Annotated in this window: 54 protein-coding genes and 1 pseudogene (1 of these 55 only partly in view); 11 read left to right on the top strand and 44 right to left on the bottom strand. The window is 46.1% G+C overall.

What is annotated here, in order from left to right:
• The 9 genes and pseudogenes from ASG16_RS27055 to ASG16_RS27010 all read right to left on the bottom strand — a co-directional run.
• Positions 1-456, bottom strand: partial view of a protein adenylyltransferase SelO gene (locus ASG16_RS27055; protein WP_056494231.1) — the 5' end (the start) only. 1,020 nt of this gene lie to the left of the window's left edge; 456 of the gene's 1,476 nt are visible here — the first part of the coding sequence; it begins with the start codon at positions 454-456; its stop codon lies off the left edge, out of view.
• Between the two features lie 149 nt (positions 457-605).
• Positions 606-1,010: a YidH family protein gene (locus tag ASG16_RS27050; RefSeq protein WP_056494234.1), complete on the bottom strand. Its 405-nt coding sequence runs from the start codon at positions 1,008-1,010 to the stop codon at positions 606-608.
• Between the two features lie 177 nt (positions 1,011-1,187).
• Positions 1,188-1,601 (bottom strand): annotated as a pseudogene (locus ASG16_RS27045) (aldehyde dehydrogenase family protein).
• A gap of 323 nt (positions 1,602-1,924) precedes the next feature.
• Positions 1,925-2,332 (bottom strand): MaoC/PaaZ C-terminal domain-containing protein, encoded by a 408-nt coding sequence (locus ASG16_RS27035; RefSeq protein ID WP_056494247.1) that lies wholly within the window; start codon positions 2,330-2,332, stop codon positions 1,925-1,927.
• Between the two features lie 27 nt (positions 2,333-2,359).
• The gene (locus tag ASG16_RS27030) at positions 2,360-2,812 is read right to left on the bottom strand and encodes a MaoC family dehydratase N-terminal domain-containing protein (protein WP_053079576.1); all 453 of its coding nucleotides are present in this window, start codon (positions 2,810-2,812) and stop codon (positions 2,360-2,362) included.
• A gap of 37 nt (positions 2,813-2,849) precedes the next feature.
• A complete protein-coding gene (locus tag ASG16_RS27025; protein WP_056494250.1) occupies positions 2,850-3,665 on the bottom strand; it encodes an SDR family NAD(P)-dependent oxidoreductase in 816 nt (271 codons plus the stop codon).
• 25 nt (positions 3,666-3,690) lie between these two features.
• Complete coding sequence (locus ASG16_RS27020) at positions 3,691-4,869, bottom strand: lipid-transfer protein (RefSeq protein WP_082517285.1); 1,179 nt, start codon at positions 4,867-4,869, stop codon at positions 3,691-3,693.
• A gap of 420 nt (positions 4,870-5,289) precedes the next feature.
• Positions 5,290-6,825: a class I adenylate-forming enzyme family protein gene (locus ASG16_RS27015; RefSeq protein WP_056494253.1), complete on the bottom strand. Its 1,536-nt coding sequence runs from the start codon at positions 6,823-6,825 to the stop codon at positions 5,290-5,292.
• Positions 6,826-6,858: 33 nt separating this feature from the next.
• Entirely contained in the window at positions 6,859-7,641 is a 783-nt protein-coding gene (locus ASG16_RS27010) for an enoyl-CoA hydratase/isomerase family protein (protein WP_056494256.1), read from the bottom strand.
• A gap of 278 nt (positions 7,642-7,919) precedes the next feature.
• Between ASG16_RS27010 and ASG16_RS27005 the strand changes: the two genes are divergently transcribed.
• From ASG16_RS27005 to ASG16_RS26995, 3 genes are all read left to right on the top strand, one after another.
• A complete protein-coding gene (locus ASG16_RS27005) occupies positions 7,920-8,843 on the top strand; it encodes a LysR family transcriptional regulator (protein ID WP_056494259.1) in 924 nt (307 codons plus the stop codon).
• A 171-nt stretch (positions 8,844-9,014) separates the two neighbouring features.
• Positions 9,015-9,449 (top strand): SRPBCC family protein, encoded by a 435-nt coding sequence (locus ASG16_RS27000; protein WP_056494262.1) that lies wholly within the window; start codon positions 9,015-9,017, stop codon positions 9,447-9,449.
• Positions 9,450-9,818 carry an ArsR/SmtB family transcription factor gene (locus ASG16_RS26995; RefSeq protein ID WP_056494265.1) on the top strand — a complete coding sequence of 123 codons (369 nt, stop codon included), beginning with the start codon at positions 9,450-9,452 and terminating at the stop codon, positions 9,816-9,818.
• A gap of 117 nt (positions 9,819-9,935) precedes the next feature.
• On the opposite strand, the gene ASG16_RS26990 is transcribed toward ASG16_RS26995, so the two are convergent.
• Positions 9,936-10,511, bottom strand: a complete 576-nt coding sequence (locus ASG16_RS26990; RefSeq protein ID WP_056494268.1) for a hypothetical protein — start codon at positions 10,509-10,511, stop codon at positions 9,936-9,938.
• Positions 10,512-10,772: 261 nt separating this feature from the next.
• Here ASG16_RS26990 and ASG16_RS26985 point away from each other — a divergent pair, with 261 nt between their 5' ends.
• Complete coding sequence (locus ASG16_RS26985) at positions 10,773-11,738, top strand: DHH family phosphoesterase (RefSeq protein ID WP_056494271.1); 966 nt, start codon at positions 10,773-10,775, stop codon at positions 11,736-11,738.
• 169 nt (positions 11,739-11,907) lie between these two features.
• On the opposite strand, the gene ASG16_RS31695 is transcribed toward ASG16_RS26985, so the two are convergent.
• Positions 11,908-12,021 carry a dihydrofolate reductase family protein gene (locus ASG16_RS31695; protein ID WP_370444420.1) on the bottom strand — a complete coding sequence of 38 codons (114 nt, stop codon included), beginning with the start codon at positions 12,019-12,021 and terminating at the stop codon, positions 11,908-11,910.
• Positions 12,022-12,262: 241 nt separating this feature from the next.
• A complete protein-coding gene (locus tag ASG16_RS26975; RefSeq protein WP_056494274.1) occupies positions 12,263-13,741 on the bottom strand; it encodes an Lsa family ABC-F type ribosomal protection protein in 1,479 nt (492 codons plus the stop codon).
• A 435-nt stretch (positions 13,742-14,176) separates the two neighbouring features.
• On the opposite strand from ASG16_RS26975, the gene ASG16_RS26970 reads away from it, so the two are divergent.
• Entirely contained in the window at positions 14,177-14,806 is a 630-nt protein-coding gene (locus ASG16_RS26970) for a hypothetical protein (RefSeq protein WP_056494277.1), read from the top strand.
• Between the two features lie 118 nt (positions 14,807-14,924).
• Here ASG16_RS26970 and ASG16_RS26965 read toward each other — a convergent pair whose 3' ends face one another.
• From ASG16_RS26965 to ASG16_RS26875, 19 genes are all read right to left on the bottom strand, one after another.
• Positions 14,925-15,773: a VOC family protein gene (locus ASG16_RS26965; RefSeq protein ID WP_056494280.1), complete on the bottom strand. Its 849-nt coding sequence runs from the start codon at positions 15,771-15,773 to the stop codon at positions 14,925-14,927.
• Positions 15,774-15,981: 208 nt separating this feature from the next.
• Positions 15,982-18,027 carry a (Fe-S)-binding protein gene (locus ASG16_RS26960; protein ID WP_056494284.1) on the bottom strand — a complete coding sequence of 682 codons (2,046 nt, stop codon included), beginning with the start codon at positions 18,025-18,027 and terminating at the stop codon, positions 15,982-15,984.
• Between the two features lie 127 nt (positions 18,028-18,154).
• Positions 18,155-19,399 (bottom strand): acyl-CoA dehydrogenase family protein, encoded by a 1,245-nt coding sequence (locus ASG16_RS26955; protein ID WP_082517287.1) that lies wholly within the window; start codon positions 19,397-19,399, stop codon positions 18,155-18,157.
• 18 nt (positions 19,400-19,417) lie between these two features.
• Entirely contained in the window at positions 19,418-19,798 is a 381-nt protein-coding gene (locus tag ASG16_RS26950; RefSeq protein WP_056494287.1) for a MaoC/PaaZ C-terminal domain-containing protein, read from the bottom strand.
• A gap of 13 nt (positions 19,799-19,811) precedes the next feature.
• Positions 19,812-20,219, bottom strand: a complete 408-nt coding sequence (locus ASG16_RS26945; protein ID WP_056494288.1) for an FAS1-like dehydratase domain-containing protein — start codon at positions 20,217-20,219, stop codon at positions 19,812-19,814.
• A gap of 90 nt (positions 20,220-20,309) precedes the next feature.
• A complete protein-coding gene (locus tag ASG16_RS26940; RefSeq protein WP_056494292.1) occupies positions 20,310-21,503 on the bottom strand; it encodes an acyl-CoA dehydrogenase family protein in 1,194 nt (397 codons plus the stop codon).
• Between the two features lie 25 nt (positions 21,504-21,528).
• The gene (locus tag ASG16_RS26935; RefSeq protein WP_056494295.1) at positions 21,529-22,710 is read right to left on the bottom strand and encodes a lipid-transfer protein; all 1,182 of its coding nucleotides are present in this window, start codon (positions 22,708-22,710) and stop codon (positions 21,529-21,531) included.
• Between the two features lie 172 nt (positions 22,711-22,882).
• Positions 22,883-24,061: a CaiB/BaiF CoA transferase family protein gene (locus ASG16_RS26930; RefSeq protein WP_056494298.1), complete on the bottom strand. Its 1,179-nt coding sequence runs from the start codon at positions 24,059-24,061 to the stop codon at positions 22,883-22,885.
• Entirely contained in the window at positions 24,058-24,474 is a 417-nt protein-coding gene (locus ASG16_RS26925) for a PaaI family thioesterase (RefSeq protein WP_056494300.1), read from the bottom strand. The genes ASG16_RS26930 and ASG16_RS26925 overlap by 4 nt, the downstream gene beginning before the upstream one ends.
• A gap of 236 nt (positions 24,475-24,710) precedes the next feature.
• Complete coding sequence (locus ASG16_RS26920) at positions 24,711-26,615, bottom strand: alkyl/aryl-sulfatase (protein ID WP_056494302.1); 1,905 nt, start codon at positions 26,613-26,615, stop codon at positions 24,711-24,713.
• Positions 26,616-26,755: 140 nt separating this feature from the next.
• Positions 26,756-27,799 (bottom strand): zinc-dependent alcohol dehydrogenase family protein, encoded by a 1,044-nt coding sequence (locus ASG16_RS26915; protein WP_056494306.1) that lies wholly within the window; start codon positions 27,797-27,799, stop codon positions 26,756-26,758.
• 26 nt (positions 27,800-27,825) lie between these two features.
• Positions 27,826-29,427 (bottom strand): long-chain-fatty-acid--CoA ligase, encoded by a 1,602-nt coding sequence (locus ASG16_RS26910; RefSeq protein ID WP_056494310.1) that lies wholly within the window; start codon positions 29,425-29,427, stop codon positions 27,826-27,828.
• A 32-nt stretch (positions 29,428-29,459) separates the two neighbouring features.
• On the bottom strand, positions 29,460-30,857 hold the full coding sequence (locus ASG16_RS26905) for an aldehyde dehydrogenase family protein (protein WP_056494313.1): 1,398 nt from the start codon (positions 30,855-30,857) through the stop codon (positions 29,460-29,462).
• Between the two features lie 188 nt (positions 30,858-31,045).
• Complete coding sequence (locus ASG16_RS26900; RefSeq protein ID WP_056494315.1) at positions 31,046-32,014, bottom strand: electron transfer flavoprotein subunit alpha/FixB family protein; 969 nt, start codon at positions 32,012-32,014, stop codon at positions 31,046-31,048.
• A 21-nt stretch (positions 32,015-32,035) separates the two neighbouring features.
• The gene (locus ASG16_RS26895; protein ID WP_056494317.1) at positions 32,036-32,803 is read right to left on the bottom strand and encodes an electron transfer flavoprotein subunit beta/FixA family protein; all 768 of its coding nucleotides are present in this window, start codon (positions 32,801-32,803) and stop codon (positions 32,036-32,038) included.
• A 33-nt stretch (positions 32,804-32,836) separates the two neighbouring features.
• Positions 32,837-33,604, bottom strand: coding sequence for a 3-hydroxyacyl-CoA dehydrogenase (locus ASG16_RS26890; RefSeq protein ID WP_056494319.1), 768 nt, complete (start codon positions 33,602-33,604; stop codon positions 32,837-32,839).
• A 21-nt stretch (positions 33,605-33,625) separates the two neighbouring features.
• Positions 33,626-34,402, bottom strand: coding sequence for an enoyl-CoA hydratase/isomerase family protein (locus ASG16_RS26885; protein WP_056494320.1), 777 nt, complete (start codon positions 34,400-34,402; stop codon positions 33,626-33,628).
• A 158-nt stretch (positions 34,403-34,560) separates the two neighbouring features.
• On the bottom strand, positions 34,561-35,811 hold the full coding sequence (locus ASG16_RS26880; protein ID WP_056494323.1) for an MFS transporter: 1,251 nt from the start codon (positions 35,809-35,811) through the stop codon (positions 34,561-34,563).
• A 300-nt stretch (positions 35,812-36,111) separates the two neighbouring features.
• Positions 36,112-38,163 carry a sigma-54-dependent Fis family transcriptional regulator gene (locus ASG16_RS26875; RefSeq protein WP_056494486.1) on the bottom strand — a complete coding sequence of 684 codons (2,052 nt, stop codon included), beginning with the start codon at positions 38,161-38,163 and terminating at the stop codon, positions 36,112-36,114.
• A gap of 211 nt (positions 38,164-38,374) precedes the next feature.
• Here ASG16_RS26875 and ASG16_RS26870 point away from each other — a divergent pair, with 211 nt between their 5' ends.
• From ASG16_RS26870 to ASG16_RS26860, 3 genes are all read left to right on the top strand, one after another.
• Positions 38,375-39,571 carry an MFS transporter gene (locus ASG16_RS26870; RefSeq protein WP_056494326.1) on the top strand — a complete coding sequence of 399 codons (1,197 nt, stop codon included), beginning with the start codon at positions 38,375-38,377 and terminating at the stop codon, positions 39,569-39,571.
• Positions 39,564-40,955: a M14 family zinc carboxypeptidase gene (locus ASG16_RS26865; protein ID WP_056494329.1), complete on the top strand. Its 1,392-nt coding sequence runs from the start codon at positions 39,564-39,566 to the stop codon at positions 40,953-40,955. Before ASG16_RS26870 ends, ASG16_RS26865 begins: the two co-directional genes overlap by 8 nt.
• 134 nt (positions 40,956-41,089) lie before the next feature.
• Complete coding sequence (locus tag ASG16_RS26860; protein WP_241970841.1) at positions 41,090-41,554, top strand: GbsR/MarR family transcriptional regulator; 465 nt, start codon at positions 41,090-41,092, stop codon at positions 41,552-41,554.
• 91 nt (positions 41,555-41,645) lie between these two features.
• On the opposite strand, the gene ASG16_RS26855 is transcribed toward ASG16_RS26860, so the two are convergent.
• Together ASG16_RS26855 and ASG16_RS26850 are read right to left on the bottom strand one after the other, a co-directional pair.
• Positions 41,646-42,140 (bottom strand): YdhK family protein, encoded by a 495-nt coding sequence (locus tag ASG16_RS26855; RefSeq protein WP_048035814.1) that lies wholly within the window; start codon positions 42,138-42,140, stop codon positions 41,646-41,648.
• A gap of 80 nt (positions 42,141-42,220) precedes the next feature.
• Entirely contained in the window at positions 42,221-42,700 is a 480-nt protein-coding gene (locus ASG16_RS26850) for a MarR family winged helix-turn-helix transcriptional regulator (protein WP_048032890.1), read from the bottom strand.
• Between the two features lie 210 nt (positions 42,701-42,910).
• Here ASG16_RS26850 and ASG16_RS26845 point away from each other — a divergent pair, with 210 nt between their 5' ends.
• A complete protein-coding gene (locus tag ASG16_RS26845; protein WP_056494332.1) occupies positions 42,911-44,299 on the top strand; it encodes an MFS transporter in 1,389 nt (462 codons plus the stop codon).
• 64 nt (positions 44,300-44,363) lie between these two features.
• Here the strand turns inward: ASG16_RS26845 and ASG16_RS26840 are convergent, their stop codons facing one another.
• Together ASG16_RS26840 and ASG16_RS26835 are read right to left on the bottom strand one after the other, a co-directional pair.
• The gene (locus ASG16_RS26840) at positions 44,364-45,347 is read right to left on the bottom strand and encodes a serine hydrolase domain-containing protein (RefSeq protein ID WP_241970840.1); all 984 of its coding nucleotides are present in this window, start codon (positions 45,345-45,347) and stop codon (positions 44,364-44,366) included.
• 30 nt (positions 45,348-45,377) lie between these two features.
• On the bottom strand, positions 45,378-45,722 hold the full coding sequence (locus ASG16_RS26835; RefSeq protein ID WP_007721669.1) for a winged helix-turn-helix transcriptional regulator: 345 nt from the start codon (positions 45,720-45,722) through the stop codon (positions 45,378-45,380).
• Positions 45,723-45,942: 220 nt separating this feature from the next.
• Here ASG16_RS26835 and ASG16_RS26830 point away from each other — a divergent pair, with 220 nt between their 5' ends.
• Positions 45,943-46,536 (top strand): NAD(P)H oxidoreductase, encoded by a 594-nt coding sequence (locus ASG16_RS26830; RefSeq protein WP_056494335.1) that lies wholly within the window; start codon positions 45,943-45,945, stop codon positions 46,534-46,536.
• A 33-nt stretch (positions 46,537-46,569) separates the two neighbouring features.
• On the opposite strand, the gene ASG16_RS26825 is transcribed toward ASG16_RS26830, so the two are convergent.
• The 5 genes from ASG16_RS26825 to pdhA form a co-directional block, all read right to left on the bottom strand.
• Positions 46,570-46,920 carry a VOC family protein gene (locus tag ASG16_RS26825; protein WP_056494338.1) on the bottom strand — a complete coding sequence of 117 codons (351 nt, stop codon included), beginning with the start codon at positions 46,918-46,920 and terminating at the stop codon, positions 46,570-46,572.
• 131 nt (positions 46,921-47,051) lie between these two features.
• Positions 47,052-48,497 carry a dihydrolipoyl dehydrogenase gene (lpdA, locus tag ASG16_RS26820; protein ID WP_056494341.1) on the bottom strand — a complete coding sequence of 482 codons (1,446 nt, stop codon included), beginning with the start codon at positions 48,495-48,497 and terminating at the stop codon, positions 47,052-47,054.
• On the bottom strand, positions 48,498-49,799 hold the full coding sequence (locus ASG16_RS26815) for a dihydrolipoamide acetyltransferase family protein (protein WP_056494344.1): 1,302 nt from the start codon (positions 49,797-49,799) through the stop codon (positions 48,498-48,500).
• A gap of 17 nt (positions 49,800-49,816) precedes the next feature.
• Positions 49,817-50,800 carry an alpha-ketoacid dehydrogenase subunit beta gene (locus ASG16_RS26810; RefSeq protein WP_056494347.1) on the bottom strand — a complete coding sequence of 328 codons (984 nt, stop codon included), beginning with the start codon at positions 50,798-50,800 and terminating at the stop codon, positions 49,817-49,819.
• Positions 50,797-51,864: a pyruvate dehydrogenase (acetyl-transferring) E1 component subunit alpha gene (gene pdhA / locus ASG16_RS26805; RefSeq protein WP_056494494.1), complete on the bottom strand. Its 1,068-nt coding sequence runs from the start codon at positions 51,862-51,864 to the stop codon at positions 50,797-50,799. The genes ASG16_RS26810 and pdhA overlap by 4 nt, the downstream gene beginning before the upstream one ends.
• A 206-nt stretch (positions 51,865-52,070) precedes the next feature.
• Here pdhA and ASG16_RS26800 point away from each other — a divergent pair, with 206 nt between their 5' ends.
• Positions 52,071-53,480, top strand: a complete 1,410-nt coding sequence (locus ASG16_RS26800; protein WP_056494350.1) for a sigma-54 interaction domain-containing protein — start codon at positions 52,071-52,073, stop codon at positions 53,478-53,480.
• Between the two features lie 79 nt (positions 53,481-53,559).
• On the opposite strand, the gene ASG16_RS26795 is transcribed toward ASG16_RS26800, so the two are convergent.
• The 4 genes from ASG16_RS26795 to ASG16_RS26780 form a co-directional block, all read right to left on the bottom strand.
• Complete coding sequence (locus tag ASG16_RS26795) at positions 53,560-54,051, bottom strand: SRPBCC family protein (protein WP_056494353.1); 492 nt, start codon at positions 54,049-54,051, stop codon at positions 53,560-53,562.
• 19 nt (positions 54,052-54,070) lie between these two features.
• Entirely contained in the window at positions 54,071-54,898 is an 828-nt protein-coding gene (locus ASG16_RS26790; protein ID WP_048032881.1) for a carbohydrate ABC transporter permease, read from the bottom strand.
• A 12-nt stretch (positions 54,899-54,910) separates the two neighbouring features.
• Positions 54,911-56,221: a carbohydrate ABC transporter permease gene (locus ASG16_RS26785; RefSeq protein ID WP_056494496.1), complete on the bottom strand. Its 1,311-nt coding sequence runs from the start codon at positions 56,219-56,221 to the stop codon at positions 54,911-54,913.
• Positions 56,222-56,329: 108 nt separating this feature from the next.
• Positions 56,330-57,667 carry an ABC transporter substrate-binding protein gene (locus ASG16_RS26780; protein ID WP_056494356.1) on the bottom strand — a complete coding sequence of 446 codons (1,338 nt, stop codon included), beginning with the start codon at positions 57,665-57,667 and terminating at the stop codon, positions 56,330-56,332.
• Positions 57,668-57,671 lie beyond the last annotated feature (4 nt).

The raw sequence follows: 57,671 nt of genomic DNA, 5'->3' as shown, positions 1-57,671 counted from the left end.
AATTCCGAGTCCGTGCATGGCCTCGCTAATGATGTATTCGCGTAGCATCGGGCCAAGGGCTGCTCTACCATCGCCGCCGCGTGAATAAGGTGTTCTGCCTGAACCTTTCAGTTGGATATCAAAGCGATCGCTTGTAGGCGTAATTTGCTCGCCAAGCAGGAGAGCACGACCGTCGCCCAGCATGGTAAAATGGCCAAATTGATGCCCCGCATATGCTTGGGCGAGGGGCATAGCGCCTTCCGGGGTTTTGTTTCCTGCGAGCATGGCTATGATTTCTTCGCTTTGCAGAGCTTCGACATTCAGCCCTAGCGATTTTGCCAAACGTTCATTGAGAATGGCTAGCTTCGGTGATCGTACAGGAGGTGGATTGAGCCTAGAGAAGAATGATTTTGGCAGCGTTGTATAGCTGTTATCGAAGTTCCATCCCGGTTCGATTGTTGCTTTTTTGTCTGTCATTGTATCTCCTTTTATCGATTGGCGTTATTTAATATGGAGGTAACGATACGCATGATACATTTTGCCAATTTATTATACCCTTTTCATGCAAAATAGGAGCACATTGGTCACACGAAAAACAAAAAAACGCCGGATTTCCATTCGACGTTTTAATTCGGTGCCAGCAACATGATGGTCACTACCATCATGAGAACCATTGTGATAAAAACCAAGCTTGTAGAGACTAGGTAGATACCAGAAACGGGCGAGCGGAACGTTTCATTATTGATTCCTTTTCGCTTCTTCACATAATCCCATGTGGCAAAGGCAATAATGGAGCCGCCAAATAAAACAGAACCGATTCCGATGATATCCGTTATAACCTGAACGAACCTGGAAGTAGATGGGAATAATACGCCGTACGCCAAAAATCCCAACCCGACGATTGCGAGACTTGTTCGAATCCAGGCGAGATAGGTACGCTCATTTGCGAGATGTTGCTGGACGTATTTGGAGTCGATGGTTTTTTCTGTTTGCTGTAATTCGTGTTCGTTTTCTAACAGGGCTCTACCCATTACTGGCACACTCCTTTCCTTGGAAGGAATCAGATGGACACGTATCGTTTCTTTTCATTTACTATACACCATCGGTCTCGGATGATAAATCAGAAATTTCTATAAATGACTGCACTAAAAAGAGTCTGCTGTAATGACCAGCAGACTCTTCCCCATGTTTGCAAAGGCTGGCTTGTCTTATTTAATTTTATGACAACAAACACCTTGATAACCCATTTCTGATCCAATCCCGCTTTGCTTATGTCCTCCGAAGGGAAGGGCGTTATCCGACTTCAGGTACGTATTTACCCAGACAGTCCCTGCTTCTAACGCATTGCTGACCTTATACGCGTTCTTCAAATTTTGCGTCCATATACCGGCAGCCAATCCTTATTCGGTTTCGTTCGCTCTTTCAATGACTTCCTCTATCTGTTCAAACGGCATGACACACAAGACCGGGCCGAATATCTCCTCTTTTACAGCCGTACAATTTTCTTCGAGATCAGTAAGGATGGTAGGCTCCAAATAGTTTCCGCCCGCCAGCTCGCCTTCTTGTAGAATGTTTCCGCCGGTTAAAACGTTTTCGCCATTCAATTCCCCATAGATCGGCATCACAGCAACATCCCTTTAACGACGGGCTATCGGATATTCTTCCATGAAGCCGTATTAGGGACTGCTTCTTTTTCAAGAAACTTTTGCAAGGACGTTCGGAACATCTCATGTTCATCTGTAAGGAAACGTCTTTCTCTTTTCCATAAATCAAAAGTATTTCGTGTAGTTGAAGTTGATGGGCTTGACATCAAATCATCCTCCCAATCATGATTCGAGAGTAGGCACATATAGGAAAGACCGTCTTTGAGAGCCGTGAAAGGTGAAAGTTGCAACCAGTTTTCACGGTTCTCAATCCGGTCAGTTAGGAAACATAGCCTTATCTACTACCTGGAGGGCAATTTGGCCTCAAAAATGCCTGAAACTTTGACTTCGCCTTCCTTATTCTTTGCCAGTACTTCTCCCACTACGGTATTGTCCGGCTTTTTTTCCAACACTTTCCCAACAATCTGGATCGATTCGCCAGGCAGTGTCATTTTACTGAAACGAACTTGAATCTTCTGAACGTTTTTTCGAGTAACCCAGGAAGTGACTCCTTGGGACAGCATCCCCATGACTAGCATACCGTGAGCGATGATCTTCATTCCGGCTTTTTCTGCGAACTCTTCCACCAAATGGAGCGGATGAAAATCGCCGGAAGCACCAGCAAATCGAACGAGCTGCACGCGGGTGATCGGTTCTTTTTCCAGAACGGGGAACTCATATCCTTCGCTTACATCCTCATAAAATATCATGTCGTTCTCCTTTCTTCTCATGCCTCATTAATGACGATGCACGATCGTGTTTCGCGTAATGGCTACCAGTTCGCCTCGCTGGTTTCGATACTGATTTTCAGAAGTGACCAAATCCATCGAACCGGTGCTTCCTGTTTTCGTTTCTGCATCCACAACCTTACTTGTGACAGACAGCACATCTCCCGCGACAATGTCACCCACGTATTCGTAGGATTGCTGTCCATGCAAAACTCTCGCCAGTTTTAATCCTAGCTTCTCCATTTTTTCGACGGAACCCATGCCGCCCCATAAGTCAATGACTTGCAAAAAAGTTGGCGGAATCGGAATGCCAGCGTAGCCTTCTTTTTTGGCAGCCTCCAGATCGTAATAGATCGGGTTGTCATCACCAATGGCGAGGGCCAATTCTTTTATTTTTCCTTTTTCTACTGTCATGGTGTACGGTTTAAACTCCAGCCCGATCAAATCTTTCACATGGGACATGTTCATTCACCTCATCTACATAAATTGGACGAAATGATTACGTCAAGGAACCTCCGTTTACTCCAAGCACTTGCCCATTGATATAGTTGGACAATGGAGATGCTAGGAATAAAATGCTTTCGGCCGCTTCCCTTGCGCTGCCAACGCGCTGTTGAGGAATGTTGCTAATTAACTTCTGCCGTACTTTCTCTGGTATGCCCGCGGCCTCGCCGTTGACGACCAGACCCTCTTCTTTTGGACGTGTAAGACGAGTATCAATGAAACCAAAAGCGACTGCATTGCTGTTGATGTTGAATTGCCCCCACTCTTTCGCAACGACTTTGGTTAATCCGATAACACCTGCTTTTGCTGAAGAATAGTTGGCTTGACCCATGTTTCCTCTTACTCCGGAACCTGAGGAAACATTGATAATCTTGCGGTGATGAACGATTCCTTGCTCGATCTCTTTTTTGGCGACATCGCGCATGTATGGGGATGCCTCACGAATCAAGCGGAAGGGAGCTATCAAATGGATGTCCAGCATCGCCTGGAACGCTTCGTCCGTCATTTTATGAAGCAGGCCGTCAATGCAATAGCCAGCGTTATTCACGATAATATCCAGTCGACCAAAGGCTGAGATCGTCGCATCTACCAATTGCTTCGGATAGGCTGGATCTGTAACATTTCCGCAAAATGCGATCGCATCGCTTCCGAGATCCTTGATCGTAGCAACGACTTCTGCTGCCGGTTCTTCGTCTCGATCTGCCACAACGACTCGCGCTCCATTTTCAGCCAATACCAATGCCGTCTCACGGCCAATTCCGCGTCCTGCCCCTGTAACGATTGCTACTTGGTTTTCCAACATTTTCGTCATATCCACTCTTCCTTCCATTTCGTTTTTATCCAACTCGATACATGGTTACGACGCAAGCTCCACCTAGACCCAAGTTGTGCTGCAAGGCGACTCTGGCATTGTCCACTTGCCGTTTCTGTGCCTGCCCGCGTAGCTGCCAGACAAGCTCCGTGCACTGCGCCAGACCTGTTGCCCCGATGGGGTGTCCTTTTGACATCAATCCACCTGAAGGGTTGACCACTACTTTGCCACCGTATGTGTTACCGCCGTCATTGATAAATTTCTCTGCTCCACCTTCTTCGCATATCCCCAGGCTCTCATAGGTAATGACCTCATTTGGGGTGAAGCAGTCATGGAGTTCCAGGACATCGACTTCTTCTGGACCGATGCCTGCTGCTTCATAGACCTGTTTAGCGGCACGACGTGTCATATCGGCACCCACCAGATTGAGGATATTGTCGTGACTGACATTCATATCCGTTGTCAGCGCTTGCCCCACAATCTCGACTGCGTTGGAAATACCGTGTTTTTTAGCGAATTCCTCACTGCATACAATAGCCGCTGCCGCTCCGCAGGTTGGTGGGCAGGCCATGAGGCGAGTCAATGTAGGCATCAGCTCGGGAGCACTTATGACCTCTTCCACTGTCAGCTTTTGTGTAAAGAGTGAGTACGGATTTTGAACGGCATGATTCCTTGTTTTCACGGACACTTTTGCAAAAATGTCGGGATTCGCCCCATATTTCTCCAGATACTCCTTACCCGCTGAACCAAACAACCGGATAGCATTCGGTGCTTGCGGCACCTCCGGCCACAATTCCTTCAAGCGATCCTGCAACCAGCCTGTTGCCGGAGTTCGATCATCCCAATGGGATTTCAATGCGCCAGGCTTCATTTCTTCAAAGCCTACAGCCAATGCGCACTCTACGCTTCCAGACTCTACAGCTTGTCGTGCCAGGAACAGGGCATTGGAACCGGAGGAGCAGTTGTTATTGATATTAAAAATAGGAATCCCTGTCATCCCTACCAAATACAACGCTCTTTGGCCACACGTGCTGTCACCGTATACATAGCTGGCATAGGCCTGCTGGATTTCGGAATAGTCAATTCCCGCATCTTCCAGTGCACCTTTTACTGCTTTCGCTGCCATAACTTCATAGGGCTCGTGTGCCCCAGGTTTTGTAAACGGTATCATATTTACGCCGATTACTTTTACTTTTTTACCCAATAGTCTCGCCTCCTTTGTAAAATGGTGAAGTAGTTGAAGATATTTACGAATAATTAGAATCTTTAAATTAATAATAAATTTATGCTTGTATTTAATAAAGTTTAGAACGCAAAAGGTACATTAAGTAAATATTAATGGCTACGATTTTCCTCAACCAATGTACGGCGTAATATTTTGCCCACAGTTCCACTTCATATGGGATCGTTCGTGGATAAAAGGCATGCCATGGCTTTTTCAATACGACCAGCTCCTTTCCATATCTCAGGTCTTTAAAAACCCCTACATCGTTCTTCCATCGATGCCCAACTGTTTCGAATAAAGCGAGTACAAGCCTTCGGCAAACACTCTCAAATAAAGAAAAGAATGTCTTATCATGGAGACATCCTTTCCTACATGGCTATCTATTGCTTGTTTCCACAATCACTGGGGAAAAGTAAATTCGGATGGTTGATTCATGTAACGACTTCGCAATTCATACTTCAAGATTTTCCCGGAAGGATTTCTTGGTAATACGTCCATAAACATGACTTTGCGAGGGATCTTGTAACCTGCGAGATGCTTCCGACAGAATTCAATCAACTCGGTCCTATCGATGGTACAACCAGGTTTTGCTACGATAATGGCTGCGACCGATTCACCCCACTTCTCATCGGGAACACCGATCACGGCTGCCTCTAATACACCATCAAAAGCGTACAAGATATTCTCCACTTCCACAGAATAGATATTGCTGCCACCCGAAATAATCATATCCTTTTTGCGATCCACAAGCGTTATGAACCCATCTTCATCAATAGAGCACAAGTCCCCCGTGTACAGCCATCCATCACGAATGGCCTGCGCAGTAGCCTCTGGATTTTTATAGTAGCCCTTCATGATCATCTCGCTCCGAAGAATCAGTTCCCCGATTTCTCCAGGTGCGACCTCTTTTCCACGCTGGTCAACAACTTTGGCTTCCGTCAAAAATCTGGCCTTTCCGCTTGTCCCGAGTTTTTCCTTATGATCCTCCGGATATAAGTAAATCCCGGAAGGACCACCTTCTGTCAATCCACATCTGTTGTTAAACTGATCCGTTTTAAACAGCTCCATGCTTCTCTTGATCAGTTCGGGAGACATAGGTGCTCCCCCATACTTTAGGCACTCAATGGAGGATAAATCGTATCGGTCTGCATCTGGGACTTGCAGCATCATGTTATACATCGTTGGGACGGCAATAAATGATTGAATTTTATACTGCTCAATTGCTTTCAGTACCTCAACAGGATCAAATTTTCGTTGAACGACAAGCGTTTGGCCCAAAAATAAATCCTTAAAGAGGATACTGAAGCCTGCACCGTGGAAGAAAGGCATGAAATGCAGGATACGGCTATTCATTATTTCCCCACTCATGCCAAGCGAATTAAATACGAACAAAATAGCTCGGTGATGATCGAATAAAGCTCCCTTGGGTCTTCCTGTCGTGCCAGATGTATACAGGATGTGAGAATCATCATGCTGTTCAACTACGATATCGGGTTCATTTTCATTTTCAGTCAGGACCTGTTGCAACGACAAATGTCCTTCTACTTGTGCATGGTAAACAGCAATACAATGAGCAACCTTGGCAGATCGAGCATGTTCTATCAATTCTCCATATTCTTCATCATAAATGACCAGCTTGGCATCAGAATGATCGATGAGATATGCTGCTTCCGATTTCGTCAAGCGAACGTTAATCGGAACCGTGACAGCACCAATCTTGGTGGCCGCAAAAAAAGCGATCGGAAAGATATCGGAGTTTTTCATCATGAAGCATATCTTTTCACCTTTTCCGATTCCAAGTGAAAGCAAACCATGTGCCAGGCGATTTACGATTCGGTTTAGCTGTTGATACGTGTATGTCTGATCCTGATAGACGATCGCGACTTTATCCGGCATCATATTCGCGTTTCTGACAAGTGAACTCCCAATATTCATGATGACCCCCCTCACCAACAAGGAACTCTCCTATCATTTCCCTTTAAATTGTGGAGCCCGTTTTTCAAAAAAGGCAGTAACTCCTTCTTTCAAATCTTCCGTCTGAAAGCATAATCCTTGACCAAAGGCTTCCAGCTCCAAAAACTCTTCCAAACTGACATTCGCGCTATAGTGAACGAGTTGTTTGATCAGTCCAATGGACAAGCTCGGCCCCTCTGCAATCTTTTGGGCTATGGAGCATGCCCGCTCCAGCAAGATACCATCATCGACTACTTCATTCACCATCCCTATTTGGTATGCTTGTTCTGCCGAGATGCGCTCTCCCAACATCATAAGTTCTTTAGCTCGGTGAGGCCCCAAGGTTTGTGTCAAAAAATGAATCCCACCGAAATCGGGAAGAGCCCCCACTTTCACGAAACTCTGTATGAAAAAAGCGGAACGGGCTGCAATAACCAAGTCACAGGCTAAAGCCAGACTGACTCCTGCTCCTGCTGCCGCGCCATTTACAGCAGCTATTATAGGCTTTTCCACTTTTCTCATCATATGAAGCAGTTCATAATACTGTTTCATTCTTTTACGGGTAGCAAAGGCATCCGAAGTATCACGCTGAACGTTACTCAAATTACCGCCAGCACTAAACGCACGTTCTGTACCTGTGATGATAACCGCTTTGACTTGGTCCTCATATTGAATTTCCCTTAATGTATCGAGTAGTTCCCATGCTGCTTCCGTTAAAGGATTTCTAATTTCTGGCCTGTTCAATTTGATGATGCAAATTTTGTTTTCAATCGTGGTCACGATGTTTTTTTCCTTCATACGACTCACCTCTTTGGTGTACTCGAACCGAGTTTTTGTCAGATGCTACCAACCTTGCTAAATCGAAATTCTCCTCCTTCCTTTCAAAATCAATTTGGAAGCGCTATGATTAAAATGATAATTCTGATTGTTCGAAATCTTACGTTCATGATATTCTTGTACTATCGATTTTTAAAGTTTAGAAATGAAAAGGTACGTTATGTAAATATTAATGGCTCATATTTATAAGCATTCCTAAACACATTTTCCATGAAAATCAATGTTACTGGGGTGAAGTTATGCGTATCGAGCAGCTTATCTACATAACTGAAATAGCAAAAACAGGATCGATTGCGAACACGGCCGAACGACTTTTTGTGTCTTCTCCAGGTATAAGCCTTGCGATCAGCAGCCTGGAAGAAGAGCTCGGCGTAAAAATTTTTGAACGTTCACGTACTGGATTAGAGCCCACTGAAGTGGGAAAGAAGCTGATCTTACGCGCTCAGGAAGTATTAAACCACATCGAAGAATTCAAAAATGAGGCGAAATGTGATTCTTCTGAGTTCGAAGGACAGCTATCCATCTCTATCGTCCCAGGCATCTGTCGAACACTCGTCCCGAAAACCTTGGCTGCGATTACGACAAAATTCCCGAAGGTCCATCTTCATGTAAAAGAAGCACATCTGATGCAAGTTCGAAAAGATGTTTTGAATGGGGATGTCGACATCGGGGTCATCTATTCCTTTCCCTCCTCCCATGAAGAAAACAAGCTGCTTACTACAACCCATATCACAGATAGCTCCATGATGGTTTGTTTTCGAAATGACTCGGAATTGGCTAGCAAAGAGATTGTTTACATGGAGGATTTATATAACTATCCGATTGTTGCCTCCACTAATTTGAGTGATACAAAAAAATTTTATTCCTATCTATTTGGGGAATTTCACAAAATTAACTTCTTCGTTCAATCCCAAAACTATGAAACAAAAAAACATTTCATCTCGCAAGGAATGGCATTGGGATTTGAAACTCGCCTGACGACGAAAACCGATCCATTTTTTCAAAGGGAAGATATTATTTGCAAGCCCCTCATTGCAAAAGAACCCCTAGTCTCCTATTATTGCATCAAATTAAAAAACCAATACGTTTCCGCGGTCGGTAAGGAATTTTTGAAAGAGCTTCAAGTGCAAGCGGAGCCATTTAAAGAAGGAAGTAGACTATGAGTCGATCCATGAATGTTACAAAGGAGCTTCAGTTAATCTGATCTCCTTTTTTTGTATAGTCTTATATCATTGGGGGAAAAATACCATTTACATAAAACCAAAAGGTGTTATATCATCATAAAGCAAAACCAAAAGGTGTTATATTTTCACTACGAAACGGAGAGATTCATCGTGGAACAGAACAACCAGCAAGCCGTAGAAGATATTAAACAAACCATCGTTTTCGACGCCCCTATTCAAAAGGTATGGGAGAAAGTATCCACGGCGGAAGCCATTTCAGCTTGGTTTATGCCGAATGATTTTCAGCCTGTAGTTGGTCATGAGTTTCATATCCAATCCCCTTTTGGGCCGTCACCATGCAAAGTGTTGGAAGTAGAAGCACCACATCGCCTTTCTTTTGCTTGGGATACAGACGGTTGGGTCGTCTCTTTTCTTTTAAAAGACCTGGGAGAGAAAACGGAGTTTACCCTCATTCATGGTGGATGGAAAGCGGCAGATGAGATCATCGGAAAAGCAAACGCGAAGAGCTCAATGATTCGCGAGAAGATGAATCAAGGTTGGGTTGGAATTGTTCACGAGCGTCTGAAAAAGGTTGTGGAAGGCTAAATGTCTGCCTCAGCAGAAAAGGTTGATGTATTTCAAGCGATTGCTGACCCTACTCGTCGAGAAGTACTTCGCTTGCTAGCTGAAAAAGAATTACCGATCTCAGCGATTACCTCTCATTTCCCCATAAGCCGAACTGCTGTGGTCAAGCATCTTCACATACTTGCCGACGCTGATCTGGTCACGGGACATAAGGTAGGTCGCGAGAAAATTTATCGGCTGCATCCCGGTCCCCTGACAGAAGTAAAGCAGTGGCTTTCCTTTTACGAGCAGTTTTGGAACAATAAGCTGTCTATGCTGAAGCACCTGGTAGAGACCGATGGCGACACGGCGTTAACTGTCGTGCAATCGGCACCAGATCAAAAAAGGTAATCGTTTATCTTGCCCTTCCCTCTTGATCAGTTGCCCCAAGATCAGGAGGGTTTTCTTTGATCGGGCATTTCAAATAGCAAAAAGACTGCCGATTGCTCGACAGTCTGGGTCGTTCGATTACTTATTCAACAGCTCGGTCAGTTCAGTGGATTCGGTCAATTGCAGCGGTGCAGTTCCATAAGCTTTGCCATCTTCTGAATCAAACATATGGTCTTTGTTTTCTCCGCTCAATACGAAGAACAGTGTCTTCGCCTTTACTTCTGCTTTGTTATCTGTACCAACAGTCGCTGGCAAAGTATTTGTCGTTACTTCAGCGTAGTTGAATTCAACCGCCAATGCCTCTTTCTTGTCCTTCTCCACCGCTTGGGTGCTCTCGTCAAAACGCATTTGGCTCGCTGGCGTTTCAAAGCGTTTGTTCATGAGCGCAAGAATTTCCTTGAATTTATCATCTTCCGGCTTCAGCGATGTTTTTTCCCCTTGCTTGTACACTACGATTTCCTGTGGAGCAGCGATCACCTGTAGCTCTTCTTTTTTCGCTTCTTCAGGTTTTTGCGTAGTTGCTTCACCTGCTGGCTGTTGGGTGCCTGTTGCCGCTTGATTTTGATTTGCTGGTTGCTCTGTAGGCTGCGTGTTGCCGCAAGCAGTCAGGACTGCGAGCAGGAGTACAGCGGGGATCAATGTAGACTTTTTCATGTTGAGGACCACCTTTTACTTAGTCTCTCCACCGTTTTACTCGCGTAATAGAAAGAAGAGCGATCACGAATCACCGCGAACACGCCCGATCGGTTGAACTAAACGTGGAGTTCTTTGAACCAAAGCATTATAATACAATCAAATTAAAATTGCAAATAATCACCAATTGTTGTCTTCGTGCAAGCACGTCTTATTGAATGGGAAAGATGATTGAAAGCAGTACAAATTGGACGACGGACTCAATTCATAAGGAGATGCCCAATGAATCATCAAAAAATCATTCACTTCAGTGATAAGGACTTGGATGGCGTATCCTGTGCGATCCTGAGTCAAATTGCTTTTTCCAAGCAAGAAGTCGATTCCCGCGGGGTAACTCCTTACACTGTTAATCAAGACGTACAAAAGTTTATCGAAGAAGAACTCACCCCCGATATGTATGTCGTGATTACCGATGTAAGTGTCAATGACGAGGTCGCAACGCTCATTCAGAAAAAGATCGATCAGGGTCATGCGTTTGTCTTGATCGATCATCACCCAACCGCCTTGCCATTGACCTCCAAGTACGAATGGGCAACGGTTATTACGGAAGAATCAGGGAAAAAGACTTCAGCAACAAGCCTCTATTATGATTACCTGGTAAAGCAGGGATATCTGATTCCTACTAGCGTTCTCTCTGACTATGTGGAGCTGGTTCGTGCCTTTGATACGTGGGACTGGGATGCAACCGGTACTGTACAAGCCAATCAACTGAACATTTTATTCTATATGGTCGAGCGAGACACGTTTGTTCAAAATGTACTGGGGCGCTTGCGTGGTGAAGGTGCTCATACAGATCAATTCGTATTTGAGGAAGTAGAATCGATCCTCATCTATACAGAAGAAAAACGAATCGATGAGTTTGAGCAAAAAAAGCTGAAGCAAATGAAGCTGATTCCGGTTGAAATTGATTTAGACGAGCCAAAAACGTATCAAGTGGGCGTGGTTTTCCTCGAGCAATATCACTCCACGACAGGGAATTTCTTATGTAAAAATGCGGAGATGATTGATTTCGTCGCGATGCTCGATCCTGGAAAAGGTAGAATTAGCTTTCGAACCATTCGAGAAGACGTGGATCTGTCTGTGATTGCCCAGCATTACGGTGGTGGCGGTCATCCAAAGGCTTCTGGATGTTCCTTTACGGGTGTTACGTTAAAGGCTTTCGTATACCCTGCTTTACGAACGAATTAGTGCAAAAACCAAAAAGTCCAATTTCTCCATCCATGAAATTGAGAAATTGGACAAAAACCTTTTTTATTCTACTTGTGCCTTTCCGATCTCATATCGTAGTTGTATGGAACCACTTTTTCCGTAAAGCTTCATTTCTATCAACTTCATGTCGTGACGTGTATGAATGTTGTCAAAGTAATGTTTGCCGCTGCCCAATAAGGACCGGATGAATAATCATTCGGAGTTCATCAAGTAAATCAGCATGGATCAAACCTTGAACAAGACCCGCGCTTGCAGGAACAATGATATCACCTCAGCCCAATCTCCTTCTTGGAACGGCCAATAGCTTGCAATTATTTTCCCCATTGGATCTCCGCCATTCTTTCAAACGTATTATCTAAAAACTACCATATTTCGCTGCTTACTATTTCTTCTCGATTGCTCAATTTTCCTTACGAACAGACCCTGACCTCATATGAAAAAGGAAGGTGAGGAAAACGAAACGGTTCTCCCCACCTTCTTTCTTTTAGACACTTTTCGTCCTATTATAGTTCAACGATCTTTGTAGCGATGTTATTGCAAAATTCCCTGTCATGCTCCACAAAAAGAATTGTTGGCGAGTGTTCCAGGAGCAGCTCTTCAATTTGCATGCGAGAAATGACGTCAATAAAGTTTAGCGGCTCATCCCAAATATGAAGATGTGCTTTCTCGCAAAGACTTTTCGCAATGAGTACTTTCTTCTTCTGTCCGCCACTAAAAGCGGAGATATCCTTCTCAAATTGCACGCGGGAAAAGTCCAGCTTGCGCAGAATTGATTTGAACAAGCTCTCTTCGATCCCGTTGTCTCGCGCAAAGTCAGTGAGATTGCCCTTTAGATGGGAAGTGTCTTGAGAAACATACGAGATTTTCAATTGACTCCCCTTTCGGAAGGTCCCCGTATGTTGGATGTTCTCCCCACAAATGAGCTTGAGAATGCTGGATTTTCCTGAACCGTTCTTGCCTGCCAGCGCTATACGCTCTCCTTGCTCAATCGTAAAGCTGACATCTGCACAAACTAGCTTCTCTCCGTAAGAAATCGAGACCTTCTCCAGTTCGGCCAGTTGATTTTTATGATAAGCAAGCTGTGCAATCTTTAAGCTTTCCTGGTTTTCAATGTTTTTCAGCAGCTTCGATTTTTCATCAATGGCGGATTGCTGTCTTTGCTCCATCGATTTGGAGCGTTTCATCATTTTCGCAGCCTTGTGTCCAACATACCCTTTGTCTAACTTGGAACCGGAGTTCAATGTGCCATTTTTCGTCTTTTCCACAGCGTCCGACCAGTTGCTTGTACGTTTGGCTGCGTCCGACAAGCGTTTAATGTCTTTTTTGAGCTTCTCATTCTCAGCGAGTTCATAGTTATCCTGTCTCTGTTTATTTTCCCACCAATCAGAGAAATTCCCTTTTTGCACCTCGATGTTCGTCTTGTTGATGGACAAGATGTGATCGACACAATTGTCTAGAAATGCTCGGTCGTGAGACACCAAAATATAACCGTTTTTGGAATGGAGATAATCACTGACGAGCTCCCTTGCATGCATATCGAGGTGATTGGTTGGCTCATCAATTAACAAAAAACTGTTTTCCTTTAGAAACAAGGCGGCTAACATTACTTTCGTTTGCTCCCCGTTAGACAAAGATTCAAAGGGACGATACAGAACATCCTCTGAAACCTTTAAGAGGGAGAACTCGCGCATTAATTCCCATAACTGATAGTCCGGGACAATGTCTTGGACGATATCAATGGTCAGATATTCTTTGTTCTCGACTTGGAAAGGAAAGTATTCAAAGCTGACATGAGCACTAATCTTTCCGCTGTATTCATATTTACCAAGCAACAGGTTGAGAAAGGTCGTCTTCCCCCTCCCGTTTCTTCCCGTAAAGCCCAATTTCCAATCCGTATCGATTTGGAAGTTCACGTTTTCAAAAATATGATCGAAACTGCCTTCATAGGCAAACGTTAAGTTAGTTACATTGATTAATGACATACAATCATCCTCCTGTATAAAAATAGAAAAGCTACAAGAAAGTTACCCTCTCTTGTAGCTCAAATAAATACAGCAAATCCAACTCAAACAAGAGTTAGATATGGATATATTGATTGAGTGAAAAGATAATGTAACTTTCTTGCGTATAAAGAATAAAACATGCGAAGGATATCGCTTTTTTGTTTTATTTTTTAGGCAAGAAAAGAATCCATTATACCTTTCAGCTCCCGTCATTAATTTAACAGCATTGTATCATATCCATTTTTTAGTTTCAACAGGTTTCACTTTTTATAATTCCGACGACACGACTCCCTCGAACACTTTAGGACAAGAATTTTTTTCCATAAAAAGAAGGAAATTTCAAATATGTTTAGAATTCTCACACTTATTCAAATTCATTTTTTACTTATTGCATTCATATGGAGGAGTAAAGCTATGAAAAACGTGGTAAGAAGTTTGGGTATTCTCGTCTTGGCATCATCATTCCTGATCGTCCCGACTCAAACAGCAGATGCGGTAGGAAAAGCAAAAGAATCTAACGTCCGTCCACAAAAGTATATCTTTGATGGAAACTGGAAATACGGTGATACGTTAGTTGTGGCATACGATACGTTCTTTCCGAATGGATGGATTTCGATTGAAAAAGAGCCACATCGTGGAACACAGCTTGGATATGAAGTAGCGAAATATATTGTTGGCGCTAATTATGGGCAAGTGGAAAGAAGCTTAAGCTTTAACATCCCTTCTGGTTGGGTAGAAATCGGTCGAGGTTATAACAGCAAGAGACAGGCTTATATCGATATCAGAAATGAGAATAAAAAACGGTACCAACCTCAAGAACTGGAGAATAAATGGGTCGGTACCGGGGTGCCTGTACCATATGGCTGGGTCGTGGTAAATGTAAGTCTCTATGAAAAACAAATCGTAAATATCACCAGTATCCCTACTGAATCCAGCATTGAAGCGGTCAAGCACCCTTCGCCAGCCTTTGCTTATGAAATCCCAAGAGGCTGGGAAATCACTGTAGATGGAGAGCATTCTCGAATCCTCACGAGAAAGTACTAATCATTAATCAATATCTGAGATAAGTAAACGACCTGTTAGGTAGCACGCTGGAAAACCATTCATGCAACCCACAGGTCGTTTTCGTTTTTCGAGCTGAAAGCTCTCCTGCGGCTTCCAATTATATGTGCAGTTGAATCCGATTGCCAGAAGGGTCCTCCGTAACAAAATGACCGCTCTCCTCCTGCACACTTGCACCGATCTCTCTTAACTGAGTGATTACTTGATTTCTCGTTCTCTCATTCGGAAGCACCAGTACAAACGATTCTAGCCCCGGACTCTTCGGATGTGGCGGTGGAGCGCCGACACCCGCCCATGTATTCAACCCGATATGATGATGGTACTTTCCAGTGGAGATGAACAGTGCTTGTGCTCCATATCGGTTCACTACTTCAAAGCCAAGTCCTTTGGTATAAAAATGTTCAGCTTCGTTCAACTTCGATACATGCAGATGAATATGTCCCATGATGGTACCAGCAGGCAGACCCTTCCACTCGGTTTGTTCCCCACTGGACAACAAATCTGTAAAATTCAATGGATCTGTTGCCATGTCTACGGTTCCATCATGCCAGTTCCATTGATCAGAATCACGATCGACATAAATTTCAATCCCATTTCCATCGGGGTCAGATAAGTATAACGCTTCACTAACGAGATGATCCGAAGACCCGATACGCAAATTCAACGCAGAGAAGTGTCGCACAACGCTAGCCAAATCAGAGCGTTTTGGCAGTAAAAGCGCGTAATGATACAAACCTGTCGTATGATTTTGTTTCGGTAATGCGTCATGAAGTTGTTCGATGGATAGCAGCACTGTTTTGCCGTCAGCAGTCAGCTCCGCTTTTGTAGCAGATTGGTTCAAGATTTTGAATCCAATCACCTCCTGATAATAAGCCAGGGAGCGATCGAGGTTTTGCACCTTGAGGTTGACCTGTCGGACAAACGTATGGGGACTTTGATGAAAATTCATGAGCGTGTTCCTCCTCGCTTATATACATGGGCGTTCTTCGTACTACTGTCAAGCTGACCATAAACGACCGTCTCTATTCCGTGATGAAGTTGCGCTTTTAACTTACGTTTAGTAATAAAGTTACTATAATATATCTAATGCCGATTGTCACGAAAAATCCTCCCCAAACAAAAAAAGAGCGGTCTATCGCTCTTTTTTCGACGTTCTTTTAGATCGCTTTCTCCACGATTTCTGCAATGTCCAGCGTTTTGACGAGGTGCTCCATCTCTTTTGCCTTTGTCCCGTCACTTATCATGGTCAGACAGTATGGACAGTTACTGCCGATTGTCGTTGGATTCAGACGGAGTGCCTGCTCCGTACGCTCAATATTTACACGTTTTCCTTGTGTTTCTTCCATCCACATCATCCCGCCGCCTGCCCCGCAGCACATCGCATCTTGTTTGTTGCGCGTCATCTCCAGCACTTGAACACCCGGAATGTGGGAAAGGATTTGTCGCGGGATATCGTAAATATCGTTATAGCGCCCGATGTAACAGGAGTCGTGATAAGCAATGGATTCATCGACTTCCTTCGTCGGCTTGATCCGCCCTTCCTGCATCCACTTCCAGATCAATTCTGTATGATGATAAACTTCTGCCTCCAACCCGAATTCTTGATATTCATGCTTAAACGTATTGTACGTATGCGGGCAAATCGTGACGATCTTCTTGACGCCATAAGCTTGGAAGTTCGCGATGTTTTCCTGGCAGAGCTGCTGGAATAAAAACTCGTTCCCCATCCGACGAGCTGTATCCCCGGAATTACGCTCCTCATTGCCCAGAACAGCAAAGGAAATGCCCGCGGTATTCATAATTTTGACGAAAGCCTGCGCGATCTTTTGGCTACGAAGATCAAACGAACCCATGGAGCCGACAAAGAACAAATATTCGAACTCCTCTACCTCACTCACGGTAGGCGCTTGGATGTCTTCGCGCCCCTCTCGCCACTTCAACCGCTCTTTTCGGTTAATCCCCCACGGATTGCTTTGTCGTTCGATATTTTGGAAATAGCGAGATGCTTCATGCGGCATACTGCCTTCCGTTAGCACGAGATAACGGCGCATATCGATAATTTTTTCGACATGCTCATTCGCTACCGGACATTGATCCTCGCAATTTCTGCACGTTGTACAAGCCCATAGCTCTTCTTCCGTAATGACGTCTCCGATCAGCGTAGGAGCTTGTACTGCGGTAATAGCCACTTCATCATGCATTGGGAAGCTCCCTTTTGCCTGCGCAAACGCAAAGGAAGGCATCCATGCTGTACGTGATGTAATCGCTGAGCCTCTTTCCGTCAAATGATCCCGCATTTTCACAATCAGATCCATTGGCGATAGTGTTTTGCCAGTACCGGATGCAGGACACATATTGGTACATCTACCGCATTCCACGCAGGCGTACAGGTCGATCAACTGATTTTGCCGGAAATCCTCGATCTTTCCGACACCATAAGTCTCTTGCTTTTCATCCTCAAAATCAATGGATGTGAGCTTTCCGACAGGTTTGGTATCGCGCAACATGATATTTACAGGCGCGAATAGTACATGCGCGTGCTTGGATTGCGGGACATAGACCATAAAAGCAAGGAGCGTAAGTAGATGAACCCACCAAAACAGATAGAACAGTACACCAGCTATCTCAGGTGGCATGCCAGCGAACAAGCTAGCGATCAAGGATGAGATAGGAGCATGCGCCCCACCTGAATCTCCCAGCCATAGATGCTCGAAGGCTAAAGTAAAGAAAATCGATAGCATCAGTGTTGTTAAAAAGATAATCACAAGCCCCGATTTAAACCCTCGTTTCAGACGCTTTACTTTCTCGATATAGCGACGATAGTAGGCATAACCAACTGCGAGCAGCACGAGAAAAGTCGTAATCTCCTGACTGAGACTGAAATACTTGTGAGCCTCTCCCAGCGGGTATTCAAAGCCTTTGACGAACCCTTTGATAATGAGTTCAATCGCCCCAAACTGAAGAATGATAAAGCCGTAAAACATGATGATGTGCATGACACCGCTTTTCGGATCTTTCAAGAGCTTTGTTTGGCCGAATACTTGGGTGAGAAATTCATGGATGCGTATCGCGGCATCCTTCTTCAGGTTTGCTTTTTTGCCGAGCTTGATAAAGGCGATTCGGCTGTACACGATTTGTACGAATAAATATGTGGCATACCCTGTTATGGCGAGAAATGCTACAAAGTTTAGGAAGGATAACATGGATGAACCTCCTCAAGTAAGACCGGCAATGAATCGGAGCGTCTTTTCCTGCACCGATTCATTGCTTGGGAAGCCTACAGTGACGATAGCTACTTTCCCTTGAAATCTCATCTGGTTCCTCCAGATTCTACTGAAAGCTTTGATCGCCTTGGAGCAAGCGTCTGGCAATCGTACGCTTTTGGATTTCCGTCGTACCGTCAGGAATTCGCAAGGTTCTTGCCCATCTCCATACTTTTTCCAGCTTCATTTCATTCGTTAAGCCCATGCCCCCGTGGATTTGTATGCATCGGTCGACGACTTTCTGCAACATTTCCGTACAATACGCTTTGATCATCGAGATTTCCTTGAGCGGGAGCTTTTCTTGATTTTCCATTTTCCACGCGCAATGCAGCAGCATATTACGTGCGGCATAGATCTCCATCGCGCAATCAGCGAGCATCATTTGTATCGCCTGATGGTTCCCGATTGTGACGCCGAAGGTCTTGCGTTCATTTGCGTATTGGATGGCTTTGTCCAACGCCCACTGTGCCGTACCCACACATGTCGCTGCCATAACTACCCTTCCCACATCAACGCCATGCAGGGCTTTACCGAAACCTTGATTCAATTCGCCAATGATATATTTTTCATGAACGCGCGCATTTTCTATGGAAATGATCCCGATCCGCGAGCCCAAGTGTCCCATATACGGAATGGATGAGGTTGCTACACATGTTTTTCCGTCAAACGGGACAAGGAAGCAGGTAATTCCGCCCTTTCTTTTTTCCACTAGTTCGGGATCGGTGATGGCGAAAATGATCCCGTATTTGGCGTAATGCGCATTGGTAATCCACTGCTTCGTTCCATTTAGAACCCAGTGTTCACCATCCTTCACGGCTTTGGTCTTCATCGCCCATACATCAGAGCCAGCGTCCGGTTCACTCAGTCCGAAACATAACGTAATTTCGCCACTGGAGATACCGGGCAATAACTCGGCTTTGGTATCAGGATGCATCCCCAACAGTGCTGGTGTGAGTCCGCCTGTAAACAGACCCGCTGGGAACATTTCCATGACTAACGGGTCCAGACCGTATTTTTTCATGATGGCTTCATAAATCAGAGCGACAGAAATCGGTCCAAATTCATCTCCTGATCCCCCCAGCTCTGACTCACCAAACATCGTATAGAATCCGGCTTCTGCTGATTTTAAGCGCACTTGTTTCAGCGCTTCTTGTACCCCAGGTGAAAGCAAGCCATTCTCGTCATAAAAATATCTTTCATTTTCCAGCTCTTTTTGATATTTCTTGCGAAGAGGATCAATTTCTACTTCAACGAATCGATAAATCGCGGAGATTACCTCTTTGATTTCCTCTGAAACCTGAAAACTGATCATGTTTGATACCCTCCCTCATTATCCTTTTCTAACTTCAAACTGGGCACTGACCTTCACTTCTCCTGCTTCATTGACGGCTTCTGCTTCACATAGCCAACGATCTTCCTTTTCAGCTACAACGGAGCCTTTTACGATGATTTTTTCTCCCGGTCGCGTCATGCCTCGAAACCGAACGGAGAACTTCATGAGATCATCTACATGAAACCACGTATGGATTGCTTGCCCGACAAAACCCATGATCATCATGCCGTGTGCGATGACGCCACCAAGCCCCGCTTTTTCGGCAACGGGCACTACTGTATGAATAGGATTGAAATCACCTGAGGCCCCGGCATAGCGGACGAGCTGGCTATGAGTTATTTCTTCTTTATATAGCGGTTCGAATGGTTTACCGATCATATTCATTCACCCCCTAGTGTCTTTCGATGATGGTCGAGCGTCCTACGACGACGGTTTCACCATGTTGATTGACGAACTCTTTTTTGATGACGACGAAGTTCATGGCCGCTTTTGTGTATACGTCCTCCACTTCTCCATAAACCGTTATGTCATCCCCGATTCGGATTTTGCCTAGGTACTCATATTCCTGTCCACCGTGGAGAACTTTTTCAATTTTCAGACCCAAATTCTTTGAGACGGACGATGGAGAACCCCAAAATTCGATGACAGTGGGAAATGTTGGGGGAATGAACCCATCCTCAACGCCAATGGACTGATTATTATCAAGGGCGTACAATAGCTCCCTGACTTTGCATCGCTCCACTTTATAAGTAAAAGGCTCCAGCTTGATCCCAACTCGATCGTCTTTTTGTTTGTTCATGAGTTTCCTCCTTGTTATGGCATCGATTAACTGGTTGAGTTGTTCTTTCTTTTCTCTTCGTCCACCAAAACTCTGCGGACAGTATTACGCCTACATCCCGAGATTTTTTGCGATAATGTTTTTCATAATTTCTGTCGTACCACCGTAGATCGGCATGACAGCGACATCACGATATCGACGAGCAATGGCGTATTCTTCCATGAAGCCGTATCCTCCATGAAGCTGCAAGCATCTAACGGACATACGTCGTGCCATTTCGGTGATCGACCACTTCGCCATGGAGACTTGCGTCGATACATTTTCGCCATTCATATGCCGGTTGGTCAGATCATCGACAAAGGTCTGAGCCATGGAAATTTCCGTAGCCATCTCCGCCATCTCGAATTGTGTATTTTGAAAGGAACTGATTGGTTTACCGAAAGCGTGTCGCTCTTTTACGTAAGTCATGGTCGTCTTGAGCATCTCTTCAGCCACAACCAACGCGCCAATTGCGATCATAATCCGCTCTTGTTGCAGCTTATCCATCAGGTAGTAGAAGCCCTTGCCTTCCTCACCAAGCAGATTGGATACAGGGACACGTGCATCCTCAAAAATCAGCTCTGTCGTATCCGTAGAATGCTGCCCCAATTTCTTTAATTTGCGACCACGAGAAAAACCCGGTGTACCGTCCTCAACTAAAAGGATGCTGATCCCTTTATGAGCAGGCGTAGCTGTTGGGTCTGTCTTGACGCAAATGAAGAATAGCCCTGCATTGATTCCATTAGAGATAAACGTTTTTTGTCCATTGATGATATAGTGGTCTCCGTCTCGCACGGCAGTTGTCCGCATTCCCGCCAAGTCGGAGCCGATGCCTGGTTCCGTCATGCCGATCGCTGTCGTAATCTCACCAGATACGCATTTGGGCAAGTACTTTTTCTTCTGCTTCTCGGTACCATAGCGTTCCAAATAGGGAACGATAATGGAACTGCTCATACTTGCCAAGCCGCCAACTCCAACCCGACTCAATTCTTCGGCCAAAACCATGTTAAAACCAAAATCGAGTCCAAGTCCGCCGTACTCAGGTGCAACTTGCGGGCATAGAAACCCTTGCTCGCCCATTTTTTGATAAAACTCACGTGGGGTATATTGCTCTTCCTCCCACTTCTCAATGTTCGGTACGGCTTCCCTTTCGAGAAACTTGCGTAGAGAGCTGCGAAACATCTCGTGCTCTTGTGTAAGAAAAGGGCGATTTCTTTTAAATAAATCAAATGTCGCCGTCTTCGATGCCGGAATGGTTTGTGACATCAATAATCCCTCCAAGTACGATTGATTAACCGATACGATACATCGTAACGACACACGCCCCGCCAAGGCCCAGGTTATGTTGGAGAGCGACACGCGCACCCTCGACCTGCCGTTTGTCCGCCTGGCCACGCAACTGCCAAACTAGCTCGGTGCATTGTGCCAGACCAGTTGCACCCAATGGATGACCTTTTGACATTAAACCGCCTGATGGATTGACAACGTAGGTTCCACCGTATGTGTTATTGCCATCGCGGATGAACTTTTCGGCCCCGCCTTCTTCACACAGCCCCAAGCCTTCGTAGGTAATAACCTCATTGGGAGTAAAGCAGTCGTGGAGCTCTACTACGTTGACCTCATCGGGACCGATCCCGGCCATTTCATAGACTTGATCTGCTGCACGGCGGGTCATGTCCGCTCCAACTAGATTGAGGAGAGACTCATGTGTCACATCGGTGTCTGTTGTGAGCGCCTGCCCCACAATTTCTACGGCATTGGTAGTCCCGTGCTTGATCGCGAAGGCCTCACTGCACACAATCGCTGCCGCTGCTCCGCAGGTGGGGGGGCAAGCCATCAGCCGTGTCAAATTTGGCATTAAGGCTGGAGCGTTTAATACCTCTTCCACCGTCAGCGGCTTATGAAAAAGCGAATAAGGATTCTGAATGGCATGACTTCTCGTTTTCACAGATACTTTGGCAAAAATGTCTGGGTTGGCTCCGTATTTTTCAAGGTATTCCTTTCCTGCTGATCCAAAAAACTTGATCGCGTTCGAAGTGGAATCCGGCACGTCTGGCCACAGCTCTTTCAAGCGATTTTGTGCCCACCCTAACGGAGGAGTCCGATCTGTCCAGACACTTGCCAATGCGCCTGGTTTCATTTCTTCAAAACCAACTGCCAGTGCGCAATCTACCATACCCGATTCGACTGCTTGCCTCGCCAAAAATAACGCAGTAGAACCGGAAGAGCAGTTATTATTGACGTTAATGATTGGAATCCCTGTCATCCCGACCATATACAAAGCTCGTTGACCACATGTACTGTCTCCATATACGTAGCTCGCATAAGCTTGTTGGATGTCAGAATAGTGAATGCCCGCATCTTCTATTGCACCTTTGACTGCTTTGGATGCCATCACTTCATACGGTTCATGCGAGCCAGGCTTTGTAAACGGTACCATATTTACTCCGATGACTTTTGTTTTTCGACTCATGCTTCTTCCCCCTTTGGACGATCACTGAACTTTTCACATCTATTAGGTAAAGCAAATGTCGTGCCAACACGTTTTTTCGCCAATGATCGACTCTGTCAAAGTTTCTTTGCACATTGTGTATGTGTTGAATACAAAAGCAATGATAGGGATGTATAAAATCCATACACTCCTGTTATACAAATACCTCTTTTTCCTTAAGCACTGCAATTTGTTCGTCGGTATAACCCAGAGTTTTCAGTACCAGAATAGAATGCTCACCGAGTTTGCTTCCGATATGCTTATATTCTGGCTGGGCTGCGGAAAATTTGATTGGAAAACCAAATTGTCGCTGTGTTGTTCCGTCCGGTTTCGGTACATCCACAATCATCTCACGCGCCTTCAATTGCGGATGCTCGCACGCTTCTGCAAAAGTGAGTACCGGTTCAACACACGCTTCCATCTCCTGAAAAATAGCTGTCCATTCAGCGAAGGTTTTCGCTCGAAACGCGTTACGAACATAATCTTTAAAAGCTTGGACATCATCTGGAGATTCGCTGAAAGACAATGGCAACAGATCCTCGCCTCCTATTGCCTCGCACAATAGCTTGCGAAATTGGGGTTCGAGACTTCCTACAGAAAAATACCGTCCATCTTTTGTTTCATAGTAGTCGTAAAAGATCCCGCCGTTTAACCGCATGGCCTCTGCCTGCGGCTCCACTCCGCACGCAAGATAACCAGCGCCATGGATCGTATTCAGTACGAATGTAGCATCCGTCATGCTGACATCAATGTATTGACCTTCACCCGTCCGCTCGCGATGCAGTAAAGCGGCCAACATCCCGATCACGGAATGCAGCGAACCACCCGCAATATCTGCGATATGAAAACCATGCGGAGACGGAGGCGATCCTTTGCGCCGGGAGTAATCATTGATTCCTGCAATGGATAAGTAGTTGTTGTCATGCCCAGGTCGATGATGGTACGGTCCAGTCTGACCATATCCGGTGATGGAACAATAGATTAGTCGTGGGTTAATCGCTCGCAGCGTCTCAAATCCAAGACCGAGTCGCTCCATGACCCCTGGACGGAACTGCTCGAGGACAATGTCGTATTCTTTCACGAGCTCTTTTGCGATCTCTACGGCCTCTTGCTTTTTAAGATCCAGTGCGATGGAAGATTTCGAGCGATTCAAATAGCCATGGGCTGCCGTTACTCCCCCATCTACTTGCTTGCCTTGTCTGATACTGTCAGGTCGGGTGAACGATTCCACGCGAAGCACTTCTGCTCCTAGATCTGCCAGCATAGTCGTGGCAAAAGGCCCTGGTAGCAAAGTCGAGAAATCTAGCACTTTATAACCTCGTAACAAGCTCATTCTTTCACCTCATTCAGATTGTAAGGTAACTGCTTAAAGGTAGCGCTGGCTATCGCCAGAAGTTTGCCTGTACCGTTTCGTACTTCTCCCTCGCCTGTTGCAAGACTTTTGCCTATATGGCGGATTTTTGCTGTTCCGACGATGAGGTCACCCTCTTTGGCAGAGGCCAAATAATGAATGTTTAAATTGACCGTGACAAAGCGATGCCCCGTATGCGTGCGGATTGTCAAACCAATCACGTGATCGAGCAAGCTCGCTATGACACCTCCGTGCAACAAATTTCCGGCATTTAACAATTCAGGCGTGATGGGCAGCTCAACTACCACATGACCTTCTTCCATACGCGTAATTTGCATGCCAATATGTTGCTCGAATCCCGCTTCTATCCTTTTTGGGCGTTCTGTAATGGACATACTCGCACCTCGCTTTGCTGTTGCACGAAGACAACATCTGTGTTGGTTTATATAGAATTGCAAATGCCATGCCAAAGATGCTTCGTTCATATTTGAATAAAATGCATGCGATGTAAGTTCTTTGCGTAAGTAAATCGTACATATCTAAAACAGTTGTATGAAATCTATACAAGATGACACTCGACAACCAAAACAAAAAACCCTTGATTGCTCAAGGGTCAACTCACGGGCTCCTATTAAGGTGTCACAATAGCGGGAAATGGATCAAAGTCGTCCAATAATGCTAAAAACGCGTTGATATGAGTCGCGTCACCGGATACTTCTATTTTTCCCGTTGCCATGGCTTGATCGAGTGGCAGACGACCAAGCATCAATGCAAAGAAGTTCATTCGATCCGTAACTATCGTAACGTCTGGATGAGTGTCATGCTTATTTCCTTTGTTCACGAGAACGGAATTTTCCAGATACATAACAAACGATTGGTCTGAATCTGTGATCGTTACATTCATCGTGAGCTTTTTGCCTTCTGCTTTTGGGCCGTTAAGTTTCACGGCTAACAGAGTCAAGAAATCGGAAATGGGCATGTAGGTAATGATTCCCGATACATCAACTGGAGAGTTGTCCTTATTGACCCCATTGCGCAGCTCTTCGGCCCCAACCAAATACATGTTTCGCCAGTTCGCGGATTCCGCTTGATACCCCAATTGTTCAAACGCATTGGCCAGCAAATTCTTCGCTTCTGTATGAGTGGGATCAGCCATGACCACATGCTTGAGTACTTGCGCCACCCAGCGATACTCTCCTTTTTCAAAATCAGCATTTGCCTGCTGCAAAATGTTACTTGCCCCACCCATGTACTGAACATATTTCTCGGCAGCTTCCACCTGTGGCAGCGGGTCCAAATCAGAAGGATGCGCACTGTAATAGCCGAGATAAAAGTTGTAGATCCCTTTTACGTTATGCTTAAGCGTTCCATAGTACCCTCGATTTCCCCAGTATGTATCTAAGGTGTCGGGAAGCTTGATTGTTTCTGCTATTTCCTCCATCGTATATCCGTGATTGGCTAAACGCACCGTTTGATCGTGCATGTATTTATACAGATCGCGCTGCATTTTCAGATGCGCAATGGCGTTTTCTTTGCCCCATACTGACCAAGCATGGATCATTAACAGGGCATCAATTTCTTCTGCCTCAAACAAGTCAATCGTCTTATCCAGGGCGTTTGCCCAAAGCAAAGCATCTCGCGTTTTTGCTCCTCTTACGGTGTAGATTTGATGCATGGTTTTATTGGCATTTTCCGAGACAAACAATGCTTTGTAATCGCGGATATAGAAATGCATTTCAGCAGGTGCTTCTGTATTGGGCGTTAATAAAAACTCGAAGGTGATTCCGTCGATTTCCATGGTCTGTGTCTCGTTTACGATATCAACCGTAGGCAGTGCAAAGCTGAACGTACCCGAATTGGTCACAGGACCAATCCCTACAGAAATCGTTCCAGTAGTGCTGACGGGTAGATTTTTACCAAATTGATACCCAGCACGACGAGCCATAATCGTACCAAGCAGCACATTTTCGCTCAGTGCTTCTTTTGTAAAATGCTGTGGTGCGATAATCGGGATGTCGGGATTCTTCGCATACTGAAGTGCTGCTTTGGTACCAGCAAAATGATCTCCGTGACTTTGGCTGATAATAATGGCGGTAACCGGTTTTTTTGGACGATGCTGATAATATAACTCCATGGCGGCTTGCATGGATTCTACCCCTGCTAACGTATCAACAACAATGACTCCCTCTTTTCCTTCGATGAAAAACGTCGTGACGATAGATTGTCCACGAATTTGATAAACGCCCTCTAGTACTTTGAACAACCCTGTAATCGCATGCAACTGAGAATTTCTCCACAAGCTAGGATTTACCGTATCGGGTGCTGGCTGATCAAGGAACCCGAGTTTTTCGATGTCCCAAACAACCTTTCCAGCCTCATTTTTTATGACTTTTGCTTCTATGGGAGCGAGGTAGCCTCTATTTGCATCCTCGAAATCTTGCTTGTCTTCAAAATGGAGAGCGGCATAAACGGCCTCCTGTGCTTTTTTAGTAAAAGGCGTCGCCGGCAATGACTGATTAATTTTCGAATCTGCCATTTCTATACCCCCAAAGGTTTATTTTTTTTGAATATTCATCGGATATTTTGTCCATGGGCCCCCATTTGTATACATTTGGAAAAAGCACCAAGGCCATCGCTACGGCAAGAGCGATGGTCCGTAAAGCGCGGCAGTTCATCCTAGAACTTGTTAATCACCGTAACTCCTACACCCGCATACGTATTCATTTCTTCAAAAGATGCTTGGATCTCTTCCAAGGAGATTGTTTTCGTGACCAATTTCCCAGGGGCAAGACGCCCGCTTTCCACTAAACGAAGCATCGTTGAAAATTCAGGCAAAGGCATGCCGATCGACCCGATAATCTGCGCTTCTTGCCGGAGCAAAAAGTTAATAGGGACGGGAGTAAGACCGCCGTTCGGATTCGAGCTCATTCCAATCTGGACATGTCTTCCCCGTTTTGTGAGACTCAAGAGCGCATTTAAAAACGTTTCTTGGATACCAAGCGCTTCAATGGAGACGTTCGCACCGCCTTTTGTTATTTCGCGCACCGCTTCTGGCGCGTTTACTTGCTTGCTGTTTACGACAGCCACTGCTCCCAATTCTTTCGCTAATGCCAGTTTTTCATCCGCGATGTCCACCGCAATGACATTCGCGCCGGCAGCAGCAGCAATTTGAACAGCAGAGAGCCCTACTCCACCCGCGCCATACACGGCTACCCATTCACCGGGACGCACATTTCCTTGCGTAATGACCCCGTGATAGGCAGTCATGAAGCGACACCCCATTGCACTTGCTTCAATGAAATCAATGTTTTCAGGCAAATGCATGAGGTTTTGGTCTGCCTCTCCGATATGAATATACTGCGCAAACCCGCCATTCAAATCGAAGCCTACCAATTTGAGATTATCACATACATTGTGATGACCTGAGACACAATGTGGGCATACCCCATCGCCGATATTAAATGGGACAATTACTCGTTCACCTTTTTTGAAATTTCGTACATTTTTACCGACCTCTTCAACCACTCCACTCATCTCGTGCCCTAAAATATGCGGAAAGGATTGAATCATACTCATGTGTCCCGTCCACCCATGCCAGTCGCTTCGGCATACGCCTGTCGCTTCTAATTTGATGATGACCCCATCGGGAGTCAGTGTCGGATCGGCGATTTCCCTTACGACCAAAGGCTCGTTAAACGCTTCTAAAACGGCAGCTCTCATGGACAAGCACCTCTCTTTTCTCTTGATTACCGATTTTGTTTGTTCCGTTCTTCTTCTATCAATTTGCTACGCAGTATTTTTCCAACATGGGTTTTTGGAAGCGCTTCCCTAAATTCGATCAAGCGAGGAACTTTATATGCGGTCAAGCGTTCCCTGCACCAATTCCGGATCTCTTCTTCCGTCACGTTTGCTTGTCTGCCGAGAACAATAACGACCTTAATTGTCTCGCCACGATATGGATCAGGAACTCCGTAAACGCACGCTTCCACCACTGCCGGATGCTGATAAATGACTTCCTCCACCTCGACCGGATATACATTAAAACCGCCCGTGATGATCATATCTTTCTTTCTGCCTACAATATAGAAATAGCCCTCACTGTCCATGGTTCCGATATCACCTGTAAACAACCAGCCATCACGTAGGGTCCGCTCTGTCTCTTGTTGATTCTTCCAGTATCCTTTCATCACTTGCGGGCCTTTTATAATCAGTTCACCGGATTCTCCCACTGGCATCTCCTTTGTTCCGGTAGCAATATCTACAATTTTTATCTCTGTACTTGGAAGCGGCAGACCGATACTCCCTGCTTTTCGTCGACCACTCAGTGGATTGCGACTCACTATACATGTCGCTTCTGAAAGGCCATAACCCTCGACAATGGGAACGCCTGTTTTTTGTTCAAAATTTTTCATCACTTCAACAGGCAAAGGTGCTGATCCACCTATACAAATTTTGAAGCACGATAAGTCGTCTTTCTGTAAGTCCGGATGATTTAAGATCGCAATATACATCGTTGGAGATCCAACGAAATAGGTAGGCTGATGCTTGCGGATGAATTCCAAAATACGATCCAGCTCAAATTTTGCGACAGGTACGTACTTTGCCCCCATATAAACAAACTGAATGAAGCTGAACAGTCCCATTCCGTGGTAGAGTGGACCAATTCCTAGCTGACAGTGCCCCTCTTGGCTTAAAACGGACTTATTTGTTTCGTATGCTTGATAGAGATTGGCTATCATGTTGGCATGTGTGATCATGACGCCTTTCGATCTGCCGGTGGTCCCTCCTGTATACGAGAGTACGGCAAGTTCTTCAGGTTGAACGTCCTGGTCCGGCAAATCTGGACTCTCATGAAGAATCCAATGATGCAGATTATCTTCCTCAAAAATTTCCCGATCTGCTGCGATGAACGTCACTTGCTCAGCCAATCCGGTTATCTTTACCTTCTCTTTCTGTTCCCGGAAAGCAATGACCGCTGTTGCATCTGAATCTTTGAGAAGATGTTCCAACTCGGCAGGTTGAAAATTCGGGTTGACCTGAACAACCACTCCACCTAAGCGTTGAATGGCAAAAAAAGATAGTGCATATTCTATGCTGTTGGGCACCATGATCCCGATGCGATCACCCTTCCGATAACCGCGTCGATAAAGGGCGGACGCGATCCGTTCACACGCTTCCTTCACTTGTAAATAGGTGATTTCCCTCTCGCCGTCGGAGATCGCAATATGGGAAGAATACAGACGAGCAGCTCGATCTACCAGATCATAAATAGTAATGGATGGGATCTCTACTTCGTGCGATACTTCTTGAGGATAAAATGCGAGCCAAGGTTTATTCAAGCTACTCACTCCTCGAAAAGAACGTAATCATGCACATCGGATTAGTTTATTCTTTGCATCAACGTCTCCAGCTTGCCTTTATAGGGAGCACGAGCAAATTCCTCCATCGGATTGCTTCCCACAGGCGCTTGGAAGAGAACCCCTCGTTCGTGCGAGAACTCCCTGAATCCATAAACGCCTGTATATCTTCCAATCCCGCTCTCGTTGATTCCACCAAAAGGCAGATTTGGTTCTGCCATATGTCGCATGACATCATTCACGGTTGCTCCTCCAGAAGTTGTTCTGGCAAGAACATCATCCACAACGTGTTGATTATCACTGAAGATGTACAAAGCTAATGGCTTGGGTTTTGCGCCAATATAGTCAATCACTTCATCCAAATCGGTATACGTAAGGACGGGCATGATCGGTCCAAATATTTCTTCTTGCATGATTTTCGCTTCCAGAGGAACATCGGTTAAAAGTGTTGGGTAAATTCTTCCATTTTCTATCTTACCACCAAACCGTACTTTCGCCCCCCTTGTTACAGCATCTTCGAGCAAGCCTTGTAAACGCTGCAAATTTCGTTCGTTAATAATTTTGGCCATATCTGTTTTGGTAAGCTGCCCATTTTCAAAATAGCTACGCTGGACATACGCTTCAACGTGTTGAACAAATTCTTCGAGTTGATTTTCTTTAACGAAAACATAGTCTGGGGCAAGGCAAATTTGTCCGGCATTTGCATATTTGCCAAATGCAATGCGAGGAGTCATTTTCTCTAAATCAACCTGTTCATCGATAATCACAGGGCATTTTCCGCCCAACTCCAACGTAACGGACGCCAGATGTTTCGCAGCAGCCTGCATGACATGCTTGCCAATCGACGTACTCCCTGTAAAGAAGATATGGTGAAACGGAAGCGCCACCAAAGCTTCTGCAACATCCACTCCGCCTTCAAAAATCGCAACCTCAGACTCCTCGAACACCTCGCGAACGATTTTTGTCGCAAGTCGACTGGTTGCTGGCGCCATTTCAGAAGGCTTCAAAATACATACGTTGCCTGCCCCGATCGCAGGAATTAACGGAAGAAATAGCAAGTAAAATGGAAAATTCCACGCTGAGAAAATCAGGCACTGTCCTTTTGGCTCCCAAATAATTTTCGCAGTTGCCCCCACGCTTTGCGTATCGACTTCAACAGGCTGCATCCATTGTTCCAAGTTGGCGATGAACCGATCAATCTCCTGAATAACACCGAGTACTTCTGTTGTCACGGCTTCAAAAGAGGGCTTCTCCAAATCTTGCTGGAGCGCTTGTAAAATAGCTGGAGTGTGCGTACGAATGGCTGTTTTTAGTTTCAATAATTTTTGGATACGTTCTGCGGCACTTGTTCCTTTGACAACATGCTGCTGTTTCTTTTGCAATTCGAATACTTGTTGAATTTGCTTCGTAACATCAACCATCAAGAATGCCCTCCGATCATTCGATGTGAGGAAAGGATGTCTAGATAATACTTCTATACAAAAGCAAGGATCATACCAAAAGAAAATCATTGTTTTGCGTACATAAATCGTCATTTGATTGAGGGAAGTTGTTTGAAATCATTACGATACCAGACACAGGTAGTATATTTTCCAGACAGTTCCTGGGATTACGATACGAGCACTTTCTTTAATTCTTCCGTCAACAGTGGAACGACTTCAAACAAGTCTCCCACGATTCCGTAGTCGGCAATTTGAAAGATTGGGGCTTCCGGGTCTTTGTTAATGGCCACGATAATCTTTGAATTTGACATCCCCGCCAAGTGTTGAATAGCACCTGAGATGCCGCACGCAATATACAGATCGGGTGTTACTACTTTTCCTGTTTGTCCGATTTGCAAGGAGTAATCGCAGTAATCGGCATCACAAGCTCCACGGGAGGCTCCCACTGCTCCACCAAGTGCTTGAGCCAATTCTTGCAGTGGTTGAAAGCCTTCCGCGCTTTTCACACCACGCCCACCCGCGACGATGATCTTGGCCTCGCTGAGATCGATACCACTTGCTGTTTTTCGCACGACTTCCTTGATGATGGTACGAAGATCAGAGATTTCTGGCTGAAATTCTACGAGTGTAGTTTGCACCGCCGTCTCTATGATTTCAAAATTATTGGGGCGCAGGGTTGCGAACACCATTCCTTCTTGGAAGTTCTTTTTCTGAAACGCTTTCCCCGCATAGATCGGACGAACGAACGTGATTTGCTCCCCGTTTGTCTCTACAGCCGTACAATCAGAAAGGAGTCCCGCTCCGCATTTGGCTGCCACTCTTGGAGAGATATCTTTTCCCAATGATGTATGACCAACCAAGACGGCGTCTGGTTGCACTTCGTGAATGAGTTGCATAAATGCTTGGCTATACGCCTCAGAAGTACCCGTAGATAGCGCTTCGTTTTTCGTTATATACAAGGTAGTGGCTCCGTATTTGCTGATATCCTGCACATACGCCTCCGCATTCGGCGAGAACAGCGCCGCGATGACTTCTCCTCCTGCCGCGACCTGATTCGCGACAGTTAACGCCTCGAGAGATACATTTCGTAATTTTCCGTCTTTTACTTCGGTAAACACCAGAACCTTTTTGCTCATGATGAATCCTCTCCTTTTTCTTTATATGACCTTCGCTTCTGTGCGCAGCAGTTGTGCCAATTCGGTTACCTGTTCCTTGATTTCTCCGTTCATTAGGCGACCTGCTTGCTTCTTGGCTGGCAAATACTGCTCGACAATCGTTGTGCGGGCCTTTCTCTCCTCATTGGCGAGAGCCAAATCTTCCAGAGTCAAACGCTCCATTGGCTTTTTCTTCGCTTTCATAATGCCTGGCAAAGACGGGTAGCGCGGCTCATTTAACCCTTGCTGAGCTGTCGCCAAGAATGGAAGGCTTACTTCGATGACCTCCATATCGCCTTCTACGTCCCTTTCGACCGTAGCTCTGTCGCCATCGATTGTAAGCTTCGTAATCGTAGATATATGTGGGATACCCAGTGCCTCTGCAACCCGAATCGCAACCTGTCCTCCCCCCGTATCTACTGACATATTGCCCCCGAGAATCAAATCAAATGACTGATCCTTGATGGCTGCAGTGATCAATCGAGCAATCGTATATTCATCAGCTTCGGTTTCACCTGGATCGACGAGTATCGCTTTATCCGCTCCCATCGCAAGTGCTGTTCGAAGTGCGCCTTCCGCACGTTCTGGGCCAACGGTGATCACAGTGACCTCTGCTCCGTTTTCTTCCTTGAGCTTGACTGCTTCCTCGACAGCATATTCGTCATAAGGATTCACGATAAACTCGATGCCTTCTTCATTGATCTGCCCGTTCTGAATCACGATTTTTTCTTCAGTATCAAAGGTTTGTTTTAACAAGACTAAAATGTTCATCTGCGTTCTCCTCCAGGCTTCGTTTGTTTTCGTTTACTTCGGCTGCATTCGCAGTGCACCATCTAAACGGATGACTTCCCCGTTTAACATCGGGTTTTCGATGATGCTTTGAACGAGATGGGCAAATTCATTCGGCTGTCCTAAACGCTGTGGGAATGGCACCATGGCGCTTAACGCTTGCTTGAGATGCTCGGGAGCTCTGCCTAGCATGGGCGTCTCAAAAAGACCTGGTGCGATTGTAACGACACGAATGCCATACGAGGATAGATCCCTTGCAATCGGAAGCGTCATCCCAACGACTCCTCCCTTCGAAGCACTGTAGGCAGCTTGACCTATTTGTCCTTCAAAGGCAGCAGCAGAAGCTGTATTGACGATTACACCTCTTTCCCCTTGCTCGTTCGGTTCGTTTTCGCTCATTTTCTCAGCCGCTAACCGAATGACATTAAAGGTTCCGATCAAGTTGACATGAATAATTTTGGTAAACAGAACGAGATCGAATGGGCCGTTTTTGCCATACGTTTTCTGGGACCCGCCGATACCTGCGCAGTTAACAACCGCCGTTATCTTGCCGAATTTTTCCACACCTTGGTCTAATGCTGACCTGACATTTGCTTCTTCGACGACGTTTGTTTTCACGTAGAGAACCTGGTCGCCCAGCGCTTCAGCCAGCTCGGTTCCCTTCTCCTCATTGAAATCCATTATGAGTGCTTTTCCACCATGTGCCACGATATGTTTCACGGTAGCCTCGCCCAGACCTGAAGCACCACCCGTTACTGCGACAACACTGTTTTTGAGTTCCATTGTCCTTTTCCCCTTTTTCAGCTAGTTCCCGTGAAACTGTGGGCTTCTTTTTTCTAAAAATGCTTGTACGCCTTCTTTTACGTCTTCTTTCAAAAAAAGCTCTTGGAAAAGCTCGGCCTCTAGCTCAAGTGCTTGCTGAAAAGGTAATTCTATTCCTTCATCAACTGCTTTTTTAATATGCTGGAGAGCAGAAGGCGAATTTTGGCAAATCTTGTGTGCAAGCGTTAGCGCTGCGCTCAATCCCTCACCAGTGGGTACTACACGATTAACCAAGCCAATCCGCATGGCCTCATCGGCGGAAATATGCTCGCCTGTAAACAACAATTCTTTTGCTTTCGCCTCTCCAATCAGACGAGGCAAACGTTGTGTACCGCCTGCTCCAGGAAGCAACCCGAGCTTCACCTCTGGCACCCCAATCAATGCGTGCTTTTCGGCAATCCGCAGATCACAAGTCAAGGCAAGCTCGCAGCCTCCGCCAAGTGTGTATCCATTTAATACAGCAATCGTCAGTTTCGGCGAATAATCAACGCTGTTAAAAAAGTTGTGATTCTCCATAAATTGAGGCAGCAAATTCGGATTCCCGATTCGTTTTGGCAGCTCCTTGATGTCGGCTCCGGCTACAAATGCTTTTTGCCCGGCCCCTGTCAAAATAATCGCCAGAACGTCGGCGTTGGCATGGAGCTCAGCGAAAGTGATGCGCAACTCTTCTTTGACCGCAGCACTTAATGCGTTCATCGGCGGATTGTCGATAGTGACAATCGCGATTCTCTCTCGTTTTTCAACCTTTACCAGACTCATCGCTGTTTCTCCTTACATCTCGATTTTGTAAAAGAGAAATAGCAAATGTCATGCCAACGCAAAAAAGTAGTTTCTTATGACAAAATCAATACGAAAGCTGTCGGATTGTTTGATTTTCAAACAGGCATTCGAACCAAACCATCTTTTTTTCAGACATTTTATACGGTCTCTACATGAGGGGGAACTTCTTTGGACGGTTGATCCGGTCTGACAAACAACAAAAAGAGAATCCCCGTTACGATGAAAAGCCCCACAATGACGTACAGTGAGTAATGAAATCCGAGCACAAGGTTATTACCTGCTGCTTGCACTAAAATTCCTGTTATAACCGGTGCAACGATGGAGGCCATATTGGTAATGAACGAAAAAATGCTCGTCATGAAACCAGCGCGTTCAGGCATGAGCTTAATCAGTATTTGCGGGCCTACAGCAGCATTACTGTAACTCGATGTTTTTGCTAGACACAAAGCAATATAAATCCAGATAAAAGACTCAAAAGCAGGCATCATAGCTAGAAAAAGGCCACCGATGAGCGTGACGATCCCTGGTACCAGAACCCGCGATTTGAAATAGCTATTGGTTTTCTTATAAATGCGATCTGAAATGGATGAGAGCAGCAATACCATGACGGTGGCTGCAATACCGCTTCCAGCGACTGCATAAGCCATGTTCATTGGCTCTAGTTGCAGTACCTTTGTCATATACAGTGGCAGCCAAACGAGTAACCAAGTGGAGAGCCACAGAGCAGAGAACGCTAAAGCGAGGGTGAGAAAACAAGCGGGATTGCGCAATACGGGAGCTATATCAGCCCATCTCAACTTTTTCACATGGGATGGAGCCGTTTGATTACTTGGATGATTCTTGTTTTTTCGATCCACAAACAACCAGACGAAAACCAAAACCAGACTGACGACACCTAAAAGTGCAAACGTCAACCGCCAGCCATACTTTTCTATCAGGGCAACAAGAATCGGCGCTGAAATAATTCCGCCGACACTGGCACCAGAGACGATGACAGCAAATGCTATTCCTCGTTTTTCGGGAGGAAACCATTTGGCAGCATGACTCATCGCTACCGGAGTAAACGGCCCTTCAAAGGCCCCCAGCATTAACCGATACAAGATCAGCATCGGCAATGTCATAATGGCGTAGGAACCAAACTGCAGAACTGTCCAGGCAAGCAATAGAACCACGATCATTTTCGAAGTCCCGATTCGATCTGACCATGTCCCTCCTAATAAAGCTGAGATGGCAAACAACCAATAAAAACTGCTTCCAACCATTCCCCATTGAGTACTATTCAAGCCAAGCTCCTTCATCAACGGATCTGCTGCATATCCAATGATCGCCTTATCCGCATAGTTGATGACATAAGCAAAAAACAAGAGTGTTAGGACAATCCAGCGCATGTAATTACTCCCCTTCCATTCTTTAGCTGTTATTGAAAACGGGGAAAAATAGCAAGATGAGTTGGTAGGGTTTCCTCCTTTCGGGTACAACGTTTAATTAGACGCAATATTCAGAAAGAGCAATTGTCATGCCAACCACACATGATTCTTTACTTTCTCTTCCTTTCCTTTTGGCTAGATGTTGTTATGTATAGTGATGAAACACACCTTACAGACAGATGTAGAAAATACAGACAAGTTGGCATAAAAAAATGACTTCCGTCCCATCCAGAAGTCATCCACGATTTACTCTTGTACAGTTCATTGGTATTTTTTCAGACGATCATATAACACGGATCTGCTTACTCCCAGTAATTTGGCAGCCTTGGATTTGTTGCCGCCCGATTGCTCCAACGCTTGTTGTACTGCCGCTCTTTCGGCCTTTTCCATAAGGGAGCTCTCTGAATCAAATGAGAATGCGGTCATTTCATTTTTTCCATGACCCAACATGTATTCGGGCAAATCTGCTAGCTCAATTTTTCCGTGTTCACTGAACAGCATCGCGCGCTCCATGACATTTCGAAGTTCACGTACGTTGCCCGGCCAATCGTAATCGATCATGGCTTTTTCGGCAAGCGGGTCAATTCCCGTAATGCTTGTCCCGTTCAAGCGATTTAATTCTTCCATGAAGAAAGGAATAAACACCAAAATATCTTTTTTCCTTTTCGCCAGTGGCGGGATTTCAAAAGAGATGACGTTTAATCGATAGAACAAGTCGTTTCGGAATTCCCCATTTCTGACCATTTCCTCCAGGGAACGATGCGTTGCTGCTATAATGCGTACATCGACTTGGATGCGCTCTGTTCCACCCACCCGGTAAAATTCCTTTTCTTGGAGGACACGAAGCATTTTCGCCTGCAGTTGCAGCGACATATCTCCTACTTCATCTAGAAACAGAGTTCCCCCATTTGCCAAATCAAACTTCCCTTTTTTACCTTTTTGCTTGGCACCCGAGAAGGCTCCTTCTTCATATCCAAAAAATTCTGATTCCAATAAATGCTCTGGGATCGCGGCGCAATTGACCGTTACAAAAGGGCCATTATTGCGCCAGCTCATGCTGTGGATCGCATGGGCGAACAGCTCTTTTCCGGTTCCACTTTCGCCTCTGATCAGAACAGTCGAATTTCCTTTGGCCGTCTTCATGGCGCTGCGTATAATTTTCTCCATCTGGGGGTCTTGTGTAAGAATCTGCTCAAATGAGAAGCGGGAGGTCTCGTGCTGCACTTGTGGAGTTTGCTTCTCTTCTTTTTCACTCTTTTCCAGTCTACGTACGACTTCTTTCATTTCGTGCAGGCCACGAAACGAGATTTTTCCGATAACCCCGATGATTTCGTCGTCTTGCATAATGGGGACGCGATGCACGGTATATCGAATGCCTTTTACCTGCATCATCTCGCTATATTCCGGAAGACCTGATTTCATGACGCGGTCGAGTCCCAATTGAGGGAGGACGTCATGGATTGGCTTATATAAAATCTGCGATTCTTCAAACTCAAAAAGTTCAAGTAAGGATGGACTCACGAAGTTAACTTCTTTCCATTCATTGATCATGATAAGACCTTCGTACGCATTATCGATGACCGTCTGCAAAATACTCTTCCATTTGACTACGCTCTGTAACTCCTGGGCCATTTTTTCCACTTGTGATACATCTTGAAACAAAAGGATACACCCTTTTTTCCCAAAGCGAGAAATACGGGTAACGGCATGACTATTCCCTAGTTGTAGCCGATAATGATCGGAAGGCTCCATGGACTCTAATTGAATACCTGAAATGAGCGACGTTACCTCACGCTGGAGCAGTTCTGCTTGTGTCAGCCCAGTCATTTTGCAAATTTTCTGATTTACAAAGGTAATCCGTTCGGAATCATCTGTGATGATCGCGCCGAGCTCTGATCGTACCAGAATTTCTTCTAGTTGATCCTTCAAAGAACTCGTAGCTCGAAACAATGTGAAAATGATGTCCGTTTTGGTAAGCATTCCGGTCACTTGGTGGTCATCATTCAAAATGACGATGTTCCCCACTTCTGCTTTTTGAATGATTTCTTGGATGTCGCTGACCGAACTGTCAATATGAGTCCAAATGACGTCTTTTTTAATGAGTGGATGAATGACGCTCGTCAATGGTTGTCCATCTAGAATGGCTTGATTGAGGCTGCTTCTGGTCAGTACTCCATGCAATTTTTGATACTCATCGGTAACAGGAATCGTATCCCATTTAGTCCGCTGTACGAATTGAATAGCGTCAGACAAGGTATGTTCGGGGGAGAGACACTCATGTACGGGAGTAATGATATCCCTTAGCTGGGGCATTTCCTTCAACTCCATACATTTATTTTGGGCTGTTTTCATTTCTATCACATCTTTTATAGTGGAAACAAATCCCTTTTCCTATTGTAACATGGTTTCCCTGTTGGCTTAGGAGTTTTTTCAAGTGACACTTATTTCAGTAATTTCAGTATTGACTAAAATAACTGAAAATACTTAATATATTACTCATAACATCTTTTAGGAAGTGATGCACATGAAAAAGGCAACTTCGATCAGTGCTGTGCTCTTGTTTGTCACTATACTCATAGGGGTACTCGGCTCGTACAGCATCATTATTGCACTACCTCTAATTGGAGAGGAATTTCAGCTAAATCCAGTGGAGCAAGGTGCAATCGTCAGTGTTTATTTTTTAGGCTTCGCGATTTTTACCATTCCAGGAGGGATCATTGCTGATAAACGAGGATCGAAGCAGATTATTGTAATCAACTTGGTACTGTGGGCAATATTGACTGCGCTTACAGGGGCGGTCACAAGTTTTGCAGCCTTACTCGTTATCCGTTTTTTGTTGGGGTTTATCGATGCCCCCCTAATGCCTGCTATGTTAAAAGCGATTGCCGAACGAACACCTGCAAACATCCGTACGACCACAGTATCCATCGTTTCATCAGCCGAACCAATTGGGACTGGACTTGCCCCTTTTCTAGTAGCACCATTGATTGCGATACTGGGATGGCAGGAAGCTACTTTTGTTACAGCATTAATCGGCCTGCTCTTGGCCCCCATTCTCTGGATATTCCTTCCCCGTCCTTTCGTGAATGAATCACCATCATGCTCAGTATCATCAGAGTCGAACCCCATCCCTTTTCTATCTCTTTTCCGTAACGGGCATTTGTGGAAACTAACAAGTATGCTCTGCGGAATTCAAATCGTGATGGTTGGATGCTTAACATGGGTACCTACCTACTTAACAACGGAAAAACATCTCGCTATTACCCAATCAGGCTTATACGCATCGCTTCCTCTTCTCATTTCCATGCTTGGCTATTTGGCAGGAGGTTGGTTGTTTGACCGTTATTTTCATCAAAAGTTTCGATCGATGGTCATTCCGTCCCTTCTGTTCTCAACGATTCTCTTTACGCTTATGATCCTATCTGACAATGTCAACCAGTTTCTGTTGTTTGAGTCGATCTCTTTGTTTTTTCTCTCCCTTACCACTCAACCCATTATTGGACTTACCATGCGTATTATTCCCTCGGATGCTTTGGGCACTGCTAGTGGCATTCTGTTAACCGGAGGAAAACTGGCAAGTATTTTTACCCCAATCGCGATGGGCGCATTTATTCAGGCGTTCTCCTTTCAAGCCGGTTTTTCCTTGTTGCTAGTAGGTGCAGGAATTGCACTTGTTTCATCCTTTCTTATCCATATCAAAAGGAGTGAGGAGCTTGACTGATTTCATTCAAAAACTGCTGCAAGAAATGCCTGACTTTTCACATTTTCTAACCATTGAGGATTTGGACACCTCTTCCCGTGAATTAGCAGCCGCCTATCCAGATCTTGTTACCCTCAGTACCATCGGTCACTCAACAGAAGGTCACCCAATCCTCATGCTGCGAATTGGAAATGGCCAGCATCGCGCGCTGTTTGTCGGTTGTCCACATCCAAATGAGCCGATTGGAGCTCTATCGCTAGAGTATCTCAGCAAAAAGCTATGTGAGGATACTGCCCTATTAGAGCAAATGGATTACACCTTTTATATCATCAAAGAAATCGATGTAGATGGCTGCCGACTGAATGAAGGTTGGTACGGCGGCCCATTTTCTCCAGATCGTTACATCCGCAGCTACTATCGTCCCAGTATGCTCGAACAAGTAGAATGGACATTCCCGTATGCGTATAAAACGTTCAGCTTCAGCGAACCCATTCCTGAAACCGTAGCATTTATGCGGGCGATTGATGAAGCCAAGCCCCATTTCCTCAACAGCTTGCACAGCTCCGATCAAACTGGAACGTTTTATTATGTATCGACTCCTCTTCCCGACGCATTGTGCCAACAGATCATAAAACTAACCCAGGATCATCAATTACCGCTGATGATCGGCGAACCGGAGGCACCATTCATGCCCCCTATCCAAGCCGGTTTTTATCAACTGCCTGAGCTGTCTGCTATGTACGATTACTACCAAAGTATCCTGCCTACTGGAGAAGATCCTGCGAAAGCAATCCTCATGGGTGGCTCATCCCGCGATTATGCTGGGGCACGTTACCGTACTTTTTGCCTTGTTTCGGAAATATCGTTGTTTACGGACCCACGGATGGGAGATAAATCTGAAACCACTCATAGCTACAAGGATGCTACGCTAGAAATAGCCAAACTGGAAGGTGAACAGATTGCTTTTTTATCCAAACAGTACCAAAGCGCACAGGCATTCATAACGGTACCAACCAGATTTCAGCGATCTGTAGAGGATTTTCTGATCGGTATGGAGGAATTTCGATCCCATCATTTACAATCAGCTGAAAGTGAGGCATCTTCAGCACGCTTCGCAACAGTAGCGGAAATGTTTGACCTGAAATTACGTACTTTATGGAGCTCTCTATGCTGCTGCAGCATGCTGATCCGCATGCTGGACGCCCAGCCCGACAACATCATCCTTTCAGAGATTCGAGCAGATTCAGAAAAATGGCTGGATCAAGGCTTACAGGAGCTCCTCTCCTTTTTTAACTGGTCGATGCGTCCGCTGCGCGAATTGTGCGGTGTCCAGCTAGGTTCTGCCTTGATGATAATGGAATATCTTCGTCAAACCCATGAAAGTACTGCCACGCCACTAAAATAAAGAATGACGTGAGCGCCTGTCAGCAGAGCAGGCGCATTTTCTTTTGGTATTTTCTGAAGAAAGCGATGACTATTGGTAGTATAATAGACTAAAGCATGGAAATCGGGCAAAACGAGGAAAAAGGAGTCATAAAGTTGGATAAATTAACGGCAGAAACGATGCAATTGATTGAAGAAATGGCTCTCCATCACGAAAATCAGGGATTATCCAGAATTGCTGGGCGAATTATTGGACTGTTGATGGTCTCTCAGCAACCCCTTTCATCTGAGCAGATTGCCACTACATTACAAGTCAGTCTAGGAAGCGTGTCTACCAATATGCGCATGCTTTTGAAAATTGGATTCGCGGAAAAAAAGAGTGTGACAGGCGACCGTGTGAGCTATTACATCATGGCACCGGACGCAATTGAGGAAGAGCTAATACAGGGTTTAGAACGAGTCCTATCATTAAAGAATGTCATAGAAAAAGGAATGCAAATGGAAAGTTTGAAGCAAAGTGAGCTAGTTATACAGCGATTCCATGAGACGCTGGAAGCAATTGACCTATACAGTGAATCCCTCAACCAAATGCTCGCTGAGTGGAAGTCTCGTCGCATGTAACCTCTCACAGCTCGATCAATGGAAAAGCAGAAAGGCAGCTTTGGCACTAAAAAAGCCACGGCTGCCTTTTTTCATATAAGGATGGCATCGATCATTTGACTGGTGATAGCTCATCTTCCGTTACCCATTTGTAGTTCTTAACTTCTCCTCCCCCTGTCGTGGGAGTGTAATCGATCATATAGACCGTGGTTGTATTTGCTGTATCAAGCTTGGCTGATGCATCGAGCATCCCTTTCACATGATCCGCCTTCAAGACGACTTCCGTTCCCGGATCATACGGTTGCTTGATATGGTTCTTGATTTCTTCTTGAATGATCCATTTATAACCCTTCACAGGGGGCTCACCCGTTGTAGGCGTATAGGTCACTGAATAGGCCGTTGTGTCGTAAGCCCCCACAATTTTTGCTTTCGCCCCTTGCATCCCCGGTTGGTGACTTGCTTTCAAGATGACTTCACTCCCTACTGTATACGTAGGTTTCGGTACAACCTCTACTTGCTCCAGCACATCCGGTGCAGCAGGACCGCCACATGCACTTAACCCCATCGCGGTAATCAGCATGAGCGATAACAGTTTCCATTTTTTCATTCTAAACACCCCGAATTCTTTGTTGTCTGTCAAACGTATTATGGGTACACAAGACCTTCCTTATCCACTAACATCCTGCTTTACTTGAATGCATCCTTGGACGGAATTGACAAATCCTTGTTTTCAATCAACTGTAAAAGCAGAGCGTAGAATTGCTTCCGCTGCTCACTTGGCAAATCCTCGAGTATACTTTCGGCAATATCCGCTTGCAGGGCCAAAACTTGATCAATGCTGGATTGGGCTAATTCCGTGAGCTGGATCAAGGTAGCACGGCGATCAGTCGGATCAGGGCTCCGCACCAACAGCTTGTCACGCTCCAAGGCATCAATAAAATCCGTGACCGTGCGCGGCTTTACACCTAATTTTGCGGCGAGCTCGTTCATGCGAATTTTTCCGGCTTCTGAAACGATAGAAAGCAAACGTAGCCTTGGCCCAGAGATATGGTATGGAATATCAAGAGCAGCCAATTTGGTCTCGAATTCTCGCTGAATAGAATAGGTGGCTCGAATCAGAATGTGAATAATATCAATCGCTGGTGGACTGATTTGATTGGTAAGCATGGTAGACCTCCTTGACAATTGTGCGAAAAACGAATACCCTCATTTACAGAGGTTACTCACTATTTTATAGTTATTTAGTGAGGTAGCTCACTATGAGGTTCACACACTAATTTCGTCGGTATTCTCATTATTGTAGCGAATCTTACGCTATATGCAACATCGTGCGATCTGAATGCCTTTGAGAACTACCCTGGAAATGGAGGAATACACATGAACCACTCCGATTTTGCCATGGAGAATAGCAACAAGCTCCTTCGAGTCCTTGTCGTCACCTTGATTTTTTCGGTCATGAATGGAACGATGTTTAATGTTGCTTTACCGGAAATTGCACAGGAATTCCATCTGATGCCATCGCAGGTCAGTTGGATTATGACAGGGTACATGGTCATCTATGCCATCGGCTCGGTTGTTTTTGGCAAGCTCGCTGACCAATATAGGCTCAAGGACCTTCTGACATACGGTCTCCTCATTTTCGCTGTCGGCTCTATTGCAGGGATGCTCGCCACGGAATATTGGATGATCATTCTAGGACGCATCCTGCAAGCCTCTGGTGCATCGGTTCTGCCAGCGACCGCCATGATTATTCCGATTCGCTATTTCGCCCCTGAACAACGAGGACGAGCTCTCGGTACTTCTGCTGTCGGACTCGCCTTGGGAAATGCGTTTGGTCCGGTGGTGGCGGGACTAATGGCTAGCTTTGGAAGCTGGCGCATGCTGTTTCTTATTTCTTTGCTGCCGCTCCTTACTCTCCCGTTCTTCCGCAAATATTTGGACGATGAAAAGGGAGCTCCTGGGTCGATTGACTTTCTCGGAGGAGGACTATTGGCTTCAACGGTTGCCTTGTTTCTCCTGTCGATTACCGAGAGCAGCGGACTGCTATTCGCAGGAGGTATTGTGCTGCTGGCCATGTTCATCGTGCGGATTCGGACTGCCGAACATCCCTTTCTTCAACCCGCATTATTCCGCAATCGAAACTTTTCAGTAGGCTTGTTCATCGCTTTTATTTCGACAGCCTTGAGCTTTAGTGTCATGTTCATGACCCCGCAATTTTTGAGCGCACTCAATCAGTTGTCTGCCGGGAGCATTGGATTTGTACTTTTCCCTGCCGCAATTGCCTCTGCACTCATGGGACGCAAAGGCGGTCTGCTCGCAGATGAACGCGGGAACTTCTTTGTTGTCTCGCTTGCTGCTTTCTTTATGCTCATATGCTTCAGCCTGCTCTCGACCTTCGTCGGCATCTCGCCAATCGCCATTGCTGTCATTCTTATTTTGGGCAATGTAGGTCAAACCTTCATGCAAATTGCCTTGTCCAATACACTTTCGAGAACGCTCGTGAAGGAACAGACAGGCGTCGGCATGGGACTATTCTCGATGCTCAATTTCATCTCAGGTGCCGTTGCTATGAGCCTGATTGGAAAAGCACTGGACAACCAAACGGCAACGATGAAGATCAATCCGCTGGTAACAAACCCGGCAGCATCTGTGTACAGCAACATCTTCCTCCTGCTAGCCATTCTCATCGTGGGAGTCTGGATGCTGTATCGCCTTCAATTCCATGCCAGTAAAACTCTTGTCCATACAGACGAAACGTCCATGTAAAATGTTTCTGTAAATAGGAAAACCAGTTCGAAGGACCTGCTCGTGTCCTGAACTGGTTTTCGTTCTATTTCGCTGCAAGTATGTGCTGTCTGAATAAAGCAAGCGGCCGCAAAGAATGGTCGTACAGCTCACTACTGAATACAACAACCATCTTTCTTGAAGGAACAATCAGTATGTACTGCCCCCCAAAGCCAAGGGCAAAATAATAGTAGTTGTCCTCTGTCCAATCCTTGCTTGGATCGATTCTGTCACTCCACCAATGCAAGCCGTAAGACCCAATCCCCTCATATGTCCGAAATTTTGGCTGAATTGATTCTTGAACCCACGTTGCTGATACGATTTGCTTTTCTTGCCATTGACCGCCTTGCAGATAGAGTAACCCCAGCTTTGCCATATCACGCGAAGTAAGTCGTAATCCGTCAGCACCATTATGAATCCCCTGTCTGTCAGAATACCAATACGAATCTTCGATGTTCAGAGGTTGAAAGAGATGCTTTTTAGCAAACTCATATGTGCTCCTTCCTGTTGCCTTTTGCAGGATGGCAGACAATAAATGTGAACAACCAGAATTGTAATTCATCTTCTCTCCCGGTTGGTCCAGCAGTGGCCGATCCAGCACAAATCGCACCCAATCGGGGCTGTAGAGCATCATGGGAAATGATTGCCACTCACCGAACTCTGGCCAATCTAAGCCGGGTGTCATCGTGAGCAAATGAAACAAGGTAATGGAACGTTTAACGGGATCGACAGACTTTTGCTCTAAATAGGGAAAGTAGGAAGTGATAGGTATATCTAAACCAGCGATCAGTCCTTGCTCCAATGCAATGCCGATAAGCGCCGAGATAAAGCTTTTGGTGCAAGAATTGATCTTTTGAAGTTTTTGCGCTTGCTTCTTGTTTTTATGATATTCGTAAGCCAGATACCCCTCTTGAATGATGAGGCAACTGACGACTTTTTCTTTTCTGATCTTTCTGTCAAATTCCATGAAAAGCTCTGTATCTAAACGCATTTTTGCAGGGTCTACAAGTGCAAACAAAGGTGAATGCACGTGATTGTTCCTCCTTCGACCGATCAGTATTTAAGACTCTTTTCCCGGTATTTCCCCCCGTAGGTAACGCTCGCCCCATTCACACATGAGATCCATGATTGGTTTGAGCGTTTCACCCAATTCACTCAATTCATACTCGACCTTTGGCGGTACTTGGCTGTACACAGTCCTGATGACAATTCCGTCCTCTTCTAGCTCGCGAAGCTGCTGTGTCAGGATTTTTTGACTAATATCCGGCATTTGTTTTTTCAATTCACTCGTTCTTTTTGGGCCGTAGTATAACTGACATAAAATCAAGGTTTTCCATTTACCGCCTAAAACATCTAGCGTTGCTTCAGAAGGAATCTGGTATGTATGTTTGAGCTTTGGTCTCATCGATTGGCTGGCCTCCCTCATTGCTTATGATTTTTTCAGGAACCTTTTTGTTCCTATGTTACTTTTTGGTATCAAAAGCACAAAAAAGTGCGTACTTTTCACATTCCATTATATGGTGCATGATTCGGATATACCAGCTTGCGGTAGCCTACGTGCGAGGTGAAAACGCATCAAAAGATTTTGGCGTACAAATTCCTACAGAAATAGAGGGTGTATAAAAATGAAAGTACTAACAGTTGTTACCCATCCACGAACCAATTCCTTGACCTTTGCCGTTGCAGAACGTTTTGTTCAGGGCCTAAAAGATGCAGGACATGAGGTGGAAGTTTTAGATTTACATCGCAGTGGTTTTCACCCTGTTTTATGGGAGGAAGATGAGCCAGATTGGAACAATGGCGATAAGAAATATTCCGAAGAGGTCGAGATTGAAATGGAGCGCATGAAAAAGCACGACGCGCTAGCCTTTATTTTTCCGATCTGGTGGTTCAGCATGCCCGCCATGCTAAAAGGATATATCGATCGCGTCTGGAACAATGGGTTTGCTTATGGTTCACGTAAACTACATCATAAGCATGCATTGTGGATCGGTCTCGCAGCAGCTCCTGAGGATCATTTTCAAAAAAGAAGTTATGACCAAATGATGGCGCATCACCTCAATGTCGGAATCTCCAGTTACGTCGGAATCGACGATTCGAGGGTTGCGTTCCTTTATGACACCTTGGCGCAAAATCCTGCGCATATCGAGCAACTGTTGGATCGTGCTTATCAATTGGGATTCCATTATGGAAAAAAAGAGAGCCCCCTTTTCTTGTGAGAAAAAGAAGGCTGTCGTCTATGTGTATACGCGTTACGCAAGTACCTCAACTGTAAATCCACCAGGAGCTTTCACATAAAAGGTCCAACCATGCGATCTTACTGGCGCTGCTACTTTGTAACCATCTTCTTTTAAGCGTTGATTGATTTCATTTACTTTCTCTTCGCTCTCCTGGATGAAGCCGATATGAAATGTCTTGGGATATTGGACTTCGGCCCCCTTCATCAAGGTAAACACCAGGCCATTATCGTCAAATAGGACGCCAAAATTATCGCCACGGGCATCATTCGACGTATCTAACTTTTTCAGGCCAAAATATTTCTCCAAGAAATCCGAAGCAGCGGGAACATCCGTAACGGTAAGATTGACGTGATTCAATTTCATAATGACCACACATCCTTTGCACGAGATTAATTCAAGCGTAGCACATTCATGCAAGTGCTAATCTTGACAGGCTCCGAGGCTGATCATTGTCAAGAATATCCGTCACTTACCTTTAAGGTTTCACGATAAACCTATTTGCTCACAGCTACTTTTGATTTGTTTACGATATGAATGGCATGGCCTAATACCGCTTCGGCAGCTTCCAGCCATACCTCGCTTAATGTGGGATGGGGATGCATGGTTAACGCCACATCTTCTACACGTGCAGCAAGCTCAAGTGCCAGTACACCTTCCCCGATCAGGTTTGATGCATCAGTACCTACAACGTGCATTCCCAACAATAAATGGCTTTCTTGATCTACAATCACTTCTGCAAAGCCTTCTCCTTCATCCATGGCGAGTGCTCTGCCATTCGCCCGATAAGGGAACACCGCTGCCTTGACTTTGTGCCCTTGAAGCTCTGCCTCTTCGCGTGTCATCCCCACGCCAGCTATTTGCGGCTCAGTAAAAATCACATAAGGTACATACGGGGAATCTACGCAGCTAGGTAGCCCTGCGATCACCTCGGCTGCCACAATCCCTTGCTTCGTTGCACGATGGGCTAACGCAGGGCCAGGTGTGACATCGCCGATGGCATAAATATGCGACTTGTTTGTACTGCCAGTCGATGTCACGGGAATATAGCCGCGCTCGTCCATTTCTACTCCCGCCTGCGCAAGTCCGAGTTCACCTGTGTTAGGCACTCGCCCTATAGTGACGAGCGTTTTATGTGCGGTGATACTTTCGGAACCGTTCTTTTCCGAAGTGCATACGAGTGTAACTCTTCCGTTTGCTACCTCAGCCTGCTCTACTTTTGTCGCGATCTTTACCGTCATCCCGAGCTGTTTCGCCTGCTTAAGCACTTCCTGAGAAAGATGGGCGGCTGTTTGCGGCAAAATGCGCTCGGTTGCCTCAATGATAGTCACCTGCGATCCAAGCTTGGCGAACGCCATCCCGAGCTCCATACCAATATAGCCACCGCCGATTATGGCCAGTGTTTCCGGTACTTCATCCAGTGCCAGCATATCGGTAGAATCCAGAACATATTCTCCATCTGTTTTCAAAAACGAGGGAATGAATGGACGTGATCCTGTCGCGATAATCGCTTGTTTGAATTTGTACGTTTCAAAATCACCACCCGTCTCTACACCAATCCGATCACTCGAGAGAAATGTCGCTGTCCCCTTCACGACTGTAACATGATTGGCCTGACAGAGATAATCGACTCCTTTGTTCAGTTGAGCAACGACAGAAGACTTCCACGTTTGCCAGCTCGGCATATGGAAGGTCGCTTTCCCCGTCGGCAGTTGGATTCCCAGCTTATTCAGACTATTTAGCTTGTGGTATTCGCCTGCTGTATGAATCAATGCTTTCGACGGGATGCATCCGCGATTCAAGCAGACCCCACCCAGCACCTCCTTTTCAATCAGAACGACCGATTTCCCCAGTTGTCCGAGACGAATAGCGGCTGCATAACCTCCTGGCCCACCACCGATGACAACCACATCTGTTTCGACTGCTACTTCGCCGACTACCATCTATACCATCTCCGCAAACAATAGATTCGGATCTTCCAGCAGCTCTTTGATCCGGTTGGTAAAACGTACCGCCGTCACGCCATCGATCAGGCGATGATCAAACGAAAGTGACAGGTTCATCATCCAGCGAATGACCCCTTCATCCTCACGCACGACCCAGCGCTTCTCCATTTTGTGCAGACTGATAATCGCCACTTCGGGGTGATTAATGATTGGCGTTGCTTGCAGTCCCCCGATTGGACCTACATTGCTGATCGTAAAGGTGCCACCTGTTATGTGCTCCATGGTCAGTTTGCCTTCGCGCGCCAAGCGTGCCAGTTGATCGATTTCTTCTGCGAGTTGAAAAATCGATTTGTGGTCTGCATCCTTGATGACTGGTACGATCAAGCCCTCAGGCGTATCGGTTGCAATGCCGATATGGTAAAAGCGCTTGAGCAGGATTTCATTCGTACGTTCGTCAATCGATGCGTTCAGTGTCGGGAATTCCTTCAGTGCTATGACCAGCGCTTTGATAAAGAACGGCAGGAAGGTCAGCTTGATATTCCGTTTATCCGCATGTGGCTTTATCTTTTCGCGCAAAGCACGCAACTGATCCATCTCGAGCTCATCGACAGAAGTAACATGCGGGATGATTGTGACTGATTTCACCATATGCTCGGCAATCTTTTTCCGGATGCCTTTTAGCGGTAGCCGTTCGATATCTCCCTGCGATGAGGTGGCTGAACGAGTAGCGGTTCCTGTTTTCGGCTGAACAACCGGTTCAGTCCCAATCGGCACTGTACTTGCCTCCACCTGACGCTCATTGCCAGTTGCGGACGTCGGAAACTTAGCTGGTGCTGATTTTTGCAGTCGATTGGCGAATTGGCGCAAATCTTCTTCCGTCACACGCCCTGCTGCTCCTGTACCCGTAACCAACTCGATATCCAGCTTCATCTCCCGTGCCAACTGCCGAACGTATGGCGTAGCCAATGAGCGGCGGTGATCAGCACGAATTGTTGCAAAATTGACTGTCTTATCCGGGTTTACGACCTTTTCTGGAAGCTTTGTCTCTTTCGGCTTTGCATTCGTACCTGCATCGATTACGAGAAGGGTAGTTCCGACCTCTACTGTTTCCCCTTCCGCTATGAAAATTTCACGAATGATGCCAGTCACTGGCGCGGACAACTCGGCATTCACCTTGTCTGTCTGCACCTCCAGCAGCGGCTGATCCTGTTGCACGGATTCACCCGTGCGAACCAGCACTTTTACGATTTCTCCTTCATGCATACCTTCTCCCACATCAGGAAGCTTGAACTCAACCATATGACTCGCTCCTTCTCTTAAAACGTAGCCGTTTCCATAATTCCGTCCTTCACGCGTTCAGCCGTTGGCAAATAGTCATCCTCGATGCTGAATTGCGGGACGGGCACGTCAAATCCGGTTATCCGTTTCACGGGAGCCTTCATGTAGATCAATGCTTCATCATTGATTATGGAGATGATCTCTGCACCCAACCCAGCAGTCTTATGCGCTTCATGTACGACAACTGCACGTCCAGTCTTTTTGACCGAGGCGATGATCGTATTCCGATCCAATGGATAGAGCGTGCGCAGATCAATGATTTCACAGCTCAAGCCGTTTTCGCGCTCGATCTGTTTCGCAGCATCCTCTGCGACTCGAAGCATCGCTCCCCAAGCAAAAATGGATACATCCGAGCCTTCCTGAACGACCTTCGCTTTTCCGATGGGCACACGATACATTTCTTCCGGTACTTCTTGTTTAAATGCGCGATAGAGCTTGGTCGGCTCCAAAAAAATAACCGGATCAGGATCTTCCATTGCTGCAATCAACAAGCCTTTTGCATCATACGGTGTGCTTGGTGCCACAACCTTTAAGCCCGGGACATGCGCAAAAAACGTTTCGACGCTCTCCGAATGCAGCTCAGGACCGCGAATCCCCGCCCCGTACGGCGTGCGTATGACCATCGGTACATGATACTGTCCGCGAGTCCGATAGCGCATGCGTGCGGCATGAGAAACAATTTGTTCAAAGCCCGGATAAATAAAGGCAAGGAATTGAATTTCGACCACAGGAATTTTCCCGTTCATGGCAAGGCCGATCGCCGCCCCGATGATTCCTGCTTCAGCAAGCGGCGTGTCCACTACACGGTCCGGACCGTACTTGTGAATCAAATCTTCAGTCGCCCGGAACACGCCACCATTCACGCCAATATCCTCGCCAAGCAGCATGATGCGTGAATCATCTGCCAATTTTTGATCCATGGCTTCCGTAATGGCTTGAATCATCGTCAGTTTGCGTTTCATGCTGGGATTCCCTCCTGCTTCGATGGCTTGACGAGCTCGCTCTCCTGTTCCGTTGCCATCCACGATGGTTCAGCGTAGACGTGCTTGAACATGTCTTCCGGTTTGGACTTCGGATAGCTCTCTGCTTCGACAAGAGCTGCGTCGATCTGTTCATTCACCCGTGCAATCAGCTCTGCTTCCTTCGTTTCGTTCCACAACCCTTGATTCTCCATATACACACGCACTCGTTGGAGTGGATCGCGTTCTTGACGCCATTCCTCGGACAAGCTCTCTTGATCCCGGTATTTCTTCGGATCATCTGCGGTTGTATGTGCACCATAGCGGAATGTCACAGCTTCAATCAATGTCGGTCCCTTGCCTTCTAACGCACGTTGCATGGCTTCTTTCATGGTCAGCCAAACAGCGAAGATATCATTGCCGTCTATCCGAATCCCAGGGATGTCATAAGCGGCCGAACGCTGTGCAATTGTTTTCGATGCTGACTGCTGGGAAAACGGAACACTGATCGCGAAGCCGTTGTTTTGACAGAAGAAGATAGTCGGTGTTTGAAACACGCCTGCAAAGTTCAATGCCTCATGAAAATCGCCTTCTGAGCTTGCCCCGTCACCAAAGTAGGCGATGCTGACATGCTTTTCGTTTTGCAGCTTGCTCGCCCAAGAAGTCCCTACCGCATGAACCATTTGAGTCGCGATCGGTACACATGGCGGCATGATGTGCAAATGTTTCGGGCTGATACTCCCTTCCATGTGACCCATCCAATAGAGGAACACTCGTGCCATGGCTTGACCATGGACGATCGCTGCCGCATGGTCTCGATAAGTTGGGAAAAGCCAATCTCCGGGTGTCAATGCCATCGCGCTGCCTACTTGCGAAGCTTCCTGCCCTTCAAAGGGAGCATACGTACCCATTCTTCCTTGTCGTTGCAGGTTAATCGATTTGCGGTCAAACTGGCGAACCAGCACCATATTTTCATACATCTTGATCATCGTCGCCACGTCTAATTGCCCCTTGAGATCGCCTACCAGCTCACCCGCTGGACTCAATACCTGATATAATGAAGACATGGAATCATCCCTCTCTTTTTCAATCATGTGATTCTGCTCGTCTTGCTTCTGCTTTCCTCCCTATAGAAGAGCAAGTAGCATGCCAAACAATTGAAAGCGATTTCACAACAAATCCCTTCGAAAATGATCATTTTTGCATATGCATTATTGCACACGGATGATTAATTCTGATTATTCCGTTTACAAGCCCACTTAGGAGGACTTCGATGTATCAAACCAAGTATTTCCAGGCCAGTGACAATCATGAGCTCGTAAAATTGCTGACGACCATCTTCAGTACGTCCCACGATGGATTGGCTATCTGTGACCGTAACGGCTACGTCCTGCTCTACAATGAGGCGTACTTGAACATCACGGGAGTTCCCGCCGACATCTTGAATAATTTTAGCTTTATGGAGCAAAAAGAAATGCATCTGGTTCCTGACTCTTCTGCTGTACGTACGATTTTGACAAAACAAACGCATAGTGTCGTAATCGATTATGCGAACGGAAGGCAAGCGATCAATACGGCTACCCCGCTGCTCGATCCAAACAAGGAATTATTGTTTGTGGTCGGAAATGTACGTGACGTAACAGAGTTGAATCAGCTTCAGAAGGAGCTGGAGGAAACACGTCAAATCAGTTCCGCGTATCAAAGGGCGTTACAGCATATCCAAACCGATGGTGACTTTGACGAGCAGATCATTTATCGCAGCGGGCTCATGCATCGAATCACTTCACTCGCCAAACGATTTGCGACCAACGACTCCCCCGTTCTCTTGCTAGGCGAGTCTGGTGTCGGTAAGGATGTCATGGCGAACTACATTCACGCCCAAAGTGGACGTACAGGGGAATTCATTAAGATAAATTGCGGGGCCATTCCCGAGCATTTGCTCGAGTCTGAATTGTTTGGCTATGAGAAAGGCGCCTTTACGGGGGCAAGTCAATCGAAGGAGGGACTGTTTGAGCTGGCGGATCGAGGAACCATTTTTCTCGATGAGATTGGAGACCTCCCTTTTCCTTTACAGGTGAAGCTCTTGAATGTCTTGCAGGATGGGCGGATTCGCAGACTCGGGGGAAAAACATCACGTCAGGTTAACATGCGCATCATCGCTGCCACCAATAGCGACTTGGAAGCGATGGTCGAACAAAAGCGTTTTCGGCAAGATTTGTTCTACCGGCTAAACGTACTAGCCCTCACCATTCCACCCTTACGTGAGCGCCGCGAGGATATTCCGGCTCTCATTTTCTACTATTTGAAAAAGCTCGAATGGAAGTACCAGCAAGAAATGCGCATCGAAACAGATGCGTTGGAGGCGCTGATGGATTATGATTGGCCAGGGAATACACGCGAGTTGAAAAATGTGGTGGAACGTTCTTTCCACATGTGTGAAAATGGGCGAATTACATCTGATCAGTTGCCAGCGTCCATTCGCAATACCCAACAGACAGCCCTGCCGCTCCATCTCGCCAAAATGGATGAGCTATTGCCGCTAAAAGAAGCGGTCGAACGGTTTGAACGTGCGTATATCCAACGCCTCTTGAAAGAGACAGACACCATGCAGCAGTGTGCAGATAAGCTGCAAGTGAACATATCCACGCTCGTGCGAAAAAAACGTAGCCTCGGCATTAAATAGTGTAAAAGGAAAAGCCCGATACACGTTGGTTCGGGCTTTCTCGTTATTTCAGACTATGGTCTCGCAAAACATCTGGGCACTATTTAACAAGCCCTTCTCTTAATGTGTTGATCCCATGCTCCAGGTACCCTTTCAAACAGCTTAATACGTACACCCAGCCTTCTTTATTGTCGATCATTTTTTGAAGGAGCCCAGGATCATCTTCTTGAAAGCCCTCTTCGTTCACTTCAATGATCGTCTTGGCTTCATCCAACGCGTTTAACGTAATCGTTACGGTATTTTCTTCTCCCGCCCACTGGAAAACGATTCGTTTATTCACTTGGATTTCGTGAACGGTAATCCCTACTTCTGCATTGTAAATATCGTAGAATAACGTAATGTTCTTTCCTACTTCCCACCTTGCCGAGCTGGAAGAGAACCAGAAGTTGCCGATTTTCGCCGGGTCCACGAAAGCTTCGAACACTTCATGGGCAGGCCTGTTAATCTGAAATTTTGTGAGATTATTCATGCGTCCGTCAACTCGCTTTCTGAGAGCTACTTCCACCGTATCACAATCATAGTTGCGGGACAAATGATAGAATGACTCCCTTTTATTCTTTGACTGCCCCAGAAGTCAATCCTGAGATAATCCGCCTCTGGAAAATCAGCACCATCACTACTAACGGGATCGTCACAATGATGGAGGCAGCCGATATTTCTCCCCACGGGATTGTAAACATTCCCTGAAACATGACGATTCCCACAGGCACAGTCTTCATCGCTTCCTGTGTATTCAACGTCAAGGCGAACAAAAATTCATTCCACGCTGCAATAAAAACGAGGATGGCGGTCGTAAAAACCCCGGGCATGGCGAGTGGGAAGAATACTTTGGTCATCGTTTGCCAAATGCTCGCGCCGTCTACTTTGGCTGCTTCGCCCAAATCACTCGGTATTTTACGGAAAAAGATGGTCAGATTCCAGATTGCGAGCGGAAGTGCGAAAGTTGTATAAGGAATGATCAGGCCGATGTAGCTGTTCGTTAAGCCCATCGATTGCATGAACATAAAAATAGGCGAAAGGGTAGCGATCTGCGGGAACATAGACACAGCCAGTACGACACCCAAAATAATCGCCTTTCCCCGAAAGGACAGCCAGGCTATTGCGTATGCAGCAAAAGAAGCGATCGTAATGGAGTAGAGTGTGGTTAACGTCGCCACAACAGTCGAATTCCACAAGTAACGGGCAAACGGTCTTTCCGTAAAGACGCGGACAAAGTTGTCAAACGAAGGATTTTGGATGATAAAATGAAAGGCTCGCTCCCCAAACAACTCCGCTGGTGGCTTCAATGCTGCGAGGAGAATCCATAAAAACGGGAACATCACAAGAAAAACGAATAGCAGTAGACCCACGTAAAACAAGGGACCCGTGTGTTTGCGCATCCAATCACCTCCTTATTTGCCGCTGCCATCACTCAGCAGATCAGCTCCCAATATTTTGACATAGCCGATGGAGATCAATGCCACACACAAAAAGACAATGACTGCGAGCGCCGAGCCTTCCCCAAAGCTCATTTGAGCAAACATCGTTTTGTACGCATAGATGGAAATTGTCTCGGTCGAGTTCCCGGGTGCCCCACCTGTCAACGTGTAAATCAAATCAAATACGCGGAACGCATCAAGTGTACGGAACAATAGCGCCACCAGAATGGTTGATTTCAGCATCGGAAGCGTAATACGAAAAAATTGCTGGGTGCGGGTGGCACCGTCGACAGAAGCTGCTTCGTACAAGCTTTGCGGGATCGTTTGCAAGCCTGCGAATAAAAGCAAGGCCATGAATGGCGTCGTCTTCCACACATCTGCCAAAATGACGGAAAACATGGCTCCAGCCTTTGTCGTTAGCAGCATTCCCATATCCGAGATCAGCCCTGCCTGCTCAAAAAGATAGGCGACGATGCCATTTTGCCCATCGTACAAAAACTTCCACATCATCGCGGAGATCACAGTCGGAATCGCCCACGGTATTAGCACGGTTGCTCGTACAAGACTCCGACCGCGAAAAGGCCGATTGATCAATAGTGCAATCAATATGCCGAGCACTAGTTCAATGGCAACGGAGATAACGGTAAAAAACGCCGTATTGTACAGAGCCCCCCACATCCGAGCATCCGTTAAAAACTTCTTGTAGTAGGTAAAACCAACAAAGTTGGGCTCGATAATCGAAGCTTCAATGCCTTGGATCACGCCAAGAGCACCCTCTGGCTTCGAAAGCAGCTTTTGTTCACTCATTTGCAAAAGGACCGCTCTGACTTCCGCCAAGCTGGTTTTGATAGACTCTGTTTGTTCGTTCGAGAGGCTCACATATTTGAGTTCTATGGGAACTGGTTTAAAGTCAAGCAATAGCTGGTCGATCATTTGATATCGGCTCGCGACCTCGCCTGTTTGGTTGAGGGAAGTGTTCATTTGTTCGATTTGCGCTTGGAGCGCGTTCAGTTTTACCTTTGATGACCCCTGTGCAGAGTCCGCCTCCCTCTTCACATACCGGAGCAGATTAGGTAACGTACTGACGTAGCGTTCCATATCTAGTCCATATGAAGAGTGAATCTCTGATTTCGTCGGGTCGTTCAACCGGATATCGTGCAGACTGATCCAAAAGGATCGCATAACAGGCCAAATCGCGATAACAAGTATGATGAGCAGTGCAGGAAAAATCAGCAAATACCCCATCTGTTTTTCTGAAAGAGACCTTTTGGTTGATCGATTCATCCGTTCACCACCTTCCTTCCCACTAGAAGCTTGCTTGGGTTTGACTGATCGCTGTGCAACTTCCAAGGAAGCCGGTTAGCCCTCCTTGGAAGCGCCACATGTTGCTGCTTATTTTTTCATCAGGTCGTTCATCTGCGTTTCCATGTTTTGCACCGCTTGCTCGGCTGTTTGCTGTCCCGCGAGTGCTTTGGACACTTCAATCTGGATTACTTCCGAAATTTTTGGATAGATCGGAGTCGTTGGACGAGATACAGCAGCGCTTACGCCATCGACGAAATCTTTATTGGCAAACAACGGACTGGCTTTTTGAACATCGGCATCTTCGTAGGCTGGCAGGTAGGTTGGTGCGAGCCCACCTTCTACCGCGGATATTTTCTGACCCTCTGGACCTGTCATGAATTTGAGGAATTCCCATGCTTCTTTCGGGTGCTTCGAGAACTTGTTGATTCCGCCCATCCAACCGCCGAGTGCTGCTGCCGAGCCTGCATCTCCTGCTGGCAGTGGAGCGATCGCGACTTGATCGACGATTTTGGACTGGGCCTGATCCTGCGCCAGCGCGAACTGATACGGCCAGTTGCGGATAAAAGGTGCCTGCCCCTCTAGGAATGCCGTGTGTGATTCCGGCTCCATGAATGTGGTGATATTCGTTGGGACGAAATCAGATTTGACGACCTCGATCATTTTTTTCAATCCTTTGATCGTAGCAGGATTGTTGACCGCTACTTTTCCTTGTTCATCCAAAATTTTTCCACCGTATGATGCACTAAACTCGACAAAGTTACAAACCAATCCTTCATATTGCTTGGCTTGCATCAAGTAGCCGAACTTCGTGCCACCCTTGCCCTTCGTGGTTTTCGCTTGGGCAATCAGGTCATCCCACGTCTTTGGTGCTTCGGATACGAGATCTTTGCGGTAAAACAGGAGTCCCGCGTCGATAAACTTGGGCATAGTCCATTGCTGGCCGCCAAAGTTCCCGGCATCCATGGCCCCTTTGATATATTTTCCAGTCTCGATTCCATCTTGCTCCATCAGGCGGTCGAGCGGCAGAAGATAACCCGCTTGTGCGAATTCAGCAGGCCAGATGACATCGAGGTCAAACACGTCGATCTCGGACGATTGCGCACTGAACATGGTGACGTATTGATCATGACTCTGCCCGGAATCGGCAGGCATCTCACGAATTTCTACTTCGATATTCGGATGGTTTTTTTGGAAAGCTTCCACGAGCTTTTTGGTGGAATCCGTCGCGTCTTTTCCGCGTGCGTAGACAAGCTTGATTTTTTCGTCTGTGGGCTGTGCTGGCTCTGTTTTGGGTGCGGTTGGTGTTGAAGGCTGTGATGGGGCTGTATCCGTAGATGCTTGCTGAGATGTAGAAGAACATGCTGCCAATGAGATGGACATTAATAAGGTAAGTCCAACGGATGTAAGTCTTTTTGCAACTTTCATCTAA

The organism is Brevibacillus sp. Leaf182 (assembly GCF_001423865.2).
GTDB lineage: Bacteria > Bacillota > Bacilli > Brevibacillales > Brevibacillaceae > Brevibacillus > Brevibacillus brevis_C.
This window is presented reverse-complemented; position numbering and strand designations above follow the sequence as displayed.

Coding starts and splice junctions, on each gene's coding strand:
- ASG16_RS26890 (WP_056494319.1), bottom strand. CDS start 33,604: ATGGAACTCAAAAACAGTGTTGTCGCAGTAACGGGTGGTGCTTCAGGT.
- ASG16_RS26815 (WP_056494344.1), bottom strand. CDS start 49,799: ATGGTTGAGTTCAAGCTTCCTGATGTGGGAGAAGGTATGCATGAAGGA.
- ASG16_RS26905 (WP_056494313.1), bottom strand. CDS start 30,857: ATGGTTGATGTTACGAAGCAAATTCAACAAGTATTCGAATTGCAAAAG.
- ASG16_RS26835 (WP_007721669.1), bottom strand. CDS start 45,722: ATGAGACCAAAGCTCAAACATACATACCAGATTCCTTCTGAAGCAACG.
- ASG16_RS26895 (WP_056494317.1), bottom strand. CDS start 32,803: ATGAACATTTTAGTCTTGTTAAAACAAACCTTTGATACTGAAGAAAAA.
- ASG16_RS26880 (WP_056494323.1), bottom strand. CDS start 35,811: ATGCGCTGGATTGTCCTAACACTCTTGTTTTTTGCTTATGTCATCAAC.
- ASG16_RS26780 (WP_056494356.1), bottom strand. CDS start 57,667: ATGAAAGTTGCAAAAAGACTTACATCCGTTGGACTTACCTTATTAATG.
- ASG16_RS26885 (WP_056494320.1), bottom strand. CDS start 34,402: ATGAGTCTGGTAAAGGTTGAAAAACGAGAGAGAATCGCGATTGTCACT.
- ASG16_RS26920 (WP_056494302.1), bottom strand. CDS start 26,615: ATGGCAGATTCGAAAATTAATCAGTCATTGCCGGCGACGCCTTTTACT.
- ASG16_RS26875 (WP_056494486.1), bottom strand. CDS start 38,163: ATGCCCCAGCTAAGGGATATCATTACTCCCGTACATGAGTGTCTCTCC.
- ASG16_RS26940 (WP_056494292.1), bottom strand. CDS start 21,503: ATGTCACAAACCATTCCGGCATCGAAGACGGCGACATTTGATTTATTT.
- ASG16_RS26950 (WP_056494287.1), bottom strand. CDS start 19,798: ATGATCGGTAAACCATTCGAACCGCTATATAAAGAAGAAATAACTCAT.
- ASG16_RS26975 (WP_056494274.1), bottom strand. CDS start 13,741: ATGTCATTAATCAATGTAACTAACTTAACGTTTGCCTATGAAGGCAGT.
- ASG16_RS26955 (WP_082517287.1), bottom strand. CDS start 19,399: ATGATCAGTTTTCAGGTTTCAGAGGAAATCAAAGAGGTAATCTCCGCG.
- ASG16_RS26965 (WP_056494280.1), bottom strand. CDS start 15,773: ATGAATTTTCATCAAAGTCCCCATACGTTTGTCCGACAGGTCAACCTC.
- ASG16_RS27005 (WP_056494259.1), top strand. CDS start 7,920: ATGCGTATCGAGCAGCTTATCTACATAACTGAAATAGCAAAAACAGGA.
- ASG16_RS26830 (WP_056494335.1), top strand. CDS start 45,943: ATGAAAGTACTAACAGTTGTTACCCATCCACGAACCAATTCCTTGACC.
- ASG16_RS26930 (WP_056494298.1), bottom strand. CDS start 24,061: ATGAGCTTGTTACGAGGTTATAAAGTGCTAGATTTCTCGACTTTGCTA.
- ASG16_RS26850 (WP_048032890.1), bottom strand. CDS start 42,700: ATGCTTACCAATCAAATCAGTCCACCAGCGATTGATATTATTCACATT.
- ASG16_RS26960 (WP_056494284.1), bottom strand. CDS start 18,027: ATGTTATCCTTCCTAAACTTTGTAGCATTTCTCGCCATAACAGGGTAT.
- ASG16_RS27025 (WP_056494250.1), bottom strand. CDS start 3,665: ATGACGAAAATGTTGGAAAACCAAGTAGCAATCGTTACAGGGGCAGGA.
- ASG16_RS27035 (WP_056494247.1), bottom strand. CDS start 2,332: ATGATATTTTATGAGGATGTAAGCGAAGGATATGAGTTCCCCGTTCTG.
- ASG16_RS26935 (WP_056494295.1), bottom strand. CDS start 22,710: ATGAGTCGAAAAACAAAAGTCATCGGAGTAAATATGGTACCGTTTACA.
- ASG16_RS26785 (WP_056494496.1), bottom strand. CDS start 56,221: ATGAATCGATCAACCAAAAGGTCTCTTTCAGAAAAACAGATGGGGTAT.
- ASG16_RS26870 (WP_056494326.1), top strand. CDS start 38,375: ATGAAAAAGGCAACTTCGATCAGTGCTGTGCTCTTGTTTGTCACTATA.
- ASG16_RS26825 (WP_056494338.1), bottom strand. CDS start 46,920: ATGAAATTGAATCACGTCAATCTTACCGTTACGGATGTTCCCGCTGCT.
- ASG16_RS26900 (WP_056494315.1), bottom strand. CDS start 32,014: ATGAGCAAAAAGGTTCTGGTGTTTACCGAAGTAAAAGACGGAAAATTA.
- ASG16_RS26990 (WP_056494268.1), bottom strand. CDS start 10,511: ATGAAAAAGTCTACATTGATCCCCGCTGTACTCCTGCTCGCAGTCCTG.
- lpdA (WP_056494341.1), bottom strand. CDS start 48,497: ATGGTAGTCGGCGAAGTAGCAGTCGAAACAGATGTGGTTGTCATCGGT.
- ASG16_RS26845 (WP_056494332.1), top strand. CDS start 42,911: ATGAACCACTCCGATTTTGCCATGGAGAATAGCAACAAGCTCCTTCGA.
- pdhA (WP_056494494.1), bottom strand. CDS start 51,864: ATGTCTTCATTATATCAGGTATTGAGTCCAGCGGGTGAGCTGGTAGGC.
- ASG16_RS27030 (WP_053079576.1), bottom strand. CDS start 2,812: ATGTCCCATGTGAAAGATTTGATCGGGCTGGAGTTTAAACCGTACACC.
- ASG16_RS27015 (WP_056494253.1), bottom strand. CDS start 6,825: ATGAATATTGGGAGTTCACTTGTCAGAAACGCGAATATGATGCCGGAT.
- ASG16_RS26790 (WP_048032881.1), bottom strand. CDS start 54,898: ATGCGCAAACACACGGGTCCCTTGTTTTACGTGGGTCTACTGCTATTC.
- ASG16_RS26855 (WP_048035814.1), bottom strand. CDS start 42,140: ATGAAAAAATGGAAACTGTTATCGCTCATGCTGATTACCGCGATGGGG.
- ASG16_RS26915 (WP_056494306.1), bottom strand. CDS start 27,799: ATGAGAGCTGCCGTTTTAGAAGCGTTTAACGAGCCTTTGGTCGTAAGG.
- ASG16_RS26970 (WP_056494277.1), top strand. CDS start 14,177: ATGAAAAACGTGGTAAGAAGTTTGGGTATTCTCGTCTTGGCATCATCA.
- ASG16_RS26925 (WP_056494300.1), bottom strand. CDS start 24,474: ATGTCCATTACAGAACGCCCAAAAAGGATAGAAGCGGGATTCGAGCAA.
- ASG16_RS27010 (WP_056494256.1), bottom strand. CDS start 7,641: ATGAAGGAAAAAAACATCGTGACCACGATTGAAAACAAAATTTGCATC.
- ASG16_RS26985 (WP_056494271.1), top strand. CDS start 10,773: ATGAATCATCAAAAAATCATTCACTTCAGTGATAAGGACTTGGATGGC.
- ASG16_RS27050 (WP_056494234.1), bottom strand. CDS start 1,010: ATGGGTAGAGCCCTGTTAGAAAACGAACACGAATTACAGCAAACAGAA.
- ASG16_RS26800 (WP_056494350.1), top strand. CDS start 52,071: ATGTATCAAACCAAGTATTTCCAGGCCAGTGACAATCATGAGCTCGTA.
- ASG16_RS26995 (WP_056494265.1), top strand. CDS start 9,450: ATGTCTGCCTCAGCAGAAAAGGTTGATGTATTTCAAGCGATTGCTGAC.
- ASG16_RS26810 (WP_056494347.1), bottom strand. CDS start 50,800: ATGAAACGCAAACTGACGATGATTCAAGCCATTACGGAAGCCATGGAT.
- ASG16_RS26945 (WP_056494288.1), bottom strand. CDS start 20,219: ATGAACAAACAAAAAGACGATCGAGTTGGGATCAAGCTGGAGCCTTTT.